Source organism: Pseudomonas putida, from assembly GCF_028682175.1.
GTDB classification, from domain to species: Bacteria; Pseudomonadota; Gammaproteobacteria; order Pseudomonadales; family Pseudomonadaceae; genus Aquipseudomonas; species Aquipseudomonas putida_AD.
Map to the genome: position 1 here is coordinate 1 of NZ_JANHKS010000014.1, position 55,527 is coordinate 55,527.

The 55,527-nt window shown below is 62.5% G+C and carries 58 protein-coding genes (1 of these 58 only partly in view); 30 read left to right on the forward strand and 28 right to left on the reverse strand.

Going from position 1 to position 55,527, the window contains the following annotated elements; all coding sequences use genetic code 11:
* Window positions 1-54: 54 nt before the first annotated feature.
* The 3 genes from NPS29_RS12035 to NPS29_RS12045 form a co-directional block, all read right to left on the reverse strand.
* On the reverse strand, window positions 55-408 hold the full coding sequence (locus NPS29_RS12035) for a hypothetical protein (protein ID WP_274132799.1): 354 nt from the start codon (window positions 406-408) through the stop codon (window positions 55-57).
* 139 nt (window positions 409-547) lie between these two features.
* A complete protein-coding gene (locus NPS29_RS12040; RefSeq protein WP_274132800.1) occupies window positions 548-1,009 on the reverse strand; it encodes an Hsp20 family protein in 462 nt (153 codons plus the stop codon).
* 131 nt (window positions 1,010-1,140) lie between these two features.
* Entirely contained in the window at window positions 1,141-1,650 is a 510-nt protein-coding gene (locus NPS29_RS12045) for a thioredoxin family protein (protein WP_274132801.1), read from the reverse strand.
* 146 nt (window positions 1,651-1,796) lie between these two features.
* Here NPS29_RS12045 and NPS29_RS12050 point away from each other — a divergent pair, with 146 nt between their 5' ends.
* From NPS29_RS12050 to NPS29_RS12060, 3 genes are all read left to right on the forward strand, one after another.
* Window positions 1,797-2,306: a sigma-70 family RNA polymerase sigma factor gene (locus NPS29_RS12050; protein WP_274132802.1), complete on the forward strand. Its 510-nt coding sequence runs from the start codon at window positions 1,797-1,799 to the stop codon at window positions 2,304-2,306.
* The gene (locus NPS29_RS12055) at window positions 2,303-3,253 is read left to right on the forward strand and encodes a FecR domain-containing protein (protein ID WP_274132804.1); all 951 of its coding nucleotides are present in this window, start codon (window positions 2,303-2,305) and stop codon (window positions 3,251-3,253) included. Before NPS29_RS12050 ends, NPS29_RS12055 begins: the two co-directional genes overlap by 4 nt.
* A gap of 191 nt (window positions 3,254-3,444) precedes the next feature.
* On the forward strand, window positions 3,445-5,850 hold the full coding sequence (locus tag NPS29_RS12060) for a TonB-dependent receptor (protein WP_274132805.1): 2,406 nt from the start codon (window positions 3,445-3,447) through the stop codon (window positions 5,848-5,850).
* 7 nt (window positions 5,851-5,857) lie between these two features.
* Here the strand turns inward: NPS29_RS12060 and NPS29_RS12065 are convergent, their stop codons facing one another.
* A complete protein-coding gene (locus NPS29_RS12065) occupies window positions 5,858-6,802 on the reverse strand; it encodes a LysR substrate-binding domain-containing protein (protein ID WP_274132807.1) in 945 nt (314 codons plus the stop codon).
* A 92-nt stretch (window positions 6,803-6,894) separates the two neighbouring features.
* Here NPS29_RS12065 and NPS29_RS12070 point away from each other — a divergent pair, with 92 nt between their 5' ends.
* Entirely contained in the window at window positions 6,895-7,836 is a 942-nt protein-coding gene (locus tag NPS29_RS12070) for a DMT family transporter (protein ID WP_274132809.1), read from the forward strand.
* A 20-nt stretch (window positions 7,837-7,856) separates the two neighbouring features.
* Here the strand turns inward: NPS29_RS12070 and NPS29_RS12075 are convergent, their stop codons facing one another.
* On the reverse strand, window positions 7,857-8,291 hold the full coding sequence (locus NPS29_RS12075; RefSeq protein ID WP_274132811.1) for a GNAT family N-acetyltransferase: 435 nt from the start codon (window positions 8,289-8,291) through the stop codon (window positions 7,857-7,859).
* Window positions 8,292-8,567: 276 nt separating this feature from the next.
* Between NPS29_RS12075 and katG the strand changes: the two genes are divergently transcribed.
* From katG to NPS29_RS12100, 5 genes are all read left to right on the forward strand, one after another.
* Window positions 8,568-10,829 carry a catalase/peroxidase HPI gene (gene katG / locus NPS29_RS12080; RefSeq protein WP_274132812.1) on the forward strand — a complete coding sequence of 754 codons (2,262 nt, stop codon included), beginning with the start codon at window positions 8,568-8,570 and terminating at the stop codon, window positions 10,827-10,829.
* Between the two features lie 172 nt (window positions 10,830-11,001).
* Complete coding sequence (gene yfcF, locus NPS29_RS12085; protein WP_274132814.1) at window positions 11,002-11,625, forward strand: glutathione transferase; 624 nt, start codon at window positions 11,002-11,004, stop codon at window positions 11,623-11,625.
* Between the two features lie 884 nt (window positions 11,626-12,509).
* Window positions 12,510-13,010 (forward strand): sigma-70 family RNA polymerase sigma factor, encoded by a 501-nt coding sequence (locus NPS29_RS12090; RefSeq protein WP_274132816.1) that lies wholly within the window; start codon window positions 12,510-12,512, stop codon window positions 13,008-13,010.
* Between the two features lie 49 nt (window positions 13,011-13,059).
* The gene (locus tag NPS29_RS12095) at window positions 13,060-14,064 is read left to right on the forward strand and encodes a FecR family protein (protein WP_274132818.1); all 1,005 of its coding nucleotides are present in this window, start codon (window positions 13,060-13,062) and stop codon (window positions 14,062-14,064) included.
* A gap of 137 nt (window positions 14,065-14,201) precedes the next feature.
* Window positions 14,202-16,646, forward strand: coding sequence for a TonB-dependent siderophore receptor (locus NPS29_RS12100; protein WP_425312496.1), 2,445 nt, complete (start codon window positions 14,202-14,204; stop codon window positions 16,644-16,646).
* A gap of 134 nt (window positions 16,647-16,780) precedes the next feature.
* Here the strand turns inward: NPS29_RS12100 and NPS29_RS12105 are convergent, their stop codons facing one another.
* Together NPS29_RS12105 and NPS29_RS12110 are read right to left on the reverse strand one after the other, a co-directional pair.
* On the reverse strand, window positions 16,781-18,118 hold the full coding sequence (locus tag NPS29_RS12105) for an endonuclease/exonuclease/phosphatase family protein (protein ID WP_274132820.1): 1,338 nt from the start codon (window positions 18,116-18,118) through the stop codon (window positions 16,781-16,783).
* Between the two features lie 15 nt (window positions 18,119-18,133).
* On the reverse strand, window positions 18,134-19,000 hold the full coding sequence (locus NPS29_RS12110) for a hypothetical protein (protein WP_274132822.1): 867 nt from the start codon (window positions 18,998-19,000) through the stop codon (window positions 18,134-18,136).
* Window positions 19,001-19,230: 230 nt separating this feature from the next.
* On the opposite strand from NPS29_RS12110, the gene NPS29_RS12115 reads away from it, so the two are divergent.
* The 4 genes from NPS29_RS12115 (at window position 19,231) to NPS29_RS12130 (ending at window position 22,903) form a co-directional block, all read left to right on the forward strand.
* Complete coding sequence (locus NPS29_RS12115; protein ID WP_274132824.1) at window positions 19,231-19,962, forward strand: GntR family transcriptional regulator; 732 nt, start codon at window positions 19,231-19,233, stop codon at window positions 19,960-19,962.
* 184 nt (window positions 19,963-20,146) lie between these two features.
* Window positions 20,147-21,436, forward strand: coding sequence for an MFS transporter (locus NPS29_RS12120; RefSeq protein ID WP_274132825.1), 1,290 nt, complete (start codon window positions 20,147-20,149; stop codon window positions 21,434-21,436).
* A gap of 54 nt (window positions 21,437-21,490) precedes the next feature.
* Entirely contained in the window at window positions 21,491-22,336 is an 846-nt protein-coding gene (locus tag NPS29_RS12125; RefSeq protein WP_274132826.1) for an amidohydrolase family protein, read from the forward strand.
* Between the two features lie 156 nt (window positions 22,337-22,492).
* On the forward strand, window positions 22,493-22,903 hold the full coding sequence (locus tag NPS29_RS12130; RefSeq protein WP_274132827.1) for a hypothetical protein: 411 nt from the start codon (window positions 22,493-22,495) through the stop codon (window positions 22,901-22,903).
* Window positions 22,904-23,126: 223 nt separating this feature from the next.
* On the opposite strand, the gene NPS29_RS12135 is transcribed toward NPS29_RS12130, so the two are convergent.
* From NPS29_RS12135 to NPS29_RS12170, 8 genes are all read right to left on the reverse strand, one after another.
* A complete protein-coding gene (locus NPS29_RS12135; protein WP_274132828.1) occupies window positions 23,127-24,521 on the reverse strand; it encodes a sensor histidine kinase in 1,395 nt (464 codons plus the stop codon).
* Window positions 24,499-25,182, reverse strand: coding sequence for a response regulator transcription factor (locus NPS29_RS12140; RefSeq protein ID WP_274132829.1), 684 nt, complete (start codon window positions 25,180-25,182; stop codon window positions 24,499-24,501). Before NPS29_RS12140 ends, NPS29_RS12135 begins: the two co-directional genes overlap by 23 nt.
* A 203-nt stretch (window positions 25,183-25,385) precedes the next feature.
* Window positions 25,386-26,294, reverse strand: a complete 909-nt coding sequence (locus tag NPS29_RS12145; protein ID WP_274132830.1) for a formate/nitrite transporter family protein — start codon at window positions 26,292-26,294, stop codon at window positions 25,386-25,388.
* A gap of 177 nt (window positions 26,295-26,471) precedes the next feature.
* Window positions 26,472-27,122 carry a bifunctional nicotinamidase/pyrazinamidase gene (gene pncA / locus NPS29_RS12150; protein WP_274132831.1) on the reverse strand — a complete coding sequence of 217 codons (651 nt, stop codon included), beginning with the start codon at window positions 27,120-27,122 and terminating at the stop codon, window positions 26,472-26,474.
* A complete protein-coding gene (locus tag NPS29_RS12155) occupies window positions 27,122-28,081 on the reverse strand; it encodes a D-2-hydroxyacid dehydrogenase family protein (protein WP_274132832.1) in 960 nt (319 codons plus the stop codon). The genes pncA and NPS29_RS12155 overlap by 1 nt, the downstream gene beginning before the upstream one ends.
* Window positions 28,082-28,290: 209 nt before the next feature.
* On the reverse strand, window positions 28,291-28,944 hold the full coding sequence (locus NPS29_RS12160; RefSeq protein ID WP_274132833.1) for a DUF1345 domain-containing protein: 654 nt from the start codon (window positions 28,942-28,944) through the stop codon (window positions 28,291-28,293).
* Window positions 28,945-29,218: 274 nt separating this feature from the next.
* The gene (gene gudD / locus NPS29_RS12165; RefSeq protein WP_274132834.1) at window positions 29,219-30,562 is read right to left on the reverse strand and encodes a glucarate dehydratase; all 1,344 of its coding nucleotides are present in this window, start codon (window positions 30,560-30,562) and stop codon (window positions 29,219-29,221) included.
* A gap of 61 nt (window positions 30,563-30,623) precedes the next feature.
* Window positions 30,624-31,952, reverse strand: coding sequence for an MFS transporter (locus NPS29_RS12170; RefSeq protein ID WP_425312497.1), 1,329 nt, complete (start codon window positions 31,950-31,952; stop codon window positions 30,624-30,626).
* Between the two features lie 361 nt (window positions 31,953-32,313).
* Between NPS29_RS12170 and NPS29_RS12175 the strand changes: the two genes are divergently transcribed.
* Window positions 32,314-33,015 carry a FadR/GntR family transcriptional regulator gene (locus NPS29_RS12175; RefSeq protein ID WP_274132836.1) on the forward strand — a complete coding sequence of 234 codons (702 nt, stop codon included), beginning with the start codon at window positions 32,314-32,316 and terminating at the stop codon, window positions 33,013-33,015.
* A 208-nt stretch (window positions 33,016-33,223) separates the two neighbouring features.
* On the opposite strand, the gene NPS29_RS12180 is transcribed toward NPS29_RS12175, so the two are convergent.
* Window positions 33,224-33,550 (reverse strand): helix-turn-helix domain-containing protein, encoded by a 327-nt coding sequence (locus NPS29_RS12180; RefSeq protein ID WP_274132837.1) that lies wholly within the window; start codon window positions 33,548-33,550, stop codon window positions 33,224-33,226.
* Window positions 33,551-33,740: 190 nt separating this feature from the next.
* On the opposite strand from NPS29_RS12180, the gene NPS29_RS12185 reads away from it, so the two are divergent.
* The gene (locus NPS29_RS12185) at window positions 33,741-34,826 is read left to right on the forward strand and encodes a sugar diacid recognition domain-containing protein (RefSeq protein WP_274132838.1); all 1,086 of its coding nucleotides are present in this window, start codon (window positions 33,741-33,743) and stop codon (window positions 34,824-34,826) included.
* A gap of 123 nt (window positions 34,827-34,949) precedes the next feature.
* Here NPS29_RS12185 and NPS29_RS12190 read toward each other — a convergent pair whose 3' ends face one another.
* Complete coding sequence (locus NPS29_RS12190; RefSeq protein WP_274132839.1) at window positions 34,950-36,155, reverse strand: GGDEF domain-containing protein; 1,206 nt, start codon at window positions 36,153-36,155, stop codon at window positions 34,950-34,952.
* Entirely contained in the window at window positions 36,146-36,445 is a 300-nt protein-coding gene (locus tag NPS29_RS12195) for a hypothetical protein (protein ID WP_274132840.1), read from the reverse strand. Before NPS29_RS12195 ends, NPS29_RS12190 begins: the two co-directional genes overlap by 10 nt.
* On the opposite strand from NPS29_RS12195, the gene NPS29_RS12200 reads away from it, so the two are divergent.
* Complete coding sequence (locus tag NPS29_RS12200; protein WP_274132841.1) at window positions 36,432-37,568, forward strand: glycerate kinase; 1,137 nt, start codon at window positions 36,432-36,434, stop codon at window positions 37,566-37,568. The genes NPS29_RS12195 and NPS29_RS12200 overlap by 14 nt on opposite strands.
* 112 nt (window positions 37,569-37,680) lie before the next feature.
* Entirely contained in the window at window positions 37,681-38,970 is a 1,290-nt protein-coding gene (locus NPS29_RS12205; protein ID WP_274132842.1) for a GGDEF domain-containing response regulator, read from the forward strand.
* Between the two features lie 18 nt (window positions 38,971-38,988).
* Here the strand turns inward: NPS29_RS12205 and NPS29_RS12210 are convergent, their stop codons facing one another.
* The gene (locus tag NPS29_RS12210) at window positions 38,989-40,518 is read right to left on the reverse strand and encodes an MFS transporter (protein WP_274132843.1); all 1,530 of its coding nucleotides are present in this window, start codon (window positions 40,516-40,518) and stop codon (window positions 38,989-38,991) included.
* Between the two features lie 249 nt (window positions 40,519-40,767).
* Between NPS29_RS12210 and NPS29_RS12215 the strand changes: the two genes are divergently transcribed.
* The gene (locus NPS29_RS12215; protein ID WP_274132844.1) at window positions 40,768-41,643 is read left to right on the forward strand and encodes a LysR family transcriptional regulator; all 876 of its coding nucleotides are present in this window, start codon (window positions 40,768-40,770) and stop codon (window positions 41,641-41,643) included.
* Here NPS29_RS12215 and NPS29_RS12220 read toward each other — a convergent pair whose 3' ends face one another.
* Entirely contained in the window at window positions 41,644-42,501 is an 858-nt protein-coding gene (locus NPS29_RS12220; RefSeq protein ID WP_274132845.1) for an NAD(P)H-binding protein, read from the reverse strand.
* A gap of 114 nt (window positions 42,502-42,615) precedes the next feature.
* On the opposite strand from NPS29_RS12220, the gene NPS29_RS12225 reads away from it, so the two are divergent.
* Window positions 42,616-43,521, forward strand: coding sequence for a LysR family transcriptional regulator (locus NPS29_RS12225; protein ID WP_274132846.1), 906 nt, complete (start codon window positions 42,616-42,618; stop codon window positions 43,519-43,521).
* Between the two features lie 7 nt (window positions 43,522-43,528).
* Here NPS29_RS12225 and NPS29_RS12230 read toward each other — a convergent pair whose 3' ends face one another.
* Window positions 43,529-45,346: a monovalent cation:proton antiporter-2 (CPA2) family protein gene (locus tag NPS29_RS12230; RefSeq protein ID WP_274132847.1), complete on the reverse strand. Its 1,818-nt coding sequence runs from the start codon at window positions 45,344-45,346 to the stop codon at window positions 43,529-43,531.
* 224 nt (window positions 45,347-45,570) lie between these two features.
* Here NPS29_RS12230 and NPS29_RS12235 point away from each other — a divergent pair, with 224 nt between their 5' ends.
* Window positions 45,571-45,759: a hypothetical protein gene (locus NPS29_RS12235; protein WP_274132848.1), complete on the forward strand. Its 189-nt coding sequence runs from the start codon at window positions 45,571-45,573 to the stop codon at window positions 45,757-45,759.
* A 347-nt stretch (window positions 45,760-46,106) separates the two neighbouring features.
* Window positions 46,107-46,361 (forward strand): hypothetical protein, encoded by a 255-nt coding sequence (locus NPS29_RS12240; protein ID WP_274132849.1) that lies wholly within the window; start codon window positions 46,107-46,109, stop codon window positions 46,359-46,361.
* Here the strand turns inward: NPS29_RS12240 and NPS29_RS12245 are convergent.
* Window positions 46,282-47,565: an NAD(P)/FAD-dependent oxidoreductase gene (locus NPS29_RS12245; protein ID WP_274132850.1), complete on the reverse strand. Its 1,284-nt coding sequence runs from the start codon at window positions 47,563-47,565 to the stop codon at window positions 46,282-46,284. The two genes, NPS29_RS12240 and NPS29_RS12245, sit on opposite strands and share 80 nt — an antisense overlap.
* Window positions 47,566-47,704: 139 nt before the next feature.
* On the opposite strand from NPS29_RS12245, the gene NPS29_RS12250 reads away from it, so the two are divergent.
* Together NPS29_RS12250 and NPS29_RS12255 are read left to right on the forward strand one after the other, a co-directional pair.
* Complete coding sequence (locus NPS29_RS12250) at window positions 47,705-48,736, forward strand: Ldh family oxidoreductase (protein WP_274132851.1); 1,032 nt, start codon at window positions 47,705-47,707, stop codon at window positions 48,734-48,736.
* 134 nt (window positions 48,737-48,870) lie between these two features.
* On the forward strand, window positions 48,871-49,086 hold the full coding sequence (locus tag NPS29_RS12255; RefSeq protein WP_274132989.1) for a hypothetical protein: 216 nt from the start codon (window positions 48,871-48,873) through the stop codon (window positions 49,084-49,086).
* A 37-nt stretch (window positions 49,087-49,123) separates the two neighbouring features.
* Here the strand turns inward: NPS29_RS12255 and NPS29_RS12260 are convergent, their stop codons facing one another.
* Window positions 49,124-49,279: a hypothetical protein gene (locus NPS29_RS12260; RefSeq protein ID WP_274132852.1), complete on the reverse strand. Its 156-nt coding sequence runs from the start codon at window positions 49,277-49,279 to the stop codon at window positions 49,124-49,126.
* 190 nt (window positions 49,280-49,469) lie between these two features.
* Here NPS29_RS12260 and NPS29_RS12265 point away from each other — a divergent pair, with 190 nt between their 5' ends.
* From NPS29_RS12265 to map, 3 genes are all read left to right on the forward strand, one after another.
* On the forward strand, window positions 49,470-49,808 hold the full coding sequence (locus NPS29_RS12265) for a helix-turn-helix domain-containing protein (protein WP_274132854.1): 339 nt from the start codon (window positions 49,470-49,472) through the stop codon (window positions 49,806-49,808).
* Window positions 49,809-49,896: 88 nt separating this feature from the next.
* Window positions 49,897-50,148, forward strand: coding sequence for a ParD-like family protein (locus NPS29_RS12270; protein WP_274132855.1), 252 nt, complete (start codon window positions 49,897-49,899; stop codon window positions 50,146-50,148).
* Complete coding sequence (gene map, locus NPS29_RS12275) at window positions 50,145-50,930, forward strand: type I methionyl aminopeptidase (protein ID WP_274132856.1); 786 nt, start codon at window positions 50,145-50,147, stop codon at window positions 50,928-50,930. Before NPS29_RS12270 ends, map begins: the two co-directional genes overlap by 4 nt.
* 200 nt (window positions 50,931-51,130) lie before the next feature.
* On the opposite strand, the gene NPS29_RS12280 is transcribed toward map, so the two are convergent.
* Window positions 51,131-51,385 (reverse strand): hypothetical protein, encoded by a 255-nt coding sequence (locus NPS29_RS12280; protein WP_274132857.1) that lies wholly within the window; start codon window positions 51,383-51,385, stop codon window positions 51,131-51,133.
* Between the two features lie 83 nt (window positions 51,386-51,468).
* Window positions 51,469-51,693 (reverse strand): DUF6555 family protein, encoded by a 225-nt coding sequence (locus tag NPS29_RS12285; protein WP_274132858.1) that lies wholly within the window; start codon window positions 51,691-51,693, stop codon window positions 51,469-51,471.
* Window positions 51,694-52,173: 480 nt separating this feature from the next.
* Between NPS29_RS12285 and NPS29_RS12290 the strand changes: the two genes are divergently transcribed.
* Entirely contained in the window at window positions 52,174-52,503 is a 330-nt protein-coding gene (locus NPS29_RS12290) for a hypothetical protein (protein WP_274132859.1), read from the forward strand.
* Window positions 52,504-52,561: 58 nt separating this feature from the next.
* Here the strand turns inward: NPS29_RS12290 and NPS29_RS12295 are convergent, their stop codons facing one another.
* Window positions 52,562-53,626, reverse strand: a complete 1,065-nt coding sequence (locus tag NPS29_RS12295) for an endonuclease/exonuclease/phosphatase family protein (RefSeq protein WP_274132860.1) — start codon at window positions 53,624-53,626, stop codon at window positions 52,562-52,564.
* A gap of 114 nt (window positions 53,627-53,740) precedes the next feature.
* The gene (locus NPS29_RS12300) at window positions 53,741-53,992 is read right to left on the reverse strand and encodes a DUF1654 domain-containing protein (protein ID WP_274132861.1); all 252 of its coding nucleotides are present in this window, start codon (window positions 53,990-53,992) and stop codon (window positions 53,741-53,743) included.
* Between the two features lie 203 nt (window positions 53,993-54,195).
* Here NPS29_RS12300 and NPS29_RS12305 point away from each other — a divergent pair, with 203 nt between their 5' ends.
* Both NPS29_RS12305 and NPS29_RS12310 read left to right on the forward strand, forming a co-directional pair.
* Window positions 54,196-54,420, forward strand: coding sequence for a YgdI/YgdR family lipoprotein (locus NPS29_RS12305; RefSeq protein ID WP_274132862.1), 225 nt, complete (start codon window positions 54,196-54,198; stop codon window positions 54,418-54,420).
* On the forward strand, window positions 54,416-54,778 hold the full coding sequence (locus NPS29_RS12310; RefSeq protein WP_274132984.1) for a DUF1883 domain-containing protein: 363 nt from the start codon (window positions 54,416-54,418) through the stop codon (window positions 54,776-54,778). The genes NPS29_RS12305 and NPS29_RS12310 overlap by 5 nt, the downstream gene beginning before the upstream one ends.
* An 8-nt stretch (window positions 54,779-54,786) precedes the next feature.
* Here the strand turns inward: NPS29_RS12310 and NPS29_RS12315 are convergent, their stop codons facing one another.
* On the reverse strand, window positions 54,787-55,056 hold the full coding sequence (locus NPS29_RS12315) for a hypothetical protein (protein WP_274132863.1): 270 nt from the start codon (window positions 55,054-55,056) through the stop codon (window positions 54,787-54,789).
* Window positions 55,057-55,366: 310 nt separating this feature from the next.
* Here NPS29_RS12315 and NPS29_RS12320 point away from each other — a divergent pair, with 310 nt between their 5' ends.
* A protein-coding gene (locus NPS29_RS12320) for a sugar ABC transporter substrate-binding protein (RefSeq protein WP_274132864.1) crosses the window boundary here: on the forward strand, window positions 55,367-55,527 show its beginning. Its footprint extends 799 nt past the window's final position; the window shows 161 of its 960 coding nt (coding positions 1-161); it begins with the start codon at window positions 55,367-55,369; its stop codon lies off the right edge, out of view.

The following is a 55,527-nucleotide window of genomic DNA, read 5'->3' on the forward strand; positions in this document are numbered from 1 at the left end:
CCGGCGTCGGCGATTTCAAAGACGCCGACGCCGGCAAGCCGGACTGCTACGGGGTTAGCTGCGCAAATCGGTGTGTTTATCGCCGCACGGCACCTTGTCTTGTTCCGCGGGGTGAAATTCGCCCTCCAGGTTCTGCTCGTCCAGGCGCAGGGTCAGCGCCTGTTCAATGCCGGCGACGGCTGCGGTGTCGTGCAGGTCGTCTACCAGCAACCAGAGCCTTGGCAGGTTCTGGAAATACACCTCATCGATTTCCACGTCCCGGGTCAGCTCGCGGTCAACGCGCCAGAGGCACATGCGTTGCGCGGTTTCGGGGTCCTGTGGCCAGCGTTCGGAGGTGGTGATCCAGACTTCGTGATAATCGTGCAGATCGGTCTTACCCAGTTTTTCCAGCGAGACAAATGTATTCACTGCGTCACCTGTATGCGAGTGGATGCCAACAGACAGTCTCAGCTGTCCATGCGTGCCTCCCCGGTCAGGCCCGTTGCAGAGGCGTACAGGGTATATGGCCCGCTGGGCGCGGGTGAGTTCCATCAAATTGCGCTGACGCTCAGTGCCGATCGATCTGCCGCCGGTCCGGGCCATCTCCCGGGCTGTTGATCTTGATGTGCCGCGGGCGGATCTCGTCTGGCACCACGCGCAGCAAGAAGATGATCAACAGGCCGTTTTCGAAGGTCGCGCCCTGGACTTCGATATGGTCAGCCAAGTGAAACACCAGGCGAAAGGCGCCATGGGCGATGCCCTGATGCAGGTAGGTGGCGCCGGCGTCTGCCGAACGCTCGCCGCCGCAGACGATCAGCACGCTTTTTTCGATCCGCAGGTCCAGGTCGTCCGCCGACAGCCCGGCGGCCGCGACCACGATGCGGTAGTGATCGTCGCCGTAGCGCTCGATGTTATGGGGTGGATAGCAGGTGCAGGGTTCGTTGTGCAGGGCCGACTCGAACAGGTCGCTCAGCCGGTCGAAGCCTACGGATTGGCGCAGCAGGGGCGCCAGGGTGATTGCAGTCGCCATGTCAAAATCTCCTGGCATTGCGCAAGTGATCAAGACGGAGTCGCTTTCGGGCTCAGTACTGCAATCAGTTAGGCTTACCTGCCGGAAAACACAAGCATGGCGACACATTTTGCGGCAAAGGGCAGGGTGATCTAGCCCTGTGCCGACTCTTCGAAAATAGCCAGAAAGTCCTGCAAGGTGCTTTCCAGATACTTGCCCGCCCGGTAGTCGGCTTTCACGGCGTCACCACCCTCGATGACTACCTGCGGGCTTTCGACAAAACGTCCGACCGGCTCGAACTGTTCGTCGAGCACCAGCACCAGCGGGATCGAAATGCGCTCGAGGTCCAGGCGCTGCTTGAGTTCATTCTCCGCGCGGCCCTTGGAGATGATCGCCAGGTCGATATTCGCCTTGCCCCGCTGCAGGTAATCCATGACTGCGATGTTGATCTGGCAGTCCGGGCACCACATTTCGCCGACCACCAGCAGATGAAAGGTCGCCTGCACCGCGAGCAGGCGCTGCTGGCTGGCGAGGCTGATCGCCTGCTGCTCGGCCAGCTTGTGCTGCATGTCGCGGATCGCGGCGATTTCTGCCGGGAAACCTCGGGCGACGAACGACTCGAAATGCTCCCCATACTCGAAGAGGTCTTTATAGGACGCCATGCTCAGTGCTCTGTGAAAAACGGATGGCTCATCCCAGCAGAATTGTCGGCGGGCGGCAACCTTTGCGCCAAAAGAGCTTGTTGTTGATCCAGATCACTAATTAGAATCAGTCTCATTTGAGTCGCGCTTTCCTACCGAGTCTTTAGATGTCTGACGCCGCGCCGCGCCCGCAACCCACTCTCGATGCCCTTTATCGCGACCACCATGGCTGGCTCGAAGGCTGGCTGCGGCGGCGCATGGGCAACGCCTGGGATGCGGCCGACCTGAGCCAGGACACTTTCATGCGGGTACTCGGCAGTTCGCAACCGCTCGGCGAATTGCGCGAGCCCAGGGCCTACCTGCTGACGGTGGGCAAGCGCCTGCTGAGCAATTTCTACACCCGCCGCAGTCTTGAGCAAGCCTATCTGGAGGCGCTGGCGCAGTTGCCGCAGGAATGCGTGCCTTCGCCGGAACAGCGCTGGGTACTGCTCGAAACCCTGCAGGCCCTGGACGAGTTGCTCGACGGGCTGCCTGCCATGGTGCGTCGGGCGTTTCTCCTGAGCCAGCTGGAAGGGCTGGGCTATCGCGAGATTGCCGAGCGCCTCGACGTTTCCGAGCGCACCGTCAAACGCTACATGGCGCATGCCTATGAGCATTGCCTGTTGGTGGACTGGTGAACCGTGCCGCGCCCGCAGGCCAAGAACGTGAGGTCGTGCGCAAGGCAGCGCAGTGGCTGGCGCTGCTCGAATCGGGGGATGCGACCGAAGCCGACCGGTTGAGACTGCAACACTGGCGCGACAGCCATGCCAGCCATGAGCAGGCGTGGCAGAAGGTCGAGCAACTGCGGCAGCGCTTCAACAGCCTGCCGACCCGTCTGGCGATGGCGACGCTGGACCGTCCCCAGCCAGGCCGGCGGGCGCTGCTCAAAGGTGCGCTGGGCCTCGCCGCGCTGGCGCCCGCTGCCTGGATGCTCAGCCGCCAGTTGCCACTGGATGTCTGGCAGGCTGATCTTTCAACCTCGACCGGCGAGCACAAGCGCGTGGTCCTCGCCGATGGCAGTACGCTGGAGCTGAACACCGCCAGCGCGGTGAACCTGGACATGGCTGCTCGCCGCCTGACCCTGGTCCGGGGTGAAATCGCGCTCAAGGTACCGGGTGAGTCGGCGCTGACCATCCAGGGGCCGTATGGCCGGGTGGTGGTCAGCCAGAGTGAAGTCTGCGTCCGTCTGAGCCGCGATGACTGCCGGGTTTCGGTGGTCAGTGGCAGGGTCCGTCTGTTGCCGTTGCAAGGGCCTGCACTGTTGTTGGAGGCGGGCCAGCAAGTCGATCTGCAGGTGAGCGGGGCAGGGCCGGTCAGCCCCTTCGACAACATCGCTCCCGGTTGGCGAGACGGTGTGGTGATGGCCCAGAATCAGCCCCTGGGGGATTTCTTGCGCGAGCTGTCGCGCTACCGCACCGGCCTGCTGCGCTGGGAGCCGGAGCTTGAAGCCCTGCGCGTCACCGGCAGCTTTCGCATCGACAACACCGACCGGGTGCTTTCCCTGCTCGCCGCCAGCCTGCCGATCGAGGTAAAAACCCGAACCCGCTACTGGGTAGCCCTGGTGCCCCGCGCCAGCCGCGTGTGAGCAGCAACGCGAACCGGGATCGGGGCGGACGCAAATCCCGGCAACACCCCAACCCCCGTAGCAGCCGGGCTTGCCCGCGGGAGCGGTCTTGAATCAGCCCAGGTTCAAAAAAGAAAACACATCCCCCTGTCCCCTTTTTCAGCCTCACCGGTCATTGAAGGTAATTGAACAAAATACGAGAGCTTTCCTCTATGTCCGCCGTTTCGCCTTATCGCTTGCGCCCGCTGCTGCACCTGGGGCTGTTGTTCACCTTGAGCTCAAGCCCCTTCCTGGCCGCCACCAGTTGGGCCGACACCACCCAGCGCCGCAGCTATCAGGTGCCAGCCGGCTCATTGGGCGCAGCGCTGACCCGGTTTGCCGGCCTTGCCGGGGTCAATCTTTCGGTGGACCCGGCGCTGGTCAGCGGCCATGACAGCCCAGGCCTGTCCGGCGAATACGGCGTGGAAGAAGGCCTGCGCCGCCTCCTGCAAGGCTCTGGCCTGCAACTGGTGCCGGTGGGCGAGCAGGCCTACACCCTGACCCCCGCGCCGGAAGGCAGCAGCCTGCAACTGGCGCCGACGTCCATTCTCGGCGCGACGGCGGGGGCCGGCGACGGCCAGTCCTACGCCGGCGGCCAGGTGGCGCGGCGCGGTTCCCAGGGGCTGCTGGGCGACAAGGATTTCATGGACACCCCGTTCAGCATGACCCCCTACACCCAGGAAGCGGTCAAGAACCAACAGGCGCGCACCCTGGGTGACCTGATCGCCAGCGACCCGTCGGTTCGCGCCACCAACCCGGCAGGCGGGCGCTACGAGCAGTTCACCATTCGCGGCTTCAGCCTGTTCAACAGCGATGTGGCCTATAACGGCCTGTACGGCGTGCTGCCCACTTACACCATCGACATGGAAATGGCCGAGCGGGTCGATGTGCTCAAGGGGCCGAGCCAACTGATCAACGGCATCTCGCCACGAGGCAGCGTGGGCGGCGGGATCAACGTGGTGCCAAAGCGGGCGGGTGACACGCCCCTCACCGAACTGACCACCCTCTATGCCTCCAATAATCAGGTGGGAGGCGCGCTGGACGTGGGCCGCAGATTCGGCGACGAGAACCAGTTCGGGATCCGCTTCAACGGGGTGAAACAGTCCGGTGACACCGAATGGGACCACCAGAGCGTTGACCGGGAAATGGCCGTGCTCGGCCTGGACTTCCGCGGAGACCGGCTGCGCCTTTCGACCGACGTCGGCCACACCGAGCGCGACACCGACGCGCCGCAGGAGCGGGTGCAGATCGGCACCAACGCCAGGGTGCCCAACCCCAACGACGTACGGCACAACTACGCCCAGGACTGGAGCAAGGCACGCACCAAAGACACCTTCGGCACCTTCAACGCCGAGTACGATGTCAATGAATCGGTGATGCTTTACGGCGGCGTCGGGGCGCGCAAAAGCAATCACGACTTCCTGCGGCACGCCGTGTCGATCACCAACAACGCCGGTGACTTCAGCGTCCAGCCCCGGGACTTCACCCGGGACGAAAACGTGCGCACGGCCACCGCTGGCGTGCGCAACTGGTTCCACACCGGCCCTGTCAGCCACGAGCTCAACCTGGCCGCCAGCTACTTCTACATGGACTTCGAAAACGGCGGTGCGCGCTACGCCTCGGCGCCCAGCAACCTGTTCAACCCGGTGGACACGCCAACGCCCGTCAACCCCACGCGCCAGGACGCCCGGGTCTACACCGAAAATCGTTTCAGCGGCGTGGCGCTGTCCGACACCCTGGGGTTCTTCGATGACCGTTTGCTGCTGACCCTTGGCGCGCGCTGGCAGCGGGTCAAGGTCGATGACTGGTCCGATGGCGTCAAGGGCATCACGTCCTATGACGAGGAAAAGGTCTCGCCCTCGGGCGGGATCCTCTACAAGGTCACCGATCAGGTCTCGCTGTATGCCAACTACATGGAGGGCCTGAGCCAGGGCAAGATCGCGCCGTCAACCTCGATCAACGAAGACGAGATTTTCCCGCCCTTCATCAGCCGCCAGGTCGAGTTCGGCGCCAAGTACGATCAGGGCACCTTTGGCCTGACGGCGGCAGTGTTCCGCATCAAGCAGCCTGCCTACGAGACCAATTCCACCACGCGGGTGTTCGGCCCCAACGGCAAGCGCCAGAACGACGGTGCCGAGGTCACGGTGTTTGGCGAACCGCTCAAGGGCGTTCGCCTGCTGGGCGGTGTGATGTACATTGACAGCGAACTGACCCACACCACCAACGGCACCTTCGACGGCAACCGCGCCCCGGCGACCCCCAAGTACAACGTCAACCTGGGCGCCGAGTACGACGTGCCGGGGGTGCAGGGCCTGACGTTGACCGGGCGCGGCATCTACTCAAGCTCGCAGTACCTGGATCAGGCCAACAGCAAGGAGATCGACTCGTGGGAGCGCTTCGACGTCGGTGCGCGTTATGCCTTCAAGGTCGAAGGCAAGTCGGTGACGCTGCGGGCCAACGTCGAGAACGTACTGGACAAGCGCTACTGGAGTTCGGCCGGTGCATCGGATGACAGCGAACCGGGCCTGACCCTGGCCACGCCGCGTACTTATCTGTTGTCGGCGACCGTCGGCTTCTGATGACCAATCAGCCGGCCTCGGCCGCAGTCGCCGCCAGCAGCCAGTGTCGGAAGACCTCGGCCGAGGGCGACAGACTGCGGTGCCTGACCGACACCAGGTACTCGCCGAACCCGGTGATGCATTCAAAGTCGGTCACCCGTTGCAGCTCACCCTTGGCGATCGCTTCGTCGCCCATGAAGGTCCAGGCAAGGCCGATGCCCATGCCTTGCTGCACGGCGCGAAACGCCAGGGTCAGCTGGTTGAACACAGGCGCCTTGTCCGGCGGCAGGTAGTCGTGCCCCAGGTGTCTGAACCACTGTTGCCAATCCAGACAATGCCAGGCCGACGTATCGATCTGCACCAGGTTGGCCTTCGCCAGTTGCTCCAGCGTCTGGATACCCGCAACGTTCAGTGACGGGTGCGCCACGGGGTAGACGATCTCCGGCAGCAGGAAATCGCTGTTCAGCGACGCCCATTCACCCGCGCCGTAGAGCACGCCCAGGTCGAAGTCGTTGAGGCTGGCCTCGTCGATTTCGTTGATCGCATGCACGTGCACGGCGATGTCGGGGTAGGCCTTGTTGAATTCGATCAACCTGGGAAACAGCCAGAACTGCGCCAGCGCGTGGGTCGCCAGCACCGAAACGGCGTTGGACTGGTGCACGTTACGGATCCGCGTGACGTTCTGGTAGAGGCTGGCGAGCATCACGTTGACCGTCACGAGCAATTCCTCTGCCGCTTGGGTCAGGGCGACCCCACGGGGTTTGCGCTCGAACAGCGCCACGCCCACCGAAGCCTCCAGCTGGCGCATCTGCTTGCTCACGGCGCTTTGCGTGATGAACAGCTCTGAGGCCGCGCCGGTAAAGCTTGCGTGACGTCCGACCGCCTCGAAGGTGATCAGTGTTTCCAGGGGCGGCAGGGTGCGCAGGTAGCGGTTGATGGCGACTCTCCAGGGGCTTCGGGATGTCCATGACATTCCGTGGGGGAATGTGTCGCTGACTTTTTATCGCATGTGCGCAGGTTTGGCCACCGATAGAATCTGGGCAAACTGCCTTTCGAGTCGAACACATGAACAGCGGGATCGGGTTTGCGTTGCTGGCGGCTGCCATCTGGGGCGGGGTGATCATCGGCCCCTCGCTGTTGCCGGAATTCAGCTCGGTGCTGATCAGCAGCGCGCGTTTTGCCCTGTACGGCCTGATTTCACTGCTGATTGCGCTGCCGTTCGCCTCACGCCTGTTCGCCAGGCTGACCCGCGCCGACCTCATGTTACTGCTGCGCCTGTCGCTGGCCGGCAACGTACTCAACTATGCCTTGCTGGGCGCGGCGATCCAGTTGTGCGGGGTCACCGCCGGCGCGCTGATCAACGGCACGATGCCGATCGCGATCACCTACCTTGCCCGAGGCGACGCAGGCTCGCTGCCCCTTGGCAAACTCAAGCTGCCGCTGCTGATGGTCTTCCTCGGCATCTCATCGATCAGCCTCGGGCACACGGCAAGCGCCGCAACGGGCAGCTCCCTGTGGTCCCAGGCGCTGGGCCTGGCGTGCGGGTTCTGCGCAGTCTTCAGTTGGTCCTGGTTCGCCACGCGCAACGCGCGCTACCTCAGGCAGAGCCAGTTCAACAGCAGCGAGTGGTCAACCCTGATGGGTATCGTCACCGGAGTTGTCGCGGTGCTGTTCGGCGCCGTGGCGCTGCTGCTGTTTCCCGACCTCATGCCGAGCCAGGTCGAGAGCGGCCGCTGGATGACGTTCTTCTGGGTCTGCGCTTACCTGGCATTCTGTGGCTCGTGGCTGGCCAACGGCTTGTGGAACGCCTGCTCGCGGCGCATGGCCTCGTCACTGAGTGGCCAGTTGATCGTCATGGAGACGCTGTTCGCCTGTGTCTACGGGTTCATCTACACCCGGCATTTCCCCGGCCTCATGGAACTGCTGTCGATTTCGCTGCTGGTCGGCGGCGTGGTCTGGGCGGCCAGCCGCCATCGGGTGCCTGCGGTCAAGCTGCCGACCTGCTGAGCCCGTTGCCTCGAACTGCTTCAGGCGTTGTCTTTGCCCGGTCGGGTGAAGGAATAGCGGTCGATGTCGGTGCGCAGCTTCCAGCCCTGGTGCTGCCAGAACTCGGCAGCGGGGTGGTTGGTCTTGAGCACGTCCAGGTGGCATTTTTCGATACCCAATGTTTCAAGCGCCGACAGGCAGCGCTGCACCAGGCGGTTGGCAATGCCCAAGCCCCGGTAATCCGGCAGCACCAGCAAATGCTGCAGATAACCCCGTCGCCCGTCGTGCCCGCACATCACGCATGCGCACAGGCCTGAGTCGGTCTGGGCGACGAAACTCATGCCCGGGTTGCGCGCCAGGTAGCGGGCGGTCGCTTCCCGCGAGTCGGCGTCGCGAATGGAAATGCCGGGGGTCATATTCATCAGGGCAATCACGGCATCGTAATCGTCCAGGGTCATCATGCGGATGTGGATCATGGCAGGTCCTGTGCACAGGGTGGCCGGGCAGGGTAACAGAGCCATGAGTGCCAGATATGACAGCCCCGTTGCAAGGCCAGGCGCGGCTAACAGAGTCTCTCTATCAGGGCCGAATGCTCTGACTATTAGACCTCTGGGAGAAGGCGTCTACCCTTGATCTAGCGTCGGCGATTGCCGTCCAGTTCAAACCTGATAAGGCGATAAAAAAACTACTGAGTTCATCCAGCCTCCAGTGGCTGTGGGGGCCGGGTGACACCGACCAAAGGTAGATCAAACATGGCAACTGAATCGAAATGCCCGTTCAACCATGCAGCCGGTGGTGGCACGACGAACCGTGACTGGTGGCCGAACCAGCTGAACCTGAAGATCCTGCATCAACATTCTTCCCTGTCCGACCCGATGGGTGAGGATTTCGATTACGCCAAGGCCTTCAAGAGCCTGGACTTCGCCGCAGTCAAAAGGGACCTGCTGGCGGTCATGACTGACTCCCAGGACTGGTGGCCAGCCGACTTCGGGCACTATGGCCCGTTGTTCGTACGCATGGCCTGGCACAGCGCCGGCACCTACCGCACCGCCGATGGCCGGGGTGGAGCAGGCGCGGGGCAGCAGCGTTTTGCGCCGCTCAACAGCTGGCCGGACAACGTCAGCCTGGACAAGGCGCGGCGCCTGATCTGGCCGGTAAAACAGAAATATGGCCGCAACATTTCCTGGGCCGACCTGATCGTGCTCACCGGCAACGTCGCGCTGGAATCCATGGGCTTCAAGACTTTCGGTTTCTCCGGCGGGCGGCCTGATGTGTGGGAGCCTGACGAGGACGTCTACTGGGGTTCGGAAACCACCTGGCTCGGCGGTGAAGAACGCTACGGCGCGCACAAGGCCATGGAGCAACCGGGCCAGGGCGACCTGGTAGCCGAGCCTGCCAAGCGGCCGGAAGAAGAAAGCCGCACCGACTCGGGCGAGCGCATTCTGGAGAACCCGTTGGGCGCCGTGCAGATGGGCCTGATCTACGTCAACCCCGAAGGCCCGGAAGGCAACCCGGACCCGGTCAAGTCCGCCATCGACATTCGTGAAACCTTCGGCCGCATGGCCATGAACGACGAGGAAACCGTCGCGCTGATCGCCGGCGGCCACGCCTTCGGCAAGACCCACGGCGCAGGCCCGGCCGACAACGTCGGCGCAGAGCCCGAGGCCGCAGGCCTGGAAGAGCAGGGCCTGGGCTGGCGCAACAAGTTCGGCAGCGGCAAGGGCATCGATGCCATTACCAGCGGCCTGGAAGTGACCTGGACCTCGACTCCGACAAAGTGGAGCAACGAGTACCTGGAAAACCTCTTCAACTTCGACTGGGAGCTGACCAAGAGCCCGGCGGGTGCCCATCAGTGGAAACCGAAGAACGGTGCAGGGGCAGGGCAGATTCCCAACGCCTTCGATCCGGCCAAGCGGCAGGAGCCGCGCATGCTGACGTCTGACCTGGCGCTGCGTTTCGACCCGATCTACGAACCGATCTCCCGGCGCTTCAAGGAAAACCCCGAGCAGTTGGCCGACGCCTTCGCCCGCGCCTGGTTCAAGCTCACCCACCGCGACATGGGGCCGCTGGCACGCTACCTGGGCCCGGAAATGCCCGGTGAGGAACTGCTCTGGCAGGACCCGATCCCGGACGCCAGGCAACCGCCGATCAGCGACAGCGATGTGGCTGCGCTCAAGGCCAAGGTGCTGGAGTCGGGGCTGTCGGTGTCGCAACTGGTGTCCACCGCGTGGGCTGCTGCTTCCACTTTCCGCGGTTCCGACAAACGCGGCGGCGCCAACGGCGGGCGTCTGCGTCTGGCGCCACAGAAGGACTGGGCGGCCAACCAGCCCGAACAACTGGCTAAAGTGCTGTCCACCCTTGAAGGCATCCAGTCGGGGTTCAACGCGGGTGGCAAGCACGTTTCACTGGCGGACCTGATCGTGCTGGCCGGTGCTGCGGGCGTCGAGCAGGCGGCGAAAAACGCAGGGCACAGTGTCAGCGTGCCGTTCACGCCGGGCCGCGCCGATGCGTCGCAGGAGCAGACCGACGTTGAATCGTTCGGCTTTCTTGAGCCCATCGCCGACGGTTTCCGCAACTACCTGAAAGGGCAGTACAAGGTGTCGGCGGAAAAACTGCTGGTCGACAAGGCGCAACTGCTGACCCTGAGCGCGCCGGAAATGACCGTGCTGCTGGGCGGCCTGCGGGTGCTGGACATCAACGCAGGGCAGAGCAAGCACGGCGTCTTCACCCAGCAACCAGGAGCGCTGACCAACGACTTCTTCAAGAACCTGCTGGACATGAACGTGGAATGGAAGGCCACTTCACCGAGCAACGAAACCTTCGAGGGCCGTGATCGCAAGACCGGTGCAGTGAAATGGACCGGCACCCGCGTGGACCTGGTGTTCGGCTCCCACGCGCAGTTGCGGGCCCTGAGCGAGGTGTATGGCAGTGCCGATGCGCAGGAACGGTTCGTGAAGGACTTCGTGAAAGTCTGGGCCAAGGTCATGAATCTGGACCGTTTCGACCTTGCCTGATCCGGGCTCGGCCTGGCTTGAGTGAACTACAGCGCCGCCGTTTGAGGCGGCGTTGTCGTTTGTATTCCGCTCGGGACTGGGCCCATGAAAAACATTGATTTGTCTTGGGCACGGGCGTTCTCGTAGCTTTGCGTCTCCTGTCATTGCGTTCCCTGAATATGGAGATCAAGTCGTGAACACTGCCCGCACTCGCTTGTACGTCGATGCCCAATACACCAGCCCCTACGCAATGTCGGCGTTCGTGGTGCTCAAGGAAAAGGGCATTGATTTCGAATTGATTGCCCTGGACCTGGGCGCCCGCGAACATCAGGCCAAAGACTATGCCCATCTGTCCCTGACCCAGCGCGTGCCGACACTGGTGCAGGGGGATTTCGCCCTGTCCGAATCCAGCGCGATCATCGAGTACCTGGAAGAGGCTTTCCCGCAGGCGCCGGTGTTCCCGCAAGACATTAAACAGCGCGCCCGCGCGCGGCAGATCCAGGCCTGGCTGCGCAGCGACCTGATGCCCATCCGTCAGCAGCGTTCGACGGAAGTGGTGTTCTGCGGGCAAAAGCGGCCACCCCTGACCGCCGAAGCAGCGCCCGCCGTGAGCAAGCTGTTCGACGCCGCCAGCACCTTGCTTGCCGATGGCCGGGAATACCTGTTCGGTGAATGGTCGATTGCCGACGTGGACCTGGCCGTGATGCTCAATCGCCTGATTCTCAACGGCGACGACGTGCCGCCTGCGCTGGTCCAGTACGCACAACGCCAATGGCAGCGGCCCAGCGTCCAGGCATGGCTGAACCTCTCGCGCTGAGTGCTCAAGACACCACATCGCCCGCGGGTGCGTCCTTGAAATCGCCCCCGCCGGCAAGCCGTGCTGCTACGGTTGCCCGGTACGACCCGGATCGTACGACCCCCTCCGAATCCCGTAGCAGTCCGGCTTGCCGGCGTCGGCGATTCCGAAGTCCCCACGCCGGCAAGCCGGACTGCTACGTTGTCATCGGTACACTTGGAATTTGCGACCCCCTCGATCCCGTAGCAGCCGGGCTTGCCCGCGGGGGCGGCCTTGAAATCGCCCCCGCCGGCAAGCCGTGCTGCTACGGTTGCCCGGTACGACCCGAATCGTACGACCCCCTCCGAATCCCGTAGCAGTCCGGCTTGCCGGCGTCGGCGATTCCGAAGGCCCCACGCCGGCAAGCCGGACTGCTACGTTGTCGTCGGTACACTTGGAATTTGCGACCCCCTCGATCCCGTAGCAGCCGGGCTTGCCCGCGGGGGCGTCCTTGAAATCCCCCCGCCGGCAAGCCGTGCTGCTACGAGGAGCTAGGTGCCCGATCTGCTCATCTGATCCGTATTTTTCACATCAACCTGAATCTGTACTGAAACAGCCCATCCCTCCAGAATTGAACCCACATCAAGGCTTCGGCCAATCCGGACTCGAACCTTGAAGGCAGGTGTTTTCACCTGTACCGCAAATCTGTCAATGAGAGGTGGCCCCATGGGCAAGATGACGCTTTTTCTGTTGGGATTTCTGGCGTTGACCATCGGCATCGGCATGCTGGCGACCATCCCGCCGGGCTGATATCCCCATCAGGCGCCACGGCGCGCCTGCCAGGGCTGTGCCGGGAGAGACACGCGCATTGCGGCTTTTAATAATAACTATTACCATTTGCGCCTTTCTCCCCATGCCCCCATCCCATGACCCTCAAGCTGCCGCGAAGCAAAGGCTTTCTTGATCACTACGAAGAGCTCGTGGGCACCTGGACTCGCCGTCTGAAGAACCGTCATCAGGCCGAAGACCTGACCCATGACGCCTTCGTGCGCGTGCTGGAATCGGGTGGGGCCAGTGTCGAGCAGCCTCGCGCGTATCTGCACCAGACGGCCCGCAACATTGCGGTCGACACCTGGCGACGGGAAGACCGGCGCCAGGAGCTGGAAACACACTCCATCGACAGTTCAGCCGGCCACGAAGGTGACCCGGAGGCGTTCATGCATGCCGTTCAACTGGCCGACTCCGTCGAGCGGGCGTTGGCCGAGTTGCCGCTCAATTGCCGCAAGGTGTTCATCTGGCAGAAGCTTGAAGGCTTGAGCCAGCTCGAAATCGCCGAACGGCTGGGTTTGAGCAAGAACATGGTGGAAAAGTATATGATCCGCACACTTCGCCATCTGCGTGACCGGCTGGACGCCTCGGCGAAATGAAGCTTTGTCATCGGGAACAGGCCCGCCTTTTATCAGCTCAGGAAATGCCATGACGACGGACCGTGAATGCCCATGTGGCGCCGATGCTGTACGCGATCAGGCGGCCTTCTGGTTCGCCCGCTCGCGCGATGGCGACCTGCCTGCCGAGGAGCGTGCCAGTTTCGAAAGCTGGCTGGCCGAGCATGACCAGCACGCCCATGAAATCCGCCTGTTGCACAACCTCTGGGGCGCCGCCGACCTGCTGCCCCGTGCCCGTCTTGAAGCCCTGTGCGAAGCCGACGCGCCGACACCGTTGCGCCCTCCGAAACCCGCGACGGGCAGGGCGTTCATCCGTTACGCCGTGGCCGCCAGCCTGGTGGCGATGGTGGGCGCAGGTGCCTTGTACCTGGGTGTGAACCCCAAGCCCGACTACAGCGAAGAGTTCGCCACGGTGCTGGGCGAACGGCGCCAGGTGGCCTTGCCCGATGGCTCGGTGCTGGACCTCAATGGCCGCACGCGCATGAAGGTGCATTTCTACCGCGACAGCCGGCAGATCGAGCTGGCCGAAGGCGAGGCCATGTTCAGCGTCGAACACGACCCTTCGCGACCTTTCGTGGTGCAGACTGGCCAGGGCTCGGTGACGGTCACCGGCACCCGTTTCGATGTGCGCCGCGATCCGGCCCTGACCCAGGTGGCGGTGGAATCCGGCACGGTGAAGGTCAAGGGCCGTGCCGACGAGCCGGGCAACCAGGTCACGCTGACCGCAGGGCTGGGCTCGAACATCGATGCCAGCGGCAAGGTGACCCCGGCATCGGCGGTCAACACCGCAGCGATCACCGCCTGGCGCGGCGGCAAGCTGGTGTTCAACGATGCCTCGCTCAAGGATGTGGTTCGGGATGTGTCGCGTTATCGGGAAAAACCACTGCGAGTCGCACCGGGCAAAACCGAGAACCTGCGCCTGACCAGCGTCTTCAAATCCGATGACACCGACGCTCTGTTGCGCGCCTTGCCAAGCATCCTGCCAGTGGCCGTGCGAACCCTGGCCGATGGCAGCCAGGAAATTTTTTCAAAATAGATTCAGGTTTTTTTCGCGCCCTTCGTCTTCTTGTCCAACTGCGATTGCTTAGCATTCAAAAATTCGCAGACAGGCTCCGCATTCTGGACTTCAGGACAAGAAACGACGTGAAAAACAATAGACTCAACGCGCTTCAACTGGCTGTCAGTCGCTCACTGCCATCTTCGCCATCTTCCCGCTGGTTGCCGTGGGTGCTGGCCTTCGCCGTGGGCACGGGGGCGAGCAACAGCTTTGCCGAAGGCGCGCCGACGGCGATTCACATCCAGGCTCAGTCCCTGGGCGCTGCGTTGAGTCAACTGGGTCAGCAGACCTCCCTGCAATTGTTCTTCAGTCCTGATCTGGTCGCCGGCAAGCAGGCCCCGGCAGTCGATGGCAACCTGTCGCCGGAGCAGGCGCTGCGCTCCTTGCTCAAGGGCAGTGGCCTGGATTACGAGATGTCCGCTGACACTGTGGTGCTCAAGCCTGCCGGAACCAGCGCCGCCGCGACCCCTGGCAGCATGGAAATCGCCCCGATGGAAGTGAAGGTGGTGGGTGACTGGCTGGGCGATGCCGACCAGGCGGTGGTGCAGAACCACCCCGGCGCACGTACCGTCGTGCGTCGTCAGGCGATGGTCGAGCAGGGCGCGCAGAACGTCGGCGATGTGCTGCGCAGGATTCCCGGCGTGCAGGTGCAGGAATCCAACGGCACCGGTGGCAGCGATATTTCCCTCAACGTCGGCGTGCGCGGCCTGACTTCGCGCCTGTCGCCACGCTCCACCGTGCTGATTGACGGCGTGCCGGCGGCGTTTGCGCCCTACGGCCAGCCGCAACTGTCCATGGCGCCGATCTCCTCGGGCAACCTGGACAGCATCGACGTGGTGCGCGGCGCCGGTTCCGTGCGCTACGGGCCGCAGAACGTCGGCGGCGTGATCAACTTCGTGACCCGCGCCATCCCTGAAAAACTCAGCGGTGACCTCAGCAGCACCATCGAAACCAGCCGCCACGGTGGCTACAAGAATCTGGAAACCATGTTCATCGGCGGCACGGCGGACAACGGCTTGGGCGCGGCTCTGCTGTACTCCACCGTCAATGGCAATGGCTATCGATCCAGCAACAACGACAACGACATCGACGACGTACTGCTCAAGACGCACTGGGCGCTGACCGAAGAAGACGACCTGTCGGTGAACTTCCATTATTACGACGCCAAGGCCGACATGCCGGGCGGCCTGACCCAGCGCCAGTTCGACGCCAACCCGTACCAGTCCGACCGTGATTACGACAACTTCACGGGGCGGCGCAAGGACGTGTCGATCAAGTACAAGCGTCAGATCGACGACTCGACCCAGGCCGAAGTGCTGACCTATTACACCGACAGTTTCCGTGGCAGCAACATTGCGGCCCGCGATCAGAAGACCCTGGGTTCGTTCCCGCGCAGCTACCACACCTTTGGTATCGAGCCTCGGGTATCCCACGTGCTGGATCTGGGGCCGACCACCCAGGAAGTCAGCGTGGGTGCGCGCTATCTGAAAGAAGCCATGCACGAGCAGGCTTCGCGCCTGGGGCTGGTCAACAACACCCCGGTGGCGATTCCTGGCTCCGACGGTCACGTCTATCAGGACCGCACCGGCGGCACCGAAGCGACGGCGTTCTACATCGACGACAAGATCGACGTGGGCAAATGGACCATCACCCCGGGCATCCGCTTCGAGCGCATCAGCACTGACTGGCACGAACGCCCGGTGCTGGGCACGAACGGTGTGCGGGTGCAGGAGAAGGACCGCAGCGTAAACAACAATGAACCGCTGCCGGCGCTGAGCGTGATGTATCACCTGTCGGACGAATGGAAACTGTTCGCCAACTACGAGACCTCCTTCGGCAGCCTGCAATACTTCCAGGTGGCCCAGGGAGGTATCGGCAATGACACCGCCAGCGGCCTGCAACCGGAGAAGGCCAAGACCTACGAACTCGGCACCCGTTACGACAACGGCACCTGGGGCGGCGAGGTGACGGCGTTCTACATCGACTTCGACGACGAGCTGCAATACATCAGCAACGACGTGGGCTGGACCAACCTGGGCGCCACCAAGCACCAGGGCATCGAGGCCTCGGCGCACTATGACCTCAGCGCCCTGGATGCACGCCTCGCCGGCCTGACCGCCAACGCCGGTTTCACCTACACCCGCGCCACCTATGAAGGCGACATTCCGGGCTTCAAGGGCCGCGACCTGCCGTTCTACTCCCGTCAGGTGGCCACCGTGGGCCTGCGTTATGAAGTCGACCGCTGGACCTACAACCTCGACGGTTTCGCCCAATCGAAACAGCGCGCCCCGGGCACCGGCACCAACGCCGATGGCAGCTTCAATGGCAACTACATCACCGAGCCTTCGGCTGACGGCCAGTACGGCAACATCCCCGGCTACGTGACCTGGAACCTGCGTGGCGCCTACGACTTCGGCAAAAGCATGTCCAACCTGAAGCTGGGTGCAGGCGTGAAAAACGTCTTCGACCACCAGTACTTCACCCGCTCCAGCGACAACAACTCGGGGATCTACCTGGGCCAGCCGCGTACCTTCTTCGTGCAGGCGAGCGTGGGGTTCTAAGGCCGCCCGAGCCCCGTAGCAGCACGGCTTGCCGGCGGGGGCGGTGTGTCAGGCAATGGATGCTTGTCTGACACACCGCTCCCGCCGGCAAGCCGTGCTGCTACGGGGTAATGTGGCAATCGGTTTGGCCCGGGTCAGCCCGGGAAATTGCACCGAAAACTCACGGCCCGGTGATCGGACGGTCCCGCCGGGAGAACTCTGCCAGTCGAAGGCTCAGTGCCATTGACCACTGCATAGTCGAGCATGTTCAGCGGGGCGACACTGGGGTGGGTTTCGGAAGCGGGCAACGCCAGTTGGGCGATGTCGGGAGGGGAAATCCAGTTGCCTCGTCGCTGCGTTGAACCGGGTGGGCCTTGACGTGGATCCCTGTTGAAGTCTCCTGTCATGAAAAAGCGCGAAGGCGTGTGCCAACTGACTTCGCGCAGCATGCGCGGAGCGTTGACACCGCCACCGGAGATCGCATGAAAGCTGTAGACGCTGAAGAGCTCTTGGGAATTTGACCGGAAACGTAACTGCAGGCCCAGTGCGGGGCGATTGAATCGGCCGCTCTCACTGTCCGGCAAGCCGTCGGAAATAACCACGGGCCGCACGATATCCAGTCCGCTGGCTTCAGAGACGACGATGGCCAGGTTAACGCGCAAGCGTTGAACATCGATGAAGAAGATCCTGTACCGCTCCGGGCGCGTGACCGTTCCGGCGTTCCAATGGTAATGCTCTATCTGGAAAGGTATACCGAACTGGTCCAGAACGACGATCGGAGTCGCATGAACTGCAGAGCTGGGTACGACACCCACCTCTTGCAAGGCCACCACCGCATTGGCGCGAGCCAGTTGCAGGACGAACGTGCGCCACTTGGTATCGGTCGCTTCCGCAGCCCCCTGCATGTTCCAGGTCGCGACGTTCACCGGATGAATCCCTGCGACAGGGGGTCTGCCCAGTTCGATCAACGCGTCCTGACCGTCGTCGCGAATCAGGGCGTGGTAATAATCACGGATCCCGCCTTGCAGGCGGATCCGGGCATGCCAGGGGCCGTGCGCCGCACCGACGGCGAACTGCAGCATTCTCAGGGCGTCGCCGTAATCGAGGGTCTCAGGGCCGAAGGGCGCCCGCAGGCCGTTCATGATGAATGCGTGGTGAAGGTGATAGAAGCTCAGCAGCAGCGGGTAACTGTCCCGCGGGTGCACGTCATTGATGTGAGCGATGATCCCGGCGTCGTTGTACAGGCGACTGAACATTGACCTGAGAACCAATGCGTAGGTGCTTTGCGTGGGGTCGTTGGCGCTGCGCATCCAATGAGTCGACAAGTAGTAAGCCAGCCAGGCAGCGGTATGCCGTGCGGTGTCGGGGTCGGTTCGCAGCAGGGCGAAGATGTCGGTCACGATGACTTCCAGCTGCGTCTCGAAATCTGTTGCGCTCAAGGATGGCAGTAGCTGCATCGAGGTGTAATCGTGAATCGTGCTGTCAACGGGCATGGGTGAGACTCACGATCAGGATGCCGAAGCGGTGGGTGGGGGTACGTAGCCGGGGAAAACCGTGACCAGTGCGCCATCCTGGACGGCCAGTGCCGGACTTCCCGACCCGCACAGAAGCCCGTTGCTGGGTATGGCGGGGCTGAAGGCGTTGCCATCGTAGGTGTATTGATCCAGTCGATTGTTCTTCCCGATGAAGATCAGTTTGAGCAGGCCGTTATGGACCGCAAGGCCCGGGGAGTGGCCATATCGCTTGTTGATCAGCAGGATGCTGCTCGTCCAGTTTTCACCATCGCTTTTGAGCAGATAGACCTTCTTGTCGTCACGATCTTCATAGATCAGATGAATCAGGTTCTGGTACAGGGTTGCCACAGGGCTCAGGAAGGTGGAGATGTTGATGTCCTTGTCTTTCTGAAGGACTTTCCACGTTGTCCAGGTGACAAGATTGGCGGTTGTTCGGTAAAAAACGCTGGAAAAACCAGGGTGTTTGTAGAACATGAACAGCACGCCATTGAGGACCGAGAACGTTGGTGTCTGTGACAGCCCATCTGTTAGCACTGCTGTCTGAATGAAGGTCTGCGCCGTTTCGTTGTACTTGCACACCGCAATGTTGCCATATGTGTTCTTGTAAACGATGACCAGTTGGCCTTTGAAAGACGCAAGCCCGGGTAAGCTTGTGCTGACCAGGCCAGTACTCGGTGTGCCCAGGCTCCACTGCGCTGATGAGGACTGCCGGCTGCTTAGCCTGATTTCGCCGCCACTCAGGTAGGCGCAATATAGAGTGCCTTTGTGCAGCACCATGCGGCAGCTTTCCGAAGAGGCTTCATCGAGCAAGGTGGACCCGCTGAGAATGCCGTGCAGATTTTGGGTGTAGTTCAGATTCATGACCGAGGATTCCTGAAAAAGGGAAACCACACTTAGTCACCCTTTGCAGAGGTAAGCTGCCGGATATTTCCCCGCTGATCTGTGGGAAAGGCTGATCTGTGAAGTGAGACGCTGAGCTGAGAAATACGCCGAACGGACGTTCCCAGACCTTGACGATGATTTGTAACGGGACAATACTTCGCTCAGATTCATATAGATGACTATATAACTACAACAGCGAAGCACCTCCCATGAATAGACTGTCCAGTGATGTCCGCCTGCCACTCTACCAGCGCCTTCGTGACCAGTTGGCCGAACAGATCGCCAATAACCGTTGGCGTCCGGGGGAGGCGATTCCTACCGAAGCGGCGTTGTCCAGCGAGTATTGCCTGTCCACCGGCACGGTGCGCAAGGCCATCGACATGCTGGTGGGCGAAAATATCCTGGAACGCCAGCAGGGGCGCGGCACCTTCATTCGCCGTCCGCAGTTCCAGTCTTCGCTGTTCCGTTTCTTCCGTTTCCAGAGCGTGTCCGGCGAGCGTCAGGTGCCGGAGAGCCGCATTCTGTCCATCGATGCCGTGACGTCGCCTTCGGCCGTGTCCCAGGCCCTTGGCCTGCCGCTGGAAGCCCCGGTGATCCGCATGATCCGCCTGCGTCTGCTGGACGCGCAACCGGTGCTGGCGGAGGAAATCTGGCTGCCGCAGGTGCAGTTCCAGACACTGCTGGAAATCGACCTGAGCAAACAGGGCCCGCTGCTGTACCCCATCTACGAAGAGCTGTGCGGACAGGTGGTGGCCTACGCCGAGGAAACCCTCACCGCCGAGGCCATCAGCGACGTGCACGCCCGGCTGCTGCAGGTGCCCGCAGGCAGCCCGGTGGTGGTGATCGAGCGTCTGGCGCGCAATTACGCCGGCCAACCACTGGAATGGCGCCGCTCCCGTGGCCATGCCAGCCACTTCCGCTACAGCGTCGATATTCGCTAGGGCGCACACAACCCCTACGTAGCAGCAAGGCTTGCCGGCGGGAGCGGTGTGTCAGTCACCACTGCATTGCCCAGGACACCGCTCCCGCCGGCAAGCCGTGCTGCTACGAAGTTTTTTGCAAGCCCCGTCACTCGAGAACGGGCTGAACAACAACTGCCGCATCACACGTATAAGGACAAGAACCATGTTCAACTGGTATCGCCAAGTCACTCCTCGGGAGCGTAAAACGTTCTGGGCCTGTTTCGGCGGATGGTCGCTGGATGCCCTGGAAGTCCAGATGTTCGGCCTGGCGATCCCGGCGCTGATCGCCGCCTTCGCCCTGAGCAAGGGCGACGCGGGCCTGATCAGCGGTGTGACCCTGGTCACCTCGGCGCTGGGCGGCTGGGTCGGCGGCACGCTGTCGGACCGCTATGGCCGGGTGCGCACCCTGCAATCGATGATCCTCTGGTTCTCGTTCTTCACCTTCCTCTCGGCGTTCGTCACCGGCTTCAGCTCGCTGCTGGTGGTCAAGGCGCTGCAAGGCTTCGGTATCGGCGGCGAGTGGGCTGCAGGCGCCGTATTGATGGCTGAAACCATCAACCCCAAATACCGCGGCAAGGTCATGGGCACCGTGCAGAGCGCATGGGCCGTGGGCTGGGGCCTGGCGGTGGGCGTGTTCACGCTGATCTACTCGTTCGTCCCGGCCGATATCGCCTGGCGCGTGATGTTCCTGGTGGGCCTGCTGCCGTCGCTGCTGATCATCTGGGTGCGTCGCAACGTCGAGGAGCCGGACAGCTTCCAGCGTCTGCAAAAGACCAACGCCATCCCGCAAAGCTTCTTCAAGTCCCTGGCCGGGATCTTCCGTCCTGAACTGCTGCGCGTGACCCTGCTCGGCGGCCTGTTGGGCCTGGGCGCCCACGGCGGTTACCACGCGGTCATGACCTGGCTGCCGACCTTCCTCAAGACCGAGCGCAACCTGTCGGTGCTGAACTCCGGCGGTTACCTGGCGGTGATCATCGTCGCCTTCTGGTGTGGCTGCGTGGCCAGCGGCTTCCTGATCGACCGCATCGGCCGCCGCATGAACATCGTGCTGTTCGCCCTGTGCTGCGTGATCACCGTGCAGTGCTACGTCTTCCTGCCGCTGACCAACACCCAGATGCTGTTTTTGGGCTTCCCGCTGGGCTTCTTCGCTGCCGGCATTCCGGCAAGCCTGGGCGCACTGTTCAATGAGCTGTACCCGGCTGACGTGCGCGGGGCAGGGGTGGGCTTCTGCTACAACTTCGGTCGCGTCCTGTCCTCGGTGTTCCCGTTCCTGGTCGGCCACATGAGCGAGTCGATGTCCCTGGGTTCGGCCATCGGTATCGATGCCGGTATCGCCTACGGCGTGGCTGTGCTCGCCGCGCTGTGCCTGCCGGAAACCCGCGGTCGCAGCCTGGAAAACACCGCCGCCCCGACCCAGGGCCCGACCCCGCGCAACGAAACCGCCAGCGCCTGATGTTCCTGTTGCGCGCAGCCCGGTGCTGCGCGCGTCCTCTGATAGATGAGACCCATGTCCGATACCTTTCCCGCGTCGATCATTGGCATTGACGGCCACGCACATGTATTCAGCAGGGAGCTGGATCTGACTTCGGCACGACGCTATTCGCCCGACTACGATGCCACCCTGGCAATGTACCGGCACAACCTGCAAGCCCACGGCCTGAGCCACGGCGTGCTGGTGCAGCCGAGTTTTCTGGGCACGGACAACAGCTACCTGCTCGATGCCCTGAAACAGGCGCCGACGCAGTTGCGCGGTGTGGTGGTGGTCGAGCGTGACATCAGCCGCGCGGAGCTTGAGGCGATGGATCGGCTGGGCGTGGTCGGCGTTCGCCTGAACCTGATGGGCAAGGCACTGCCGGACTTTTCCGAGCCTGCCTGGAAGGTGCTGTTCGGGCACATCGCCGAGCTTGACTGGCATGTGGAACTGCATCGCCACGTGGCGGACATTCCGACCCTGGTGCGCGGGCTGATGCCGTTCGGCATCAAGGTGGTGATCGATCACTTCGGGCGTCCCGATGCGCGGTTGGGTCTGGATCAGCCGGGGTTTCGACAGATGCTGGAACTTGGGCTCAGTGGCCGGTTGTGGATGAAGGTTTCCGGCATCTATCGGCTGGACGGCAGCGAAGCAGAAAACCACGAGTTCGCCCGCGCAGCCCTGCCGTTGCTGGAGCAGAGCTTCGGTGCCCAGCGCATGGTCTGGGGCAGCGACTGGCCCCACACCCAGCATGAAGGCCGGGTGAGCTACGCCAGCGTCGTCGAGCAACTGCGGGCGCTGGGCTGCTCGGCCCAGGCGATGCGCTCGCTGCTGATCGAGGCGCCGCAGGTGCTGTTTGATTTTGCGCCGGTGGAGGCCTGATTCCCGCAGCTGTCAGCCAGATGAACAAATCGTTAGTCAGGCGCACTCACAGTTTCATGGGGTATTCATTTGTCGTTCATGGGCCTCGGGCGCAGGCTGGGTACTTAGAGAATCGCTCCGGGTCCGGGGCATTTTCAACCTGTCGAGGAATGTTCCATGAACGCCAATTCGTTATTGCTGGTTCCCATGCTGGGCCTGGTCGCCGTGCTGTCGGGCTGCGCAGGCCCCATGCCCAAGGCTGACCCGAGCGAAGCCTGGATCGGCTTGCAGGAAGAACCGTCCGGTGTCCTGATGGCCGAAGATGTGGATGGCCACCGGTTGAATGACGGCCGCTACTTCGACGTCAAACCCGGAGCCCACAAGCTTGATGTCAACCTGATCGTCGAAGGCAACGGCGATGACGGCCAGATGAACTGCGAGGCCGGCATCCGCTTCAACCAGTTCAAGGCGGGCGAGCATTACAAACTGGTGGAATCGAGCCTGGGCGAGGAATACAGCGTCAAACTCGAAGACGCCCAAGGCCATCAGTTGGGCCGCACCAGAGACTTCACCTGCATGCCGGGGTGATGTTCTCGTAACACTGTCCCGTAGCAGCACGGCTTGCCGGCGGGGACGTCGTGTCAGGCAATACATCTTTGTCTGACCCACCGCTCCCGCCGGCAAGCCGTGCTGCTACGGACTCTATGGGCTACACAAATCTCCTGTAGCAGCCGGGCTTGCCCGCGGGGACGTCCTCAAGATCGCTCCCGCCGGCAAGCCGGACTGCTACGGACCGTGTAGAGATTTCTGGTCATGCACCCAACGCCAACACCTGCCGGCACTCCAGCACCAGGCTCGCGCCGCCGGAGGGGCTGTTGCCGATGCGCAGTTTGAAGCCGTGCAGGTTGACGATGGCCGCGACGATGGACAGGCCCAGGCCGAAGCCGCTCTGCTGGTTGCCGGTTTCGCTGCGGTAGAAGCGCTTGAACACTGCATCGCGTTCGGCGTCGGGGATGCCGGGGCCGGTGTCCTGGACTTCAAGAAAGGTGGTTTCGCCCTCGGCCCGGGCGATCAACAGCACCTGGCCGCCTGCCGGGGTGAATTTGATCGAGTTGCTCAGCAAATTCGAAAGCGCTTCGAACAGCAGGGCGCGGTCGCCGACCACCGGTGGCAGGTTTTGGGCGACTTTCAGATGCAGCGAGACGCGACCTTCCTCGGCCAGCGGCAGGTAAAAGTCATGCAACTCCTGCAACAGCGGCGCCGGATCGAGCTGCCCGAACGCGGAGCGGCGCTGATGGTCTTCCAGCTCGGAGATGCGCAACAGCCCGCGAAAGCGCGCCATCAGGGTGTCGGCGTCGGCGATGACCTGGGCCATCTGCTCACCCTGGGGCGAGTCTTCGGCCGATTGCTGCTGAATCCGGTAAAGCTGCGCCCGCAGGCGGGTGAGCGGGGTGCGCAGGTCGTGGGCGATGTTGTCGCAGACCCCCTTGACCTCGTTCATCAGCCGCTCTATACGGTCGAGCATGGCGTTGACGATGTCGGCCAGCATGTCCAGCTCGTCACGTCGGTTCGACACCGGCAGGCGGCGGGTCAGATCGCCTGTGACGATGGCTTCGGCACTGGCCTGGATCGCGCGGATTCGCAACAGCGGCCGTCTTCTGAGCAGGTGCCAGCCCAAGGCGCCAGGCAGGATGGTCAGGGAAATACCCCACAGCAGCGCGCGCAGGATCAGGGTGGTGACCGCGAACAGCGAGCCGTTGTCGCGCACCAGTACCAGCCAGCGGTTGTCCATGGTGTGGATCGCCACGGCGTCGCAACTGGCGGGCGGCAGATTCGGGTCGTCGGAATCGATGCAGGTGTCCAGTTCCTGAATCTGGCCATTGAGAGCCAGGCCTTCGGGAATCTCGCGAATCGGCCCGCTGATGGGTTTGAGGTTGTCGTCGAACAGGCCGTAAGCATCCACGGTGCGGATGTCGAACTTGTCGCTGGTGCGCAGGGCGTCATCGAGCTGCGCGCCTTCGAAGCGCGAGAACAGCTGCTGGCGTTGCATCAGCGAGTGCCGGGCCAGGGTGTTCAGGTAACTGGTGACTTCCCAGTACAGCACCCCCATGAGGATGCTGCTCCAGGCCACGAACAGAAAACTGTAGAGCGCCAGCAGACGGCTGCTGGAGGAGCGCCAGCCCTTAGACGGGTTCGGCAATGACATAACCTGAGCCTCGAACGGTACGTATCAGCGGCGTCAGGGTAGGGGGATCGATTTTCTTGCGCAAGCGACCGATATGAACGTCGATCAGGTTGGTGCCAGGGTCGAAGTGGTAACCCCAGACTTCCTCGAAGATCATCATGCGCGTGATGATCTGGCCGCTGTTGCGCATCAAAAATTCCAGCAGCTTGTATTCGGTGGGCAGCAGGTTCAGCGGTTGCCCGGCGCGGCTGGCCTCGCGGGTGATCAGGTTCAGTTCAAGGTCCGCGACCCGCAGCATGGTTTCGGCCTGGGTTACCGGGTTGCTGCGGCGCAGCAGCACCTCGACCCGGGCGGCCATCTCGTCGGAGGCGAAGGGCTTGGACAGGTAGTCATCGCCACCGGCACGCAGCCCGCGCACGCGTTCGTCGACATCGGACAGGGCGCTGATCATCAGGATCGGCGTGGCGATACCCAGCGCGCGCATGGTGGTGACGATTGCCAGGCCATCGACTTCCGGCAGCATGCGGTCCAGCGTGATCAGGTCGTAATCGCCGCTGACGGCACGCACCAGGCCTTCGCGGCCGTTGTCGACCCAGTCGACGTGCAGGCCGTGGCTGCTGAGTTCAGCGACGATTTCCTTGGCAGTGACGGCATCGTCTTCGATTGTCAGAATTCGGGTCATGGGGCTTTATGAACCACGTAGTGACTGAAGGCTGTAGTTTGCCTTTAAACGTAGCTGCTATTTCTTAAAAATAATTTAAGAAGGTGGGAGTGCCTTGATTTCCCGCACAACGCATCACCTGTAGGAGTGAGCTTGCTCGCGATGGCGGTGTGTCAGGCAACCTGTCTTCGACTGACACTCCGATATCGCGAGCAAGCTCACTCCTACAGGGGGTTGCGTGCATCTTCGGATTTTGTTTTTTCGTGGGTGTTCGAGCGAGGGCGTTTTTCTTTCTTCGGCATCCCACTCTCACTGCGAATCTGCGCATGGCTTATCAGCGCAAAGATAAAGCTGCCGCCGATGATATTGCCCGCCAGCGTAGGCCCGGCGAACACCAGCCAGAACTCCTTCCAGGCCAGTTCCCCGGCGAACACCAGGTAGGACACTTCCGCCGAACCCACCACGATATGGGTGAAGTCCCCCAGGGCCATCAGGTAGGTGATCATCAGGATGATCCACATCTTGGCGTTTTCCATCGACGGGATCATCCAGACCATGGTGGCGATCATCCAGCCGGAGACGATGCCCTTGGCGAACATCGTCGTGCTTTCGTTCTCCATCACCTTGCGCCCGATTTCCAGAAAGGCTTCGTCGGTCTTGGTGTCGAAGATCGGCAGGTGCAGCATCACGTAGGCCACCAGCAGCGTGCCGCACAGGTTGCCCACCAGCACCACGGTCCACAGCCGCAGCAGGCGGCCGAAGTTGTTGAGGGTGGGCTTGGTCATCACCGGCAGGACGGCCGTCAGGGTGTTTTCGGTGAACAGTTGCTGGCGGGCCAGGATGACGGCCAGAAAGCCTGCGCTGTAGCCGACGCTGGCGATGACCTTGAAGGTATCGCCGTCGGGCAGGCGCGAGTTGAGCAACCCCATGGCCATCAGTGACAGGCCCATGGTCAGGCCTGCGGCCAGGGCCGACCAGAACAGCGCCGCGACATTGCGCTCCAGCTCCTGGTCGCCCTGCATGCGAATGGTCTCGTGCAGCACGGCGGCGCGGGGTGGCTGGTTTTCATCGATCTCGCGTTCTTCTTCCGGCGTCAGGCCCGGGGTCTTGCCGTCTTCTTCTTTGCTGTTCATGGCGGGGGGCTCGTGGTGGGTCGTGCTGTTGCTTCAGACACGCCGCGCTTGCCGTCGTTCGGTACTCTCCCCGGACTTGTAGGAGCGCGCTTGCCCGCGACGGCGGTTTGCCTGACACACCTCTGGTGAATGACCCACCGCAATCGCGGGCAAGCGCGCTCCTACAGCAGATGGGGGTTAAGCGATGAGATCGGCGCTGTCGATGCGCTTGACGCCTGCAGCCGTCAGCTCCTGCCACGCCTTGTCCAGCGAGCCATTGAGGTCGATGGCCTTGCACGCATCGGCGATCACCCAGGTATTGAACCCCGCCGCCCGCGCATCGAGGGCCGACCAGGCCACGCAGAAGTCCAGCGCCAGGCCCACCACGAACACGCTGTCGATGCCGCGCTCCTTGAGGTAGCCCGCAAGGCCGGTCTGGGTGGTGCGGTCGGCCTCGACGAAGGCCGAGTAACTGTCGATGCCCGCGTTGCAGCCCTTGCGCAGGATGAGCTGCGCATGGGGAATCGCCAGATCCGCGTGCAATTCGGCACCGGGGCTGCCCTGAACGCAGTGATCCGGCCACAGCGTCTGCGGCCCGTAGGGCAGGGTGATGCTGTCGAACGGCGCACGGCCCGCATGGCTTGAAGCGAACGAGATGTGCCCGCCCGGGTGCCAGTCCTGGGTGATGACCACGTTGCGAAAGCGTGCGCCCAGCCGGTTCACCAGCGGCAGCAGGGCATCGCCCTCGGCCACGGCCAGCGCGCCGCCGGGCATGAAGTCGTACTGCATGTCGATGACCAGCAGGGCGGCGCGCGGGTCATCGGGCAGTCGGGCCAAAGAGGCGTTCATCAGGCAAACACCCGGATCGGCGCGCCGGCGTGCCAGGCCTGGATGTCTTCGATCATCTGGCTGAAGAACATCCGGTAATTGTTTTCCGTCACATAGCCCACGTGCGGCGTCGCCAACAGGTTCGGCAGGCTGCGGAACGGGTGGTCGGCCGGCAGCGGTTCGACGCTGTAGACGTCCAGCGCTGCGCCGGCGATTTTCTTCTGCTTGAGCACGTCGATCAGCGCCTCTTCATCGACGATAGGCCCGCGAGCGGTGTTGACCAGGTAGGCGGTGGGCTTCATGCGGTTGAGCGATTCTGCGTCCACCAGGCCACGGCTGCGGTCGCTGAGCACCAGGTTGACGGAGATGATGTCCGACTGTTCGAACAGGGCCTGCTTGCTGACGTAGGTCACGCCGTGTTCGGCCGCGCGTTCGGCGGTGAGGTTTTCGCTCCAGGCGATGACTTTCATGTCGAAGGCCTGGGCATAGCGGGCGATTTTCTGGCCGATGCTGCCCAGGCCGACGATGCCCAGGGTCTTGCCGTACAGGTCGCTGCCAATGCCGATCTGCCAGTTGCCGGCGCGCAGAGAGTTGGCTTCGTCGACGATATTGCGGGTCACGCCCATGATCAGCGCCCAGGTCATTTCCGGGGCGGCGTATTTGTAGCTGTCGGTGCCGACCACGGTGATGCCCAGGCGCGCGGCGGCCTTGAGGTCCAGGGCGGCATTGCGCATGCCGCCGGTCACCAGCAACTTGAGATTGGGCAGTTGGCTGAGCAGAGCGTCGTCGAAGATCGTGCGCTCGCGCATCACGCAGATGACGTTGAAATCCTTCAGGCGCTCGACCATGGTCGCCGTGTCGGCAGGGTACTCGTGCAGGAAGCTGACGTCGCCGATAGGGTCCAGGACTGTCCAGTCCACCACGTCACGGGCAACGGATTGCCAGTCATCGAGTACGGCAATTCTCAGCGTCTGAGTCATTTGGGTTCAGGCCTCATTCAAGGAGCACACAGGTTTTATGGCGCACACAGTACGCCTGCCGTGCGTGGGTTGGAACCCTCTGACAGCGCTGTTTCACCCGTAGCAGCACGGCTTGCCGGCGGGAGCGCTGTGTCAGGCGCCAGGGAGGTGACTGACACGACGCTCCCGCCGGCAAGCCGTGCTGCTACGGACCGGGGATGCTGTGGGACCTAATTGAACAGCCCCGCCGCGATGTTGATCGAAAACCCCAGGATCGAGGTATTGAACAGAAAGCCGATCAGCGATTGCGCCAGCACTACCTTGCGCAGGCTGCGGGTGGCGACGCCGACGTCGGAGGTCTGCACCGCAACGCTGATGGTGAAGCTGAAGTACAGGAAGTCCCAGTAATCGGGGTTCTGCTCGTTGTCGGCGAAGCGCAGGGCGCTGTCTTCGCCGTCCCAGGTGTAGAACAGCCGGGCGTAATGCAGGCTGAAAATCATCCCGGTCAGCAGCCACGAGCCAACAATGGTCAGGCCCGTGAAGGCGTAATGCAGGGCCTTGGCGCTGGACGACATGTCCTTGATTCCCGATAGCTCCAGCACGATGGCCGCAAGGCTTGCGATCGCGGCCACGCACACCATCACCAGCACGACGCCTGCGTTCTCGTCTTCGGCTTCGGCAATGCGCCGCACGTCTTCGGCGTTGGAGCGAAAGGTGCGCAGCATGATGAGGACCATGTAGATCCAGCCGCCGACGTTCCAGCCGATCAGGCATTTGCTGGTCAGGGTGATGTTCGGCGCGATGAAGGCCGCGGCGATGCCGGCAGCCAGGCCCAGGGCGAAGGCGATGGTCAGGCGAGGGTGGGTCTTGGCGATATGGGACATGGAGGACTTCACGGCGATAACCTGCTGGAACCTTAGCACGCCGTGGTCGGTGGAGCGGGTAAAGAAAAACGGCGCGCAAGGGGTTACGCGCCGGTCGCCATTTGGCAATTTACGTGGTTCTGTTCAAACGGGCAGGGTCTTCACGAAAAGTCGGCGAGCGAAGGCCAGGCAAGGCAAAAACAGGCGAGGAAGCGGAGTCTAGGGGCCTAAATGAGCATTCCGAGCCTGTTTTTAACGCAGCATGGTCAAGCGCAGCCACTTTACGTGGAGAGCCTCAGCGCACCAGGCAAGGCTGCTTGTTGTTGAACTTCCAGTTCGGCACCAGGAACTGCATGGCAACGCTGTCGTCGCGGGCGCCCAGGCCCATACCTTTGTACAGCTCGTGAGCCTTGGCCACCTGGTCCATGTCGATCTCGACGCCCAGGCCGGGTTTCTTCGGCACTTCGACGTTGCCGCCGATGATCTTCAGCGGCTCCTTGGTCAGGCGCTGGCCGTCCTGCCAGATCCAGTGGGTGTCGATGGCGGTGATGTTGCCCGGCGCTGCGGCAGCGGCGTGGGTGAACATCGCAAGCGAGATGTCGAAGTGGTTGTTGGAATGCGAGCCCCAGGTCAGGCCCCACTCGTTGCACATCTGCGCCACACGCACCGAACCCTGCATGGTCCAGAAGTGCGGGTCGGCCAGCGGGATGTCCACCGATTGCAACTGGATCGCGTGGCCCATTTCACGCCAGTCGGTGGCGATCATGTTGGTGGCGGTGCGCAGGCCGGTCGAACGACGGAACTCGGCCATGACTTCGCGGCCCGAGTAGCCGTTTTCGGCGCCGCACGGGTCTTCGGCGTAGGCCAGGACTTTATGCTGGTCGCGGCACAGGCGGATGGCTTCCTTGAGCGACCAGGCGCCGTTGGGGTCCAGGGTGATGCGCGCTTTCGGGAAGCGCTCGGCCAGCGCCGTCACCGCTTCGATTTCGGCATCGCCGTTGAGCACGCCGCCTTTGAGTTTGAAGTCTTCGAAGCCGTACTGGACGTAGGCCGCTTCAGCCAGGCGCACCACGCGCTCGGGGGTCAGGGCTTCCTCGTGACGCACGCGGAACCACTCGTTGTCGGCATCGTGCTCGGTGCGGTAGGGCAGGTTGGTTTTGCTCTGATCACCGACGTAGAACAGGTAGCCGAGCATTTTCACCGAGTCGCGCTGCTGGCCTTCACCGAGCAAGGCCGCCACCGGGACTTCCAGGTGCTGGCCCAGCAAGTCGAGCACGGCGGCTTCGATGCCGGTGACCGCGTGGATGGTGATGCGCAGGTCGAAGGTCTGCAGGCCACGGCCGCCCGCATCGCGCTCGGCGAAGGTGCGGCGCACGTCGTTGAGAATCTTCTGGTAGTTGCCGATGGTGCTGCCGACCACCAGCGAGCGCGCGTCTTCCAGGGTCTGGCGGATTTTCTCGCCGCCCGGAATTTCGCCCACGCCGGTGTGCCCGGCGTTGTCCTTGAGGATCACGATGTTGCGGGTGAAGTACGGGCCGTGGGCGCCGCTGAGGTTGAGCAGCATGTCATCGTGGCCGGCTACCGGGACGATCTGCATATCGGTGATGACGGGGGTGCTGCCGGAATGCTGTGTGGTCATGACTCAATCCTTGGGTGTAGAGGGCGCTGCGGGCAGCGCCTTGATTAAGAGGTTCGGCGTTTCACGAATGGCTCGGGCTGACATCGGCCTTGGCGACCGGCACGCTGCCGGGCTTGGGCGCGGTGCGCACGGTGAACACCAGGATCGCGGCGATGATCGAGGTTGCGGTCAGGCCATACAGGCCGCCCTGGATCGAACCGGTCTGCTGTTCGAGGATGCCGAAGGTGGTCGGGGCGACGAACCCGCCCAGGTTGCCGACCGAGTTGATCAGCGCGATGACGCCTGCGGCGATCCGCGCATCCAGGTAACCCTGGGGAATCGGCCAGAACAGCGAGGAGGCCGACTTGAAGCCCATGGCCGCGAAGCAGATGGCAACGAAGGCGAACACCGGGCCACCGGTGGTGGACATGAACATCCCGGCGGCGGCGATCAGCAGCGCAGCGGCGACCCAGGCTTGCTGGTGTTTCCATTTGGCCGACAGCGAGGCGAAGCCGTACATGCAGACGATGGCGATGAACCAGGGGATGGAGTTGAACAGGCCCACCTGGAAGTCGGAGAGGTCGCCCATCTTCTTGATGATGCTCGGCAGCCAAAAGGTGGCGGCGTAGATCGTCAATTGAATGAAGAAATACATCAGGCAGAACAGGATGATCTGCGGGTCCTTGAGCAGCTTGCCGATGGACAGTTTCACCGGGTTTGCGGCTTCACGAGCACGTTGCTCGGCGTCGATGGCATTGACCAGAGCGTCTTGTTCGGCGGTGGTCAGCCATTTGGCATCGTGAGGCTTGGAATCCAGCCAGAACCAGACGAAGACGCACAGCCCAACCGAGAACATGCCTTCGATGAAGTACATCCACTGCCAGCCATGGAAGCCCAGGCCTTCGATCTGCAGCAGCAGGCCGGACAGCGGGCCGGAAATCAGCGAGGCAAACGCCGAACCGCTGAGAAAGATGGCAATGGCCTTGCCGCGTTCGGCACCCGGCAGCCAGCGGGTGAAGTAGTAGATCACCCCTGGAAAGAATCCGGCTTCGGCCACACCCAGCAGAAAGCGCAGGATATAGAAGTGGGTTTCGGTCTGGATGAACGCCATGCCTGCAGCCACCAGGCCCCAGGTGAACATGATGCGGGTCAGCCAGAGGCGGGCGCCGACTTTCTGCATGAGGATGTTGGACGGAACTTCGAACAGCGCATAAGCGATGAAGAACAGGCCGGCGCCGAAGCCGTAGGCGGCAGCACCAATGCCCAGATCGTGTTCCATGTGACTACGCACGAACCCGATGTTGACCCGGTCGATGTAGTTGACGATGAACATGATGACGAACAGCGGCAGGATGTGGCGTTTGACCTTGGAGACCGCCGATTGCAGGACGGAATCGTTGGCGTCGGCCATCCGGGGTGAGGATGTGTTCACTCTTGTTGACTCCCACTGATTATTTTTATGCGGGTTGTTGCCATGTGTGTGACAAGGTGTGTCCCTTGTTGTTAGTCATCATACAAGTAATGTTTCGCCGTGCAACTGGTTTTGCGGGGCTTGCGCAGAATTTTCCGGCGCAATATTCTTGCTTGTACGACAAGCTGGATGAGTGTGTGGATGCGGGTTTGATGCTTGCTCTGTGGGGGGTTCAGGGGCGCTCGGGCGTAGGTCGGGATAACACTGTCGGTGTTGTCGGGCCCCAGTCCTGATGAAAAAATACAAGTAGGATTGGGAGGTTTCCTGATCGCTTCGTCAATCACTCTTCGTACAACTGATCATGCAGACATCTCCCAAACGCCGTCAGCACAATCTGGCCACCGACCTGGTCACCGACCTGAGCCAGCGCATCCTCATGGGCACGATTGCCCCCGGCGCCAAGTTGCCCTCGGAAAACGAAATCGTGCGTGAACACGGTGTCAGCCGCACCGTGGTCCGCGAGGCGATTTCCAAGTTGCAGGCATCGGGGTTGGTCGAGACCCATCAGGGCAAGGGCACTTTCGTGCTGGCGCGCGCGGAGCAGAGCGGCCTGCATCTGAAGATGGAAACCGCGTTCAGCGTGCGGCACATGATCGAGCTGCGCATGGGGCTGGAAACCCAGGCGGTGGCCCTGGCCGCCCAGCGCCGAACCCCGGCGCACCTGGCGGCCATGCGCGAGGCGCTGGACGATTATCAGGACCTGCTGGCCAAGGAGGACAGTTGCGTAGAGGCCGACCGACGTTTTCACCTGCTGATCGCCGAGGCCACCGGCAACCCGTATTTCTTCGAGATTCTGCAGAACCTCGGCAACGCCGTGATCCCGCGCAGCCGGATCGGCTCAAGCGAAAGGGCCGGCAGCAGCCTCACCCATCACGCCTACCTCGCCAATCTGGAGCACGAAGCGATCCTCGCCGCCATCCGCAGGCAAGACCCCGACGCCGCACGCGCCGCCATGTGGACTCATCTGAGCAACAGCCGCGAGCGCCTGGCGCCAGTGGAGTGAACGCAATTCCCATGAACACCTGCGTCCCTGTGGGAGCTGGCTTGCCAGCGAAGGCGTAGGGCCAGTCGCCACAGGGTTGGATGACACACCGCTTTCGCGGGCAAGCCCGCTCCCACAGATTGCGCATTGCGCTGATCCCGAGATCGCCCCCGCCGGCAAGCCGTGCTGCTACAAATACGCATGTCAGGCCGATCCTTTGGACGCAGCTTTAGATATCCAGCTGATCGGGGCGAATGCCGAAAGCTCTGGAAATCCTTTCACGGGTCAATTTGCGAGGGCGAGAAACCGACTCCTGCTGAGCATAAGCGGGCTGTGAGATTCCCAGTCGCCTGGCGACCTCATCCTGGGTCAGATCCAGGTACTCCCGCCAGGCGCGAATCGGCGTTGCACCTTCGACCATCAGGCTGACAACTTCATGGGGGATCAGATCGGCCCCACCGTGTTGACCGATATAGTCGTCGTAGGGGATGACCACAAACGCAGGCTTGCCGTCAGGGCCGTTGATGATTTGTACGTTGTTAGTAGGTGCGCTCATCGGTCCCCCAATACTGTCTATCCGTCTTTATAAGTAATCTATAAGCAATTTATCGATATTACTTATAATGGATGGGCCATGCTAGCGGTCAATCGCACTCGTACCAAGATTCAGGCAGACTCCACCCACCTCTAAAAACAATTCGTGATGTGTATGAACCCTCAAACCCCTCGCTGCGCGGACGTCTGCCATGTTTGCCCTTGACCACGCCCTGGCCCAGGACATCGTTGACCGGGCGATGGCGATTCTGCCGTGCAATGTCAATGTGATGGATTACCTGGGGATCATCATCGGCAGCGGCGAGGCTGAGCGGTTGTATACGCGGCATGAGGGCGCGCAGCTGGTGCTGGCCAACAGTCGGGTGGTGGAGATCGATTCCCACACCGCCAAGCGCCTCAATGGCGTGCGGCCGGGGGTCAATCTGCCGTTGATGCTGGATGACAAGCTGGTGGGCGTGCTGGGCATCACCGGCGAGCCGGACGAGGTGCGGGTCTACGGGGCGCTGGTGAAGATGACCGCTGAAATGCTGCTGGAGCATCGCAGGCAGCAGGCGGACCAGCAGTGGCGGCATCAGCGTAGTGAAGACCTGCTGTCCCGGCTGTTGCTGGGCGACAACCCTGCGCACCTGATCGACGAAGCCGAGCAACTGGGCCTGCAACCGCAATTGCCGCGTCAGGCGGTGCTGATCGAGTTGCCCGAGGGCGCAGCCTATGCCGGGCAGGTGGCCGCCTGGCTCAACGGCCGTTATGCCAATAGCTGGTGTGTGTCCTGCGAGCCGGGCCTGGTGTACTGGTGCCGGGCGGCGGGCAAGGATCGCGAAGATGCGCTGCTGCTCGAGCAGTTCGACGAGCAGGGCTGGCCGGTACGGCGCATGGCCACGGCGGAGCCCTCCAGTGATCTGGCTTCGCTGCGCAACGCCTGTGCCGCCGCCCGGGACCTGCTCGACTATGCCCGCCACGTTCAGCCCGAGCGCAAGCTGCTGCGCCTGGCGGTGCATCGGCTGGCGGTGCTGTTCTGGCGCAACCGTGATGACTGGCTGGCCGAAGGCGTCGCCGAGCCGGTGTTGCGTCTGCAAGGCAACGGGCAATTGCTCGACACGTTGCGCGCCTGGTTCGATTACAGCGGGGAAAACCAGGCCTGCGCCGATGCCCTGGGCATCCATCGCAACAGCTTGCGTTACCGGCTGGAAAAGATCGCCGAGGTCAGCGGCTGCGATCCCTACCGCACCGATGATCTGTTGCGGCTGTACCTGGGAATGCAGATGCTGCCGCGCTGACATCGGTCGCACCGCAAACCCTGTAGGAGTGAGCTTGCTCGCGATTGGCGTTCGTCCAGTCACTGTGCGTCGCCTGATCGACCGGATCGCGAGCAAGCTCACTCCTACAGGGTCGAGGCGTTCTTAGAGATCCACCGCTTCAACGACTTCAACCCGCCCGCGCACCCGCTTGGCGCGGTACAGGGCCTTGTCCACCGCGCGCAGCAGGGTTTCGAAATCGGCGCGGCTGTCCATCGCCCCGGTCTGGGCAAGGCCTGCGCTGAAGCCGATCGGCAAGGGCAGCGATGGCGTGCGCGCTTCCTCGCTCAGCGCCTCGCGCAGCCTCCCCATGAAATGCTGGGCCTGGGCGATGTCGGTGCCGGGGAACACCAGCAGGAACTCCTCGCCACCCCAGCGCACGAACACGTCGTCCGCCCGCTTGAGCCGGTTGACCGTGCGGGCGAACAACTGCAGCGCCGCATCCCCGGTGGCGTGGCCGAACTGGTCGTTGATGCGCTTGAAGTTGTCCAGGTCGATCATCGCCACCGAGAGTGGATAGCGTTGCGTCGCGTTCTGCCGTCGTTCCTGTTGCAGGATGCTCGACACCGCCCCCCGGCGGTTGAGCGCGCCGGTCAGGGTGTCGGTGACGCTCAATTGCACCACTTGCTGGCGCAACTGTTCCTGCAGCATCAGGGCGAAGCTCAAGGTGAACAGGAACGAGACCATGAAATCCATCCCCAGAGCGGGCAGGGAAAACATGTCTGGCTCGCTGAAATCCAGGGCAGGCGGCGGATCCAGTGTCAGGGTGACGGTAGAGTGGGCATGAAAGATCAATAATGCCACGTGCCCGGCCAGCAGCGCCCAGGCCCCGCGAAATTGCCTTCTCAAAGGCCAGGTCACCGCGAACTGAATGCCAATGGTGACGACGCACAACAGGAAAAACCACGGCAACATGAAGCCGTTGTGCAGCAGCACACTGGCCCCTGCGCCATACATCGCAAGTGGCGCCAGCAGGACGCGCCCATGCCAGCGCCAGTCGCGGCGGCGTTCGGCCAGTTGATGCAGGGCCAGGGTATGGCAGCCGATGGCTAGCAACAGTCCGGCGGTGTTGGCGATGAATGCCGTTTGCGGGGCAAGCAGGCCCAGCCACGCAGGACCCTGTGCAATGACGCCGGGCTGGAGCAGATCCACCGCGCGGTAGGCGGCCAGCACCAGGTCTCCGGCAATCCACCAATGCAGCGGCGCACGGTGGCTGCTGGTGCCGACATACGACAGGCACAGCATCAGCGTGGTCATGAGTCCGAAGGGAATGATGATGAACAGCAGGGTGACCGGATCGTTCAGCAGCATAAATCGACGGCTTTCATCGGCGAGGGACGGTCTGCGGGATGGCCAGAGACCTTAAATAAATAGTGGCTATATAGTGTCATAGTTGTCAGAAAAAGTGGCATTAAGGCCTGCGACTCTTTTTCTATAGGTAAGAACCAGCACAGCGTCGATTGCCGGCCGTCGCGCCGGGGATTTTTGTTCATATGAACAACGCGGTTCATTGGGCGTTGTGCGACGGGCTGGCGGAAAATCTCGCCGCTAATGAGAAGATCGCGACTATCGGATAAGGAGAACAACATGAAAATCGTCATCGCCCCGGATTCCTTCAAGGACAGCCTCAGTGCCCAAGGCGTGGCCCAGGCAATCGCCAGCGGTTTGCGGGAAGTGTGGCCCGACGCGCAGCTTGTCGAGTGCCCCATGGCCGACGGCGGCGAGGGCACCATCGAAGCGGTGCTGGCCGCCTGCGACGGGCGGTGGATGCAGAACCAGGTGACAGGTCCCCTGGGGCAGAGCGTTCAGGCGCAGTGGGGCTGGCTGGCCGAGACGCGCACCGCGATCATCGAAATGGCCATGGCCAGCGGTCTGCAATTGCTGACCCTGGAGCAGCGCGATGCCACCGTGACCACCACCTACGGCACGGGCGAACTGATCGCCGCCGCGCTGGATGCCGGTGCGCAGCGGATCATCCTGGCCATCGGCGGCAGCGCCACCAACGACGCAGGCACCGGCATGCTCGCAGCGCTCGGCGCACGCTTTCTCGACAGCCAGGATGAACCGCTGCCGCCGGGCGGCCTGGCGTTGGCGAAGGTTGCACGCATCGACGTCGATCATCTGGATGCGCGCCTGAAGGATGTGCAGTTCGAGGTGGCCGCCGACGTCAACAACCCACTGTGCGGCCCCCACGGCGCTTCGCACATCTTCGGCCCGCAGAAAGGCGCCTCGCCTGAGCAGGTGCTGGCCTTGGATGCCGCCTTGAAGCACTTTGCCGAGCATTCGGCGCAGGTGCTGGGCCGCGATGAGAGCGAACACCCCGGCAGTGGCGCCGCGGGCGGCATGGGCTTTGCGGCCAAGGCGTATCTGAATGCGTCGTTCCGGCCCGGCGTCGAGGTGGTGGCGGACCTGACCGGCCTTGCCGACGCGCTTGAGGGCGCTGATCTTGTGATCACCGGCGAAGGCCGGTTCGATGCCCAGACCCTGCGCGGCAAGACGCCGTTTGGCGTCGCCAGAATCGCCCAGCGCAAGCAAGTCCCGGTGATTGTGCTGGCCGGCACCCTGGGCGACGGCTACGCCGACCTGTACGAGCACGGCATCAGCGCCGCCTTCGCTCTGACCAGCGGGCCGATGACCCTGGAGCAGGCCTGCCGCAACGCCGAAGCCCTGCTGCATGACCGCGCCCGGGACCTGGCGCGGGTCTGGCGCCTGGCCGCACGCTGAGGCCCGCAACTTCCGTATTGCAGCCGGGCGGCTATGCTCTAACCCGAGCTCGCCCGCGTGAGGTTCTTGCCAGGGGCGCAAGAGATGCGGGATCCGGGGCAGGGAGGTGCAGGTGCAAGGTGCGGAACTGGAAGTTCTGGTGGTCGATGACCAGGAAGAAAACCTGGAGCAGATGCAGGAGTTGCTCGAAGACCTCGGCAGAACGGTTCGCTGTGCCGACTCTGGAGCCAAGGCGCTGACGTGTCTGGCCACCGGCAGGATCGGGCTGGTGCTGATGGACGTGCAGATGCCGGGCATGGACGGCTTCGAAGTCGCACGGCGGATGCGTGCCGACCCCGACACCCGTTTCACGCCGATCATTTTCATCTCGGGCATGCGCCAGACCGAGGAGGTGCTCGACCAGGGCTACTCCGCCGGCGCGGTCGATTTCATGACCAAGCCTGTGCATCCCACCTTGCTGCTGCACAAGGCTCGCGTGCTGCTGGCCCATGATGGCTACCGGCGCGGGCTGATCCAGACCACGGCGCAACTGGAGCAGGCCCGGGCATTCAATGCCTCGATCCTGGACAACACCGCCGAAGGCATTCTGGTGGTCGATAGCGCCGGCACCATCCGCTTTGCCAACCCGGCCATCACCCGCATGCTCGGCTGTTCCGGCGATGAGCTGCGGGGCACCCACCTGCTGGCCTGGGTGCAAACGCCACAGGAGCAGAGCTGGGCGGAGTCGATCTGGCGCGATCACTGGCAACGGGGTGAAAGCCTTCGCCTCCACGATGCCAACCTGCGTACCCGCCAGGGCCAGAGCGTGCCGGTGGCGTTGTCCTGCTCGCCATTACCGCAGGATCAGGACGCGATGACCATTCTGGCGCTGGACATGTCAGCGGTGCGCGAGCTGCACCTCAAGCTTGAAGCCCTGACCATCACCGATGCCCTGACCGGGCTGCTCAACCGCCGTGGGTTCGAGCAGGCATTGCAGGGGGCCATCGCCCGCAACCAGCGTTCAGGGCAGATGAGCGTGATGTTGTATCTGGATCTGGACGGCTTCAAACAGATCAACGATCAGTCCGGCCACGAGCGCGGCGACGAGGCGCTGCGCTGGGTCGCCAGCCAGTTGCAGGCGTGTCTGCGGCCCTATGACCGGCTGGCGAGGGTGGGCGGTGACGAGTTCACGGTCATCATCGAAGGCATCAACACCTCAGACGATGCCGCCGCTGTCGCCCAGAAACTGATCAGGCAGGTGTCGGCCGATCAGGAACGGTTTCGCCTGGGCGCCAGCATCGGCATCGCGTGCCTGCCGGACTGCGGCGGCACGGTGGAAGACTTGATGCGAGCCGCCGACTCGGCGATGTACGAGGCCAAGCAACGGGGCAAGGGGCAATACCGCTTCGCCTCCGGACAGTAACTGCAAAGCGGCGGCGCGTCAGGCGCTCGCCAGTTGCAGGGCTGGAATGGGTTTGCGCATCAGCGTGCCCACCAGCGCTGCGGCCAGCAGCCCGACGCAGCCTGCGACCCACAACACCGAACCGAAGCCTTGAACGAACGCCTGCTGCGCCAGCGGCTGCACCACCTCGCGGGCACCGGCATCGACCGCCTGCAATGCGGCACTCATGTCACCGGCCACCACCCGGGACGCAATGAACTGCGCCTGATCGAGCCAGTCCGGCGCGCCGTTGCGCAGGTTCAGGTTCAGAGCGCTCAGGGTGTGGCTGGCGAGCAGGGCGCCGTACACGCCGACCGCCAGCATGATCGCGCTGAAGCGCATGGTGGTGCTCATCCCGGAAGCCATGCCGGTGCGCTCGCGGGGCACGCAGGCCATGATGTTTTTCTGCGTGTCGCCGTTGAGCAACCCCGCACCTGCGCCGGTGACCGCCATGGCGATGGCGAAGGCGGGATAGCCGCCCATGGACGTTGCCACGGCGCACAGCAGGTTGCCGGCGCTCACCAGCGTCAGCCCCAGCGCCATGATCGCCGCCGGCGACAGGTGCCGCGCAAGCCGGGGGCCCAGACGCGGGCACAGCAGCATGGTGATGGCGAACGGCAGCATCCCGAGCCCCGAACTGATGGCGCTGAAACCCAGCCCGTTCTGCAGATAGAACGGCAGCAGCGTCATCATCACCTGGGCGCAACCGGCGTAGGCGAACATTCCCAGCAGGGCGCCGATGAAGCGCGGATGTTTGAACAGTTGCAGATCGACCATCGGCCGCTGCTGCAAGCGCTCGGCGACCACGAACAGCCCCAGCAGGGCGACGCCGCCCACCAGCCGGGCGAAGGTCAGCGGGTTGTCCCAGCCGATGCGGTTGGCTTCGATCAGACCCCAAATCAGGCTCAGCAGGCTGGCGCTGAAAAACAGGCTGCCCACCGGATCCAGGCGCGCCGATTGCTCGTTGCGCGACTCGCCGATGTTGCGCGCCACCATGCTCAGCAGCACCAGGCCCACCGGCAGGTTGAGGTAGAAAATCCAGCGCCAGCCGACCAGTTCGGCAATCAGCCCGCCGACCGTGGGCGCCGCGGTCATCGCCACCCCCATGCACGCGCCCCAGAACGCCCAGGCCCTGGCCCGTTCGGCTTCGTCGTGGAAGACGTGGCCGATGGTTGCCAGCGCCGAGGTCAACAGCAGGGCCGCGCCAACGCCCTTGATTGCGCGGGCGATGTCGAGAAACAGGATATCCGGCGCCGCGCCGCAGCCCACCGAGGCGAGAATGAACAGCACCAGGCCCGTGAGCAGCATCTTCTTGCGGCCGAAACGGTCCGCCAGGCTCCCTGCCGGCAGCAGGAGTGCGGCGAACGCCAGCATGTAGGCGCTGACCACCCATTCGATGTCGGCAAACCCGGCACCCAGATCCCGCGCAATGCTGGGTAGCGTCACGGCGACGATGTTGGTATCGAGCACGATCAGCGAGCACACGCCGGAGGCGGTGAGCAGGGTCATGCGGGGGCTGGGTTGCGGCATGGCGGTGACTCCGGAGCGTGTTAGGTTTTGGCTAACGGTGGGTGGCAGTCTCGTGTCAACGGTGCCGAAATCGCTGATATGACACAGACTCCCCGTAGCAGCATGGCTTGCCAGCGGGAGCGATCTTGAGTACGCCCCCGCCGGCAAGCCGTGCTGCTACGTTTTGTTTTGCTTTGTACAGAATATCGCTGGATGGCTTATGCTTCGTTACCTGCCCTCGGCAATTTCATTACCTGCAAGGTAACGTCAATGGAAATCCGTCACTTTCGCTATTTCCTGGCGGTCGCCCGCCATCGGCACTTCACCCGCGCCGCCGAGCAACTGGGCATTGCGCCGCCGACCCTGACCCGGCAGATCCAGGACCTGGAAAGCGCACTGGGCACCCGCCTGTTCGTACGCGAGCAGCGCGAAGTGCGCCTGACCGATGCCGGTCGTGCCTTGCAGATCGAAGCGGAGTTGGCGGTGCGCCAGTTCGAGACTGCCCAATACAACGTGCAGCGGGCCGGACGTGGGGAGGCGGGCCGGATCGAACTGGGCTACGTGGCCTCGGCGGTATTCTCCGGCGTGCTTCAGCAACAGGTCGGTCGCTTCCGGGAGCAGTACGCGGACATCGACTTCACCATCACCGAATACCTGATGCCGGTTCTGCCGAGAATGGTCGAGGAAGGGCGGCTTGACGTGGGCTTCATTCGCTCGCCCATGAGCCTGCCCGATTCATTGAGTGCGGTGAAGCTGCTGACCGAAGGCTTCGCCCTGGCGCTGCCGCACAGCTCCTGGCTGTGCAAGCTCAAGACCATCAACGCGCTCAATCTGCAGAACGAGACGTTCATTCTGCCCGAACAGATTTCAGGCACGCTCGAAGTTGCAGCCCAGGGCGGGTTTGCCCCGACCCTGGGGCCGCAACCGGGCACGCTGGTGTCGGTCATCGCGCTGGTGAGCATGGGGCAGGGCGTGGCGGTGGTGCCCGAGTCAGTGGTCGATCACATCCAGTTGCCCAATGTGCTGTATCGGCGCATCGAAGACTGCCACCCCACCTCGTACCTGTCGCTGATTCACCGCCGCTACGAGAAAGCCCCGGCCGTCACGCGCTTCATCGAGCACGTGAAAGCCGCTTGCAAGGCCTGATCAGCGCGGCCGGTCCAGCAGTTGCTGCAGCGCGGTCCTGAGGCTGACCTGGCCCTTGCGCGGCAGCCCCTCGAAGCGAATCCAGCCTTCGTTGAAACCGTCGAGCATCTGTATCCGTGGCAGCGGGTTGCTCATGCCCTGAGCGGTGAACAGCGCATGCCAGGTGTCTCTGGGCACCGTCTGCATCGTCACCGGCTTGCCCAGCAACTCGCTGAAGGTGGCTGCGATCAGCGCGGGCGTGACCGGTTCTTCACCTTCGAGCTCCACGATGCGTTTGCCAAACCACTGCTCTTGCAGCAAGTCCGCGGCCACGCGGCCGACATCGGCGGTGGCAATCATGGGCACCGGCTTGTCCAGAGGCTGCAGGAAGCTTGGGATGATGCCGTTTTCGACCGCTGGGTCTATATCCCACTGGCAGTTCTCCATGAACCAGCCGGGCCGCAGGAACGTCACGGGCAACTCCAGCGTCGACAGGCTCTGTTCCAGCAGTTGCAACTGGTTGAGCAGGTTGGGCTGGGTCGCCTGGGCGCCAATGGTCGAGATGCACACCACCTTGCCGGGGCGGGCGTTGGCCAGCGCCTCGTGGAGGTTGGCGATCACCTTGCGGGTCTCCGGGAAGCCGGGCTCAGGTGAGAAGTTGGGCGGCAACAGGATGAACACCGCGGTGCTGTTCTGGAAGGCCTGGGTCAACGCGCAGACATCGTCGACGTCAGCCACTGCGACCTCACAGCCTTTTTGTGCCCAAGCGCTGCCTTTTTCCGCGCTGCGTACCACGGCGCGCACCGGCCTGCCTGCCGCCAGAAGGTTACGCGCCACTTCACCGCCCACCTGGCCGGTCACGCCCATGATCGTGTACATGCATTCATTCCTCAGAAGGGACGACCCGATGTCGCCATTGCCGCAGATAGTGCGCGGTTGCGATGGATTCTCCGATAGCATGGGTGTCATTGAATTCATGCCGAGAAATCATCAATGAGCTTCGATGCACGTTTGGCCAGCGGTATGGGGGTGTTGTCGGCGGTGGTGGACACCGGCAGCTTCGTCAAGGCTGCCGAGGTGCTGGACATGACCCAGTCCGGGGTCAGCCGCGCCGTCGCCCGGCTCGAATCGCGACTGGGCATCCGCCTGTTCGACCGCACCACGCGCTCGGTCAAGCTGACCGATGAAGGGCGCCGCCTGTACGAGGAAGTGGCGCCACTGCTGGCCGGGCTGGAGGAGGCCGCGACCCAGGCGTCGGGCAGTGCCATGGCGGTGCGCGGGCGGTTGCGGGTCAATGTCGATCCTTATTTCTCGCGGCTGATCCTGGCGCCTGCGCTGGGGGATTTCATGGCGACTTACCCTGAGCTGGAACTGGATCTGGTGACCCGCGATGAACTGGGTGACCTGGTGGCCGATGGGGTGGATCTGGCGGTGCGCTTCGGCGAACAGCCGTCTTCGTCGCTGATCGGCCGTCAATTGCTCAAGACCCGCGTGCTGACCGTGGCGTCACCGGCCTATCTGGAAAAACATGGCCGGCCACAGCAGCCGAGCGATCTGCAAGATCCCCGGCACGTCTGCATAGACTTCCGCGATCCTCAGACCGGGCGGCCTTTTGCGTGGGAATTTCAGCGTGAAGGCGAGCGATTGGTCCTCAACACCCGCAGGCGGTTGATGGTCAATGACGTAGGCACCATGCACCGCATCTGCGAGCAGGGGCAGGCGGTGGCACAGGTGCTGGCGCTGGGTGTGGAACCGGCAATTCGGGAGGGGCGGCTGGTGGAGCTGTTTCCCGACTGGCCGGACGAGTACTTCCCGCTTTATGCGTTGTACCCGTCGCGGCACTTGCCGCCCGCGAAGGTGCGGGCTTTCCTGGAGTTTGTGGTGTCTCTAAGCCGCTAACTGGCGGTCAGTGGCGGGCCGCCTGTTCGGCTTCCTCGTCGATTCGGTCGGATTCGAACAGTTCGGCCAGCTCCTTGCGGGCCTCCAGCGCGCTTTGCATGACCTTGGTCGCATCGTCGTAGATCAGGTGCTGGCGGTTGAGCACCTGTTCGTCGTGACGCTTGAAGCGGCTGATCCGCGCCGCTGCCTGTGCTTCCGTCAGGCCCAGGCCGATCAGCGTGCGGCGGGTCATTTCCAGGCTTGAGTAGAAGGTTTCCCGCACCGCCTCGGCGTCCAGATCCAGCAGGCGATGAACGTGCTGACGGTTACGGGCGCGAGCGATGATCTTCAGGTGCGGGTAGAGCTTGCGTACAAGCTCCGCGGTCTTGATATTGGTGTCCGGATCGTCGGTGGCGATGACGAAGTATTCCGCCTGATCGACCTTGGCCGCGCGCAGGATTTCAGGGCGCAGCGGATCGCCGTAGAACACCGGCACATTACCGAAACTGCGGGTGAACTCGATCATCTCCACCGAGGTGTCCAGGGCAATGAACGGGATGTTCTGTGCACGCAGGATACGCGCCACGATCTGCCCCATGCGGCCCATCCCGGCGATCACCACCCGTGGATCGTCCGAGTCGATTTCCTTGTATTCCTCCGGCACTTCCTTGACCACGGGCTTGGGTTTGAGCCAGCGAGCCATGACCAGCAACAGCAGTGGCGTCAGCGCCATCGACAGGGTGATGGTCAGCACCAGCGTGTCGTAGAGCGCTGCGTCGAACAGGCCCTGGTCACGGCCGATCTTGAACACCACGAAGGCGAATTCACCGCCGGCAGCCAGCACCAGGCCCAGACGCAGCGCGCTCTGCTTGCCCAGGCCACCGGCCAGGCGGCCGACGACGAACAGCAGCGGCAGTTTCAGGCCAATGAGCAGCAGGGTCAGGCCCAGTACGGTGAGGGGGGAGTCGATCAGCAGGCCAAGATTCGCACCCATGCCGACGCTGATGAAGAACAAGCCCAGCAGCAGACCCTTGAAGGGTTCAATCTGCGATTCCAGCTCATGACGATATTCCGAGTCGGCCAGCAGCAACCCGGCAAGGAAAGCGCCCAGGGCCATGGAGACGCCGACCAGGTCCATCAGGTACGCGGTGCCGATGACCACCAGCAGCGCCGTGGCGGTGGACACCTCCTGCAGCTTGGTCTTGGCGACGATGCGAAACACCGGGCGCAGCAGGTAACGACCGCCGATCACCACCACCGCGATACCGCCGAGCACTTGCAGGCCGTGACGCAGCGAATCGCTGCTGGAGGTGGCATGGTCGCCGCCGGCAAGCATTGGCACCAGCGCGATCAGCGGAATTGCGGCAATATCCTGAAACAACAAGATCGCAAAGGCCAGGCGACCATGGGGCGCGTTCAGTTCCTTGCGCTCGGCCAGGCTTTGCAAGCCAAAGGCGGTGGACGACAGCGCCAGGCCCAGGCCCAGCACCACGGCGCTGTTGAGCGGCTGGCCGAAGACGAGCAGGGCGACCGTGCCGATCACCACACCTGTCAGCAGCACCTGCGCCAGGCCCACGCCGAACACCGACTTGCGCATGACCCACAAGCGTTTGGGCGACAGTTCAAGACCGATGATGAACAGCAGCAACACCACGCCAAGTTCGGAAATATGGGCGACGCTCTGGGGGTTGCCGATCAGGCCAAGCCCCGAGGGGCCGATGATGACGCCTGCGATCAGGTAACCGATCACGGCGCCCAGTTGCAGACGTTTGGCCAGGGGGACGGTCACGACTGCGGCGAGCAGAAACACGACTGCGGCCTGTAGCAGGCTGCCTTCATGGGGCATTGGGAACTCCTAGGTCCGACAGAAAAAAGATGGAACAGAATTAAACGTTCACGAACGTAAAGTGCGCGTATTAAACCACGCAAAAGTGACAGCGAGCTTCGCCCGAGACGCTTCGCCGCAGTGCCGCGCGGCGCTTCGGGATGCGGGCGCCCCCGCGACGGCGTAAGATGTCAGGCGATTTTTGCATTGCGCAAACGATTCGATCCGCCTTCAGGAAACCTGCAATGACCATCAAACAGCGTCTTATCTACTCGATCATCATCGCCCTGGCCGTGCTCGGGATCATGCTCGGCCTCTCGCACCTGCAGCAGATCGGCGTGCTCGACCAGAAGACCTTCCAGTACATCGCCATGGCCATCGCCGTGGTCGTCGTGGTCATCAATGGCATCATGCGCCGCAAGGTCAAACGCTGAGGCGGATCGCAGATCAACCCACCCGTAGCAGAACGGCTTGCCGGCGGGAGCGATCTGGAGGACGTCGACGCCGGCAAGCCGGACTGCTACGGGTCTGGTGACCTCAACCCTGTAGGAGTGAGCTTGCTCGCGATGGCGTCCTTGAGATCGCCCCCGCCGGCAAGCCGTGCTGCTACGGCCGGTGGTCACCCAACGCCTTTGATCGCGATGCGCGACGTCAATGCGCGAGCCCCACCCGTCAAACCCCGCCACTCGTATTGCCAGGTTACAGAACCGTCTTTGAACTCTCCGGCATTGCCCTCCAGAATTGCCCACGGCGTCAGCCCGCACCTGCAATTGGAGTTCACATGTTCAAGACAATCACCGCGGCCATCCTCGCCACCTCCGGCCAGCCTGCCACCCCGGCCGCGCCCGCTGGCAAACCGTGCTCCAGTTGGGTCACCATCGGAACCGCGACCGAGAAGGCCGAGCCCATCGGCTACACCGAGATCTACCGGATCGAGCCCGACGACGCCGATCCACTCACCTGCGACCTGCCCATGTGCCTGCAAGTGGTGCCTGGCCGCGAAAGCGAGCCGGACTGTAGGGCGCAGGATCAGTAAAGGTCGGCGCGCCCGCCATCATCTGCGCCAGTAATCGACCCGTCACCGGTCCCAGGGTCAGCCCATGGTGAGCATGGCCAAAGTTGAACCACAGCCCCTTGTGCCCAGGCGCCGGTCCGATCACAGGGCGCATGTCCGGCAGGCAAGGCCTGCGTCCCAGCCAGGGTTCGGCATCCAGGCGTTCCCCCAGCGGATACAGCGTGCGAGCGAGCGCCTCGCAGCGGCGCAACTGGATCTCGTTGGGCGCTGCGTCACTGGGTGCGAACTCGACGCCTGTGGTCAGGCGGATCCCGCGCGCCATGGGCGCCAGCACGTAACCTGCCTGGGCATCGATCACCGAGTGCTGCAACTGGGCCCCCGGTTGCGTGGCGTAGTGCATGTGGTAGCCGCGCTTGATCGCCAGCGGAATGTGATAGCCCAGGGCGGAAAATACGTCCGCCGATTGCGGCCCCAGCGCGACGACCACGTCAGTCGCATTGACCGCTCCTTCCTCGCTCTGCACCTGCCAGCCATCACCCTGCTGACGCAAGCTGCGCGCATCACCCTTGAGCAATACGCCGCCGCGCTGCACGAACAGGGCTGCATAACCGCGCACCAGGGCACCAGGGTCGGTCACGCTTTTCGGGTCCAGCCAGTGAATACCCCCGACCACCCCGTGCAGATCGGGTTCACGCTCGCGCAGTTGCTCGGCATCGAGGATGTCGAAGCGCAGCCCGTACTGGTCATAGGTCCTGGCATCCGCTGCGGCCAGGTCGAATTCCTTTTGATCGCGATAGAACTCTATCCAGCCCTTGGCGCGAAACAGCCCGGTCATCCCAGACGCCTCGGCCAGCAGATCATGCTCATCGACGCAGCGCTGAATCAGCGGCTGCATGGCCAGGCTTGCCTTGGCCAGATTGGCCGGCGAGGACTGGCGCCAGTACTCCAGCAGCCAGGGCGCAAGCCTGGGGAGGAATACCGGGCTGAACCGCATCGATGACTGCCGGTTGAGGCCGTAGCGCAGCAAGCGTGACCACTGGCGCGGAAAAGCATAGGGAATGATGCTGGAACGTTCGATCAGCCCGGCATTGCCATGGCTGGTGCCGCGGCCCGGTTCATCGCGGTCGAGCAGCACGATGCGCTGGCCTGGAGCTTGCATTTGCAGATGAAGCGCGGAGCAGACGCCAACGATTCCGGCGCCCAAGACGAGGGTCTGACAATCCATGGAACGATCCTTGATCGGCAATGAGCAAAGGTGGGGCAACGAGCAGGTCGGCAGTTTACCCGGTTGTCGGGGCGCAGTACTCTCCATGCGCGCACCTTCTGTTCGATCTCCACTTCCAATAATCACACCGGAGCTTCAGATGTCTTCACCCCGCGATTCCGCTCACACCCAGACGATTTCCTTCAGCGAACTGACGCAATTGCTCACCCAGGTATTCGTGCGCAACGGCACATCCCCTGGGGTCGCCGCTGTGTTGGCGGAAAACTGCGCCAGCGCTGAGCGCGACGGCTCCCACAGCCACGGTATTTTTCGGATCAAGGGCTATCTGTCTTCACTGGCGGCGGGCTGGGTGAACGGGCACGCGGTGCCGAAGGTGGAAGATGTGGGCGCAGCGTTCGTGCGCGTCGATGCAGGCGGCGGTTTTGCCCAGCCCGCGATGCAGGCGGCCAAATCGCTGTTGATCGAGAAGGCCCGGACGGCTGGCATCGCAATTCTGGCCATCCGCAACTCTCACCATTTCGCCGCACTCTGGCCGGACGTCGAGCCCTTCGCCCAAGAGGGGTTGGTGGCGTTGAGCGTGGTCAACAGCATGACCTGCGTGGTGCCGCACGACGCGCAAAAACCACTGTTCGGCACCAACCCCATTGCCTTCGCAGCCCCCAGGGCCGGCGGGCAACCCGTTGTCTTCGACATGGCCACCAGCGCCATCGCCCATGGCGACGTACAGATTGCCGCGCGCGAAGGTCACATGCTGCCGCCGGGCATGGGCGTGGACCGTGCAGGGCAGGCGACCGAGGACCCCAAGGCCATTCTCGATGGCGGGGCGCTGCTGCCGTTCGGTGGCTACAAGGGTTCGGCGCTGTCGATGATGGTCGAGCTGCTCTCGGCGGCCCTGACCGGCGGCAACTTCTCGTTCGAATTCGACATGTCCAGCACCCCCGGTGCCCAGACGCCCTGGACAGGACAGACGATTATCGTCATCGACCCGGACAAGGGCAGCGGCCAGAGCTTTGCCCAGCGCAGCGAGGAACTGGTCAGGCAGATGCACGGTGTTGGCCAGCGACGCATGCCGGGGGATCGCCGTTATCGTCAGCGTGAGCGCTCGCTGGCAGAGGGGATCGTACTGTCGGTCGCCGACCTTGAACGTTTGAAGGCACTGGCCACCGCCTGATGCCCGGCGGTGTGTCCTGTCTGGCGGTTTCACGCGCCGGGCAGGGCATGACCGCTCGTCGAATCGGCACTTGCGTTTGCAGGTCGATAAAAATACTGTATGTTTAAACAGTATTCGAGAAAGAGGCATCGACCATGCAATCGACCATCCAAATGAATCAAGTCATCGCCCACACTTCATTCTCCGCGCAGACATCGGAAGCCACGTTCAGCAGCGTCTGGGGCAATGACATGCAGCGCGAGGATTTTCTGGCTTTGGCGGCGGGCGTTCGCCAGTTCAGCGCTGACATGGCCCTGGTGGCCGGCAACGCTGATTATCCATCGGAAAGCGTGCAGCGCGCGGCAGAGTGATTCTGCCCGCGCAGGCGGATGTCGAGCCTTGCAGGGCTCAGTTTTGCTGGGGCAGCGGTACTGCGACAGGGGCTTCCTGAGTGGCCAGGCTGTCGGCGTCAGGCTGGCGCCGTTTGCCGGTTCTGATCAGGCTCAGTGCGATCAGCGTACCAATGACCGACAACACGCACCAACCTAGCAAAAATGTGATCACGTCTGGTTCTCCGAACTGCAGAAATCGGGTTGCCATTGCAAATGACAAACTGTCCATCCGAATCTATCGGCCTGCTCCGGGATTCCATGAGGCCCAAAAGCGCGCAGCTTGAACAATTGTCGGGTAGATGGCAACTCCCTCGGACCAATGGGGTCTTGGTTTAGACACAACCCGTTTCGAGGCCCGTCTGATGAAAGATCTTGGTACCCGCTTGAAAGAAGAGCGCAAACGCCTGGGGCTCTCGCAACAGGAGTTCGGGGCCATTGGCGGTGTTGAAGCCAATGCCCAGGGCAAATACGAGAATGGCGAGCGCATTCCGCGTGCCGACTACCTCGTCGCGTTGGGCAAGAAAGGGATGGACGTGCTGTACGTGGTGTCAGGCGAACGCACACCCCTGACCATGGACACCCTGAACGACGCGGAAAGGGCAATCATCACCCACTACCGGGCGCTCAACGAAGACGATCAAGAGGCCATCTCGCAGTTGGCCACGTCGTTGTCCGAGTGTGCCACCGAGCCTGCGAGCTAGCCTGCGCATGTGTCACCCATGCTGACAGCGAGCTTGTGAAGCAGTATACGAAACGTATATGCTTCGTATATTCATCGCGAGGTCATATATGGGACTGGTCAAGATTTCCGAACACATGCACGCCAACATCCGCTCGGCCAGCGCTGCGCTGAGCCGCTCCATCAATGCCCAGGCCGAGCACTGGATGCGCGTCGGCATGCTGGCAGAGCTCAACCCGGGTCTGAACTACAGTGACATCTGTCAGTTGCTGATTCGCGCCGAAACCTCGGGCCACGCGCTGCATGGGCTACAGCCCGACGAGACGGTCAGCGAACCTCAGGTAAAGGCGGTGCTGCAATGAGCGTCAGCATCAAGAGCGAAGCCGATCTGGTCGGTCTGAGGGTAGCGGGGCGCCTGGCTGCCGATGTGCTGGCCATGATCGGCCCTTATGTAAAGCCGGGTGTCAGCACCGAAGCCCTCGATGACATCTGCAACGCCTACATCGTCAACGAGTTGAAGGTTACGCCGGCCAACGTCGGCTACCACGGCTTCACCAAGACCACCTGCATTTCGCCCAACACCGTGGTGTGCCACGGTATTCCGAGTGCGGACGATATTCTCAAGGAAGGTGATATCGTCAACATCGACGTGGCGGTCATCAAGGATGGCTGGTACGGCGACACCAGCCGCATGTACTACGTCGGTGAAGTCAGCCCGTTGGCCAGGCGTCTGGTGGAAACCACCTACGAAGCCACGCTGGCAGGTATTCACGCGGTGCGCCCTGGCGCGACCCTGGGAGATATCGGCCACGCGATCCAGACCGTGGCCTATCGCGAGGGCTTCAGCGTGGTGCGCGAGTATTGCGGGCACGGCATTGGCCGCAAATACCACGAAGAGCCTCAGGTGCTGCATTACGGTGCTGCAGGCAAGGGCCTGAAACTCAAGCCCGGCATGGTGTTCACCATCGAGCCGATGATCAACGCCGGCAAGCCTGGCACCCATGTGCTCGATGACGGCTGGACCGTGCTCACCCGCGACCAGTCCCTGTCGGCGCAGTGGGAGCATATGGTGGCGGTGACCCAGACCGGCTTTGAACTGCTGACCCCGTGGCCGGATGGCACTGGCAGCTACCCGCCGGTATGAGGCAGAACGCCTCCAGACGAATTAAGACACAATTGATTCAGTGACGAAAAAGCGACCCAGCTTGTAGTCTTATTCTCGTTCCCCTGGAGTGCTGCCCCTGACCGGCTCATGGGTGATCAGGCGTGCAGCACTTGGGGAGAACACCAGACCGTTACCCAGTAAAAAACCGGCCTTAGCCGGTTTTTTACGTTCAGGGCAGGTCAGCCCTGGAGCTGTTTGGCCGCATCGACGCCCGCAGAGCTGAGCTTGACCGGGTATTTCAGCGTGCGTTCGCCTTTGGCGGGGCTGTCAACGCAACCGTCATGAATCAGGCCTGCCTGCTGCAGGTGTTCCAGGGTGTCGGCAACGGCGTGCTCTCCTCGGTAATTGTCCAGCACCTCCTTGCCAAGGCCGCCTGGGTGGGCGTGCAACAGTCGGGTAAGAACCTCTTTCTTCAGCGTGTTGTCGATGGTCATATCTTCCTCGCTTTGCTGGTGTAATGAGCGCTGCTTGTAGATACCGACCACCGCATCGGGCGTTGGTTTGGACTTTTATCGTTTCAGGCGCGTTTCCATTGAACCTGAGTCACGCCAAGCCCTTCGGCATGGCGCATGGCGAGCCGCAAGGGGCCTGCGGTGAAGGTGCCGTCCAGATCGCCCACACCTGCGTGCAGGGTGGCGAAGTGCAAGGCTTCGCTTTCGCACAGGTGCCGTGCGTGGTGGGAAAATTGTCTGGATTCGCCGCGAAACTGGTAATGAATTTCAAAATCCCTAGAGTCATTCATCGTCATCTGGCCTGTGGGGCGTCGTGCACGCCGCTCTGAAATTGAGTACTTCCTGATGTACCTGACAGAATGCCTACCCCATGCATCAGGGGTGCTGTCACTTCATTTCGAGATCGATACAGGCTGTATCAATACATTGCCCGGGATCGTGCCGCGTTTTCTCTGCCTGAGACGAGTAGCTGCACATGCTGTGCACGGGCTACCGACCGCGAGAGAATTGCATTGTTTGGCGGGCTTTTGAACCGGTGGCCGATGAGCGGCCTTGTGCCATATCTGTTTGGATGGACAGTTCTATCCGAAGCGTCGAAGCAATGTGTAACTGCACGTGTTTGGATAGGCATTGCCCGGCGTCCCAGGTGCGTGACGTCGCTGATGCAGGCCAATCGAAATGTTTTGTGAAAAAAGGCAATCTGATGGCCCGCATGGGTCCTGTTTTCTGAAAAAATCCTTTCTTTTCAGGCAATTCCGGGACGAGGGCGTATGCGTAGAATGGGTTTGGGCGTGGTGGCGTTTATCTTGATGGCGGCAGCGTTGCCGGCTGAGGCCCGGAGCATCAGCAAGAACGACCAGCAAGTCTGCAAATGGGGCGCTGGCGTGGCGCAGACTGCCCAGCAATCCAAGCTCTCAGGTACCACGCTGTACAGCGCACGCAAGAAGTTGCAGGGCAAGCAATATCCCAAGCCGTGGATGCGCAAGATGGCGGTGGGCATCACCGAGCAGACCTACAAGAGCCGTTCACGCCTCAAGCCTTCGGCAGTACGCCAGACCTACTACGAGGGTTGCATCCAGCACGATCTGGCGCGCAAATAACACCCGCCATGCCGTATGACCGGAAGGTGGCTTGCGCCCCTCCCGGTCGTCCCCTCGATCAGTGGCAGTTCCCGGCCAGGCGATAGTGCTGCGCTTCGGCGGCGGCCGCGTTGGCGAACTCGACGCGGTTCTGCTCGGCAATGGCGTCATAGGACGGGCAACCCGGGCGGTGATAAACCATGGTCTTCTTGTTGCCGCGAATGGCCACGGTGAGGTTTTTCCCGCTGTCGTTGGCGGCTGTCGAAGGCTTCATCGGGTTGGGCAGCGGTGCCTTGGCCTGAGTGGGCGCGATGGCCTGGCTGCCACCACTGAAGTTCGCGCTGATGAACACCGGTGCATGGTCCGACACACTGTCGCGCCCTTGCGCGTGGGTCATGCCCAGAAATTTCGGGTAGTTGAAAATCTGCACGTTGTTGACCCGGATCGCCGAGTTCTTGCTGACGAAAATGTTGTCGTACAGGTTCGAAAACTTGCCGTCGGTGGTCGACAGCGTGCTCGCCCCGGTCAGCACCAGCGGCTTGGCGCTGGCGTCCAGGTTGCCCCAGGCAGGGGAGGTCGGTGGCGTGTTGAAGTCACCCATCAGCATGATCTGGTTGTTGCCAGGGTAGGTGTCTTTCAGCCAGGTCCAGTAATCGGACAGCGCGGTGATCTCCGAGGCGCGGTCGGCCTGGCTCTTGCCGTACAGGATGTGGACCGTCGCCACCACGAACGTGGTGCCGTCCTTGAGTGATTTGAAGCGGGCGGAGTAAGGCTCTCGCTCGAAGGTGTCGTTGCGGTCCAGGTAAGTCACCGCGCCGTCTTCATAGGCCACCACGTCGTCACGCCAGACGAAACCGTACATTTCCTTGTAGGACTTACGCCCCACGGCGTGAGAGGCCATGGCGCTCCAGTGCTTGCCGGTCTGCTTGCTCAACTCCTTGGCCAGCGCATCCAGCGCCTGTTCGTTCATCAATTCCTGCACGGCCAGAAAGTCGACCTTCTGCGCGACCTTGGCGATGCCTTGAAAGTCCTTGTTGGGGCGCACGCTCAGGTGCTCCAGGTTCCAGGTGCCGATAATGACGTCGGCGCTCGCGTTTTGCAGAAAAGAAAGGGCCAGCAACAGCGAAACAAAAAATCTGAACATCATTTACCAACTAGAGGCTTGATCAAACGAAAGCCGAACGAGCGCGGGTCTCGTCGGCGGGGTGGATTGACAGGGGAATGCGGGCGACGGCAACGCAGGTCAGGCCTGCACGAATCAGTCTTCCCTGGGCACGGTCCAGAAGATCTGCACGCCGCCATCATCGCGCCAGGCGAGGGTGACGTTGTCGTTCTCGGCGATCTCCTCCAGCAACTGGTTCCAGTCATCTTCCTGCTCGTCCGCCAGGCGGAAGATCAGGGCAGAGCGGGAGCGCTGTGCCGTGGGGGCGTTGATGATTTTCTGGATGCGTACGCCCAGGCGTTCGTAGGAACCGGACAGGGCGGCCGCTGAAGAGGTGGTGTCAGACACGAAGAAATCCCTTGTTATTGCTGTACGTGCATACAGTATTTCAGAGTGGGACGTTTCGCAACATCGACGTAAGACAAAGTCTCACGAGGCTGTGGTCGGTTGATTTCATCATTCATTTCCGGCCAGCGAACCAAAGTCGATCAAACCGATCAGATTCTCTGTTGGCGATTCGGTTCGCGATGATCGGAAATAAAGGAGTTGTCATGAATATCAAAGGGTTGGGGCTGTGCGCGGCACTGATCGGTTGCACCCTGCTGGCCGGATGCTCAACTGCCACGGTGGTGACCTTGCAGAACGGCACGCAATACGTGACCAAGGACTTGCCCAAGACCAAGAGCGATGATGGTTTCTACGAGTTCAAGGACATTTCCGGGAAGACCGTGAAGGTCCGCGCGGATGAGGTGGCAACCGTTAAAGAGGAAGATTAAGCCATGGGGTGCCGTGATATTCTGGCACCCAGGCTTTTATTCTTGGAAACATCCCGTGAAATTCATCCACCAGCGCGAACACCTCAACGAAGACGACATTGTGGTCATCGAGTGTTCCAACACCTGCAACATCCGCCTCATGAGCGACGCCAATTTCCGCAGTTTCAAGAATGGCGGGCGCCACACCTATCACGGCGGCGCGTTCGACCGGTTTCCGGCGAAGATCGTGGTGCCCAGCACCGGTTTCTGGAACATCACGATCGATACCGTGACCCAGAGGGCGATCAGCGTCACCCGCAAGCCGAACGTCAAGCATTCGATCAAGATCGTTCGACGTTCAGGCTCAAGGCTGGGCTGAAGCGCGGCTCAACCGTAATCGCGGAACCTGACCGCAGGCGCGGCAATCGAGTCGGTTCGCTTGCCGAACTGGGACCGGATGCGTGAAATCTCGGCGCGGATCCTGTCGCGGACCTGCATCTGCTGCTCCTGCGACAGGGATTCATACCACTGCCGTTGAGCCTCCCGGCTCTTGCCAATCGCACCTGAACCGGGAAGGGAAGAAATCATCGACGCAATGAAGTCCGAGGCCGGATCTGATCCCTCCTCGGCGCGTGTGTCCGTTACGGCCGGGTCCATCGTTGTTGTTCCCCACATCCATCGAAATAGTGCGACACCGCTGCCAGCGTGGCGCTGCCTGACGGCGGGCATATTAGCGCAGCCGCACTGATTACAGGCCCTGGGTGCGAATAATATTTCTATTTGAGTCTAAGCTCACAAAGGCTTGCACAGGTCAGGCATTTCAGCGATTGCGGTGCCTGCGCAGTTGACAAAGCATTGAGCGATTGCCCATAGTTTCGACCACGCAAACGTTTGCTTCTGGTCAGCGTTGCCAAAAATGACCCGCATTCGTTGCCGATACAATAATCATAAATATCGGAGTGACTCCATGAAGCTGCCATTCGCTGCACGTCTTCTTACTGTAGCCATGCTCACCGCTGGCGCTGTATCCCTGCCTGTTACCTCTGCCTTCGCCGATGACGCAAAGAAACCGACCGTCGCTCTGGTGATGAAATCCCTGGCCAACGAGTTCTTCCTGACCATGGAAGA

Coding starts and splice junctions, on each gene's coding strand:
- NPS29_RS12155 (WP_274132832.1), bottom strand. CDS start 28,081: ATGACTCAGACGCTGAGAATTGCCGTACTCGATGACTGGCAATCCGTT.
- NPS29_RS12285 (WP_274132858.1), bottom strand. CDS start 51,693: ATGAATGACTCTAGGGATTTTGAAATTCATTACCAGTTTCGCGGCGAA.
- NPS29_RS12110 (WP_274132822.1), bottom strand. CDS start 19,000: ATGAATCTGAACTACACCCAAAATCTGCACGGCATTCTCAGCGGGTCC.
- pncA (WP_274132831.1), bottom strand. CDS start 27,122: ATGAACGCCTCTTTGGCCCGACTGCCCGATGACCCGCGCGCCGCCCTG.
- NPS29_RS12075 (WP_274132811.1), bottom strand. CDS start 8,291: ATGATCCACATCCGCATGATGACCCTGGACGATTACGATGCCGTGATT.
- NPS29_RS12045 (WP_274132801.1), bottom strand. CDS start 1,650: ATGGCGTCCTATAAAGACCTCTTCGAGTATGGGGAGCATTTCGAGTCG.
- gudD (WP_274132834.1), bottom strand. CDS start 30,562: ATGACCACACAGCATTCCGGCAGCACCCCCGTCATCACCGATATGCAG.
- NPS29_RS12125 (WP_274132826.1), top strand. CDS start 21,491: ATGTCCGATACCTTTCCCGCGTCGATCATTGGCATTGACGGCCACGCA.
- NPS29_RS12135 (WP_274132828.1), bottom strand. CDS start 24,521: ATGTCATTGCCGAACCCGTCTAAGGGCTGGCGCTCCTCCAGCAGCCGT.
- NPS29_RS12050 (WP_274132802.1), top strand. CDS start 1,797: ATGTCTGACGCCGCGCCGCGCCCGCAACCCACTCTCGATGCCCTTTAT.
- NPS29_RS12090 (WP_274132816.1), top strand. CDS start 12,510: ATGACCCTCAAGCTGCCGCGAAGCAAAGGCTTTCTTGATCACTACGAA.
- NPS29_RS12235 (WP_274132848.1), top strand. CDS start 45,571: ATGACCATCAAACAGCGTCTTATCTACTCGATCATCATCGCCCTGGCC.
- NPS29_RS12290 (WP_274132859.1), top strand. CDS start 52,174: ATGCGTAGAATGGGTTTGGGCGTGGTGGCGTTTATCTTGATGGCGGCA.
- NPS29_RS12240 (WP_274132849.1), top strand. CDS start 46,107: ATGTTCAAGACAATCACCGCGGCCATCCTCGCCACCTCCGGCCAGCCT.
- NPS29_RS12280 (WP_274132857.1), bottom strand. CDS start 51,385: ATGACCATCGACAACACGCTGAAGAAAGAGGTTCTTACCCGACTGTTG.
- NPS29_RS12215 (WP_274132844.1), top strand. CDS start 40,768: ATGGAAATCCGTCACTTTCGCTATTTCCTGGCGGTCGCCCGCCATCGG.
- NPS29_RS12060 (WP_274132805.1), top strand. CDS start 3,445: ATGTCCGCCGTTTCGCCTTATCGCTTGCGCCCGCTGCTGCACCTGGGG.
- NPS29_RS12130 (WP_274132827.1), top strand. CDS start 22,493: ATGAACGCCAATTCGTTATTGCTGGTTCCCATGCTGGGCCTGGTCGCC.
- NPS29_RS12160 (WP_274132833.1), bottom strand. CDS start 28,944: ATGTCCCATATCGCCAAGACCCACCCTCGCCTGACCATCGCCTTCGCC.
- NPS29_RS12040 (WP_274132800.1), bottom strand. CDS start 1,009: ATGGCGACTGCAATCACCCTGGCGCCCCTGCTGCGCCAATCCGTAGGC.
- NPS29_RS12195 (WP_274132840.1), bottom strand. CDS start 36,445: ATGACGATTTTCATGTTGTTCTCCTTATCCGATAGTCGCGATCTTCTC.
- NPS29_RS12065 (WP_274132807.1), bottom strand. CDS start 6,802: ATGTCATGGACATCCCGAAGCCCCTGGAGAGTCGCCATCAACCGCTAC.
- NPS29_RS12315 (WP_274132863.1), bottom strand. CDS start 55,056: ATGGACCCGGCCGTAACGGACACACGCGCCGAGGAGGGATCAGATCCG.
- map (WP_274132856.1), top strand. CDS start 50,145: ATGAGCGTCAGCATCAAGAGCGAAGCCGATCTGGTCGGTCTGAGGGTA.
- NPS29_RS12230 (WP_274132847.1), bottom strand. CDS start 45,346: ATGCCCCATGAAGGCAGCCTGCTACAGGCCGCAGTCGTGTTTCTGCTC.
- NPS29_RS12190 (WP_274132839.1), bottom strand. CDS start 36,155: ATGCTGCTGAACGATCCGGTCACCCTGCTGTTCATCATCATTCCCTTC.
- NPS29_RS12270 (WP_274132855.1), top strand. CDS start 49,897: ATGGGACTGGTCAAGATTTCCGAACACATGCACGCCAACATCCGCTCG.
- NPS29_RS12245 (WP_274132850.1), bottom strand. CDS start 47,565: ATGGATTGTCAGACCCTCGTCTTGGGCGCCGGAATCGTTGGCGTCTGC.
- NPS29_RS12140 (WP_274132829.1), bottom strand. CDS start 25,182: ATGACCCGAATTCTGACAATCGAAGACGATGCCGTCACTGCCAAGGAA.
- NPS29_RS12255 (WP_274132989.1), top strand. CDS start 48,871: ATGCAATCGACCATCCAAATGAATCAAGTCATCGCCCACACTTCATTC.
- NPS29_RS12120 (WP_274132825.1), top strand. CDS start 20,147: ATGTTCAACTGGTATCGCCAAGTCACTCCTCGGGAGCGTAAAACGTTC.
- NPS29_RS12305 (WP_274132862.1), top strand. CDS start 54,196: ATGAATATCAAAGGGTTGGGGCTGTGCGCGGCACTGATCGGTTGCACC.
- NPS29_RS12220 (WP_274132845.1), bottom strand. CDS start 42,501: ATGTACACGATCATGGGCGTGACCGGCCAGGTGGGCGGTGAAGTGGCG.
- NPS29_RS12115 (WP_274132824.1), top strand. CDS start 19,231: ATGAATAGACTGTCCAGTGATGTCCGCCTGCCACTCTACCAGCGCCTT.
- NPS29_RS12175 (WP_274132836.1), top strand. CDS start 32,314: ATGCAGACATCTCCCAAACGCCGTCAGCACAATCTGGCCACCGACCTG.
- katG (WP_274132812.1), top strand. CDS start 8,568: ATGGCAACTGAATCGAAATGCCCGTTCAACCATGCAGCCGGTGGTGGC.
- NPS29_RS12170 (WP_425312497.1), bottom strand. CDS start 31,952: ATGGCCGACGCCAACGATTCCGTCCTGCAATCGGCGGTCTCCAAGGTC.
- NPS29_RS12070 (WP_274132809.1), top strand. CDS start 6,895: ATGAACAGCGGGATCGGGTTTGCGTTGCTGGCGGCTGCCATCTGGGGC.
- NPS29_RS12180 (WP_274132837.1), bottom strand. CDS start 33,550: ATGAGCGCACCTACTAACAACGTACAAATCATCAACGGCCCTGACGGC.
- NPS29_RS12095 (WP_274132818.1), top strand. CDS start 13,060: ATGACGACGGACCGTGAATGCCCATGTGGCGCCGATGCTGTACGCGAT.
- NPS29_RS12295 (WP_274132860.1), bottom strand. CDS start 53,626: ATGTTCAGATTTTTTGTTTCGCTGTTGCTGGCCCTTTCTTTTCTGCAA.
- NPS29_RS12225 (WP_274132846.1), top strand. CDS start 42,616: ATGAGCTTCGATGCACGTTTGGCCAGCGGTATGGGGGTGTTGTCGGCG.
- NPS29_RS12145 (WP_274132830.1), bottom strand. CDS start 26,294: ATGAACAGCAAAGAAGAAGACGGCAAGACCCCGGGCCTGACGCCGGAA.
- NPS29_RS12250 (WP_274132851.1), top strand. CDS start 47,705: ATGTCTTCACCCCGCGATTCCGCTCACACCCAGACGATTTCCTTCAGC.
- NPS29_RS12105 (WP_274132820.1), bottom strand. CDS start 18,118: ATGCCCGTTGACAGCACGATTCACGATTACACCTCGATGCAGCTACTG.
- NPS29_RS12210 (WP_274132843.1), bottom strand. CDS start 40,518: ATGCCGCAACCCAGCCCCCGCATGACCCTGCTCACCGCCTCCGGCGTG.
- NPS29_RS12265 (WP_274132854.1), top strand. CDS start 49,470: ATGAAAGATCTTGGTACCCGCTTGAAAGAAGAGCGCAAACGCCTGGGG.
- NPS29_RS12185 (WP_274132838.1), top strand. CDS start 33,741: ATGTTTGCCCTTGACCACGCCCTGGCCCAGGACATCGTTGACCGGGCG.
- NPS29_RS12200 (WP_274132841.1), top strand. CDS start 36,432: ATGAAAATCGTCATCGCCCCGGATTCCTTCAAGGACAGCCTCAGTGCC.